The sequence below is a fragment of the Lactobacillus colini genome, from assembly GCF_017874575.1.
GTDB classification, from domain to species: domain Bacteria; phylum Bacillota; class Bacilli; order Lactobacillales; family Lactobacillaceae; genus Lactobacillus; species Lactobacillus colini.
In genome coordinates this window covers 173,014-219,419 of sequence record NZ_JAGGLU010000003.1, presented here as the reverse complement: position 1 = coordinate 219,419, position 46,406 = coordinate 173,014, and the positions used below count along the sequence as shown (strand labels likewise).

Sequence of the window (46,406 nt, the reverse complement as noted above, 5' to 3'; positions counted from 1 at the left end):
GGCAAGTCATCCTTGTTAGCAATACTATCTTCGGCCTTTGGCTCATCACCCTTGTTCACAGTCTGATCCTTACCTTGTGGATCGTACTTATCTGCATCACTATTCACATGGATATTTACGTCCACTTCATCTTTTGAACCATCTGGGTAAGTTACCACTACTGTACCATTCTTATCACCTGGAGTGGTTGTATCAATTGGATCCTTCCAGTCGTAGTGTGTATCCTTTGGCAAATCATCCTTATTAGTAATACTATCTTCGGCCTTTGGCGTTTGACCCTTATCGACAGTTTGGTCTTGACCTTGTGGTTCATATGTTTCTGAATCATCATTTACATGAACCTTAACTGGCACTTCATCTGTTGAACCGTCTGGGTAAGTTACTACTACTGTTGCATCCTTATCACCCTTAGTTGAAGTATCTACTGGGGTCTTCCAGTCGTAGTTAGTACCATCTGGTAAGTCTTTCTTGTTAGAAATACTATCTTCGGCCTTTGGCTTATCACCCTTGTTTACGGTTTGATCTTGACCTTGTGGTTCGTAAGTTGCGGCATCATCATTAACGTGAACTGTGACGTTTACTTCATCAGTAGTCTTATCTGGGTATGTTACCACTACTGTGGCTGGCTTATCACCCGAAGTTGACGTATCAATTGGGTCCTTCCAGCCATACTCAGTACCAGATGGTAATCCATCCTTATTAGCAATACTCTTTGATGCGTCTGGAGTTTGATTCTTATTTACAGTCTGATCTTGGCCTTGTGGTTCATAAGTTGCGGCATCATCATTAACGTGAACTGTAACGTTTACTTCATCAGTAGTCTTATCTGGGTATGTTACCACTACTGTGGCTGGCTTATCACCCGAAGTTGATGTATCAATTGGATCCTTCCAGCTGTATGAAGTACCGTCTGGCATGTCATCCTTGTTGGCAATACTGTCACCAGCATCTGGCTTGGCACCCTTATTTACGGTTTGGTCCTTACCTTGTGGTTGGTTACTTTCAGAATCATCGTTAACGTGAATTGTGACATTGACTTCATCAGTAGTCTTGTCTGGGTAGGTTACTACTACTGTGGCCGGCTTATCACCTGAAGTTGAAGTATCTACCGGAGTCTTCCAGTCGTAGCTAGTACCATCTGGCAATTCTTTCTTGTTAGCGATACTATCTTCTGCCTTTGGTTCATCACCCTTATTTACAGTTTGATCCTTACCTTGTGGCTTATTAGCCTCAGCGTCAGTCAAGACATGAATAGTTACGTTAGTTTCATCCTTAGAACCATCTGGATAAGTAGCTACAAGAGTTGCGCTCTTATCACCAGAAGTTGATGTATCAATTGGATCCTTCCAGCTGTATGTAGTGCCAGCTGGTAAATCATCCTTGTTAGCAACACTCTTTTCTGGGTCTGGTTGTTCATTTCTTGCGACAGTTTGATCTTGACCCTGCAAATCGTCAGTTTGACTATCATCGTTAACGTGAACTGTGACGTCAACTTCATCAGTAGTCTTGTCTGGGTAAGTTACCACTACAGTAGCTGGCTTATCGCCTGAATTTGAAGTATCTACTGGGGTCTTCCAGTCGTACTTAGTACCATCTGGCAAATCATCCTTGTTAGCAATACTCTTGGATGCATCTGGAGTCTCATTCTTGTTAACGTTTTGGTTTTGGCCTTGTGGCTCATAACTCTTAGCATCGTCGTTAACATGAATTGTGACATTTACTTCATCAGTAGTCTTGTCTGGGTAGGTTACCACTACTGTAGCATCCTTATCACCAGAAGTTGAAGTATCTACTGGAGTCTTCCAATCATACTTAGTACCATCTGGTAAGTCATCTTTGTTGGCAATACTCTTGGATGCATCTGGAGTTTCGCCCTTATTAACTGTTTGGTCTTGACCTTGTGGTTCATGACTTTCTGCATCATTGTTAACGTGAACTGTGACATTTACTTCATCAGTAGTCTTGTCTGGGTAGGTTACTACTACTGTAGCTGGCTTATCACCAGAAGTTGAAGTATCTACTGGAGTCTTCCAGTCATACTTAGTATCATCTGGTAAGTCATTCTTATTGGCAATACTCTTGGATGCATCTGGAGTTTCATTCTTGTTAACCGTTTGATCTTGACCTTGTGGTTCATAGATACCACTTTGAGAACGGGTTACGGTAACAGTTACAGTTGTATTAATTTCTTGGTCACCATTCTTAACTGTGACTGGAATATTAACTGTACGTTCCTTTTCGCCAGTCTTCCAATCAGTAATTGTTGGGGTACCAGTTAAGTTGCCATCTTTGTTAACGCTTAAGCCATTTGTTGGAGTTGATGTAATTTCACTATCTGGTAAGTTTGGCTCAACTACCTTGGTTGCGATTACTGGCTTATTCTCAGGAACTGGATTTGGAGTAGTTACCTTAACATTCAAATCACGTTGAACTGTGACAGTCACAGTTTTAGTTACTGTTTGAGGTGTCTTATTGCCGTCTTTATCAGTAAATTCATTAGTAACAGTTACTGGAATATCAACTGTACGCTCAGTTTCGCCATCTTTCCAATCAGTAATTGATGGAGTACCAGTTAAATTACCATTCTCATCAACACTTAAACCATTTGTTGGAGTTGAGCTAATAGTTGAGCCAGTCATATTTGGCACTACAACTGGTGTTGATTCAGCAGGTTTATTGTTAGTTACAGTTGCTGGATTAGTAGTAGCGTCAAGCTTGCGAATTACAGTAACAGTGACATTGCCTGTTGCTCTTTGCAAGATATTACCAATTGGGTTAGTTACTACAACTGGGATTTCAACGTCACGGCTATTTTCGCCATCTTTCCAGTCAGTAATTGTTGGGGTACCAGTTAAGTTACCATTTTGGTCAACACTCAAGCCATTTGTTGCAGTGCTGTAGATTGAGGATTCAGTAATGTTTGGAGTTACTACAGTTTCAGTCGGTGCTGCTTGTCCCTCGACTACTGTCTTTGTAGTCGTATCAAAAGTCAGTTTATTAACAATAACTACTTGGACATCACGTTTAAGGACATCTTGAGTTAAGTTGTCCTTGACTTTGGTATGAATAACAACTGCTTGAATATTCTTGCCATTAGTAATGGTTGGGGTACCAGTCAAGTGACCGTTCTCATCGATCTTCAAGCCATTAACTGTATCTGAATCAGTAACAGTGAAGTCGCCGCCATTGAAGTTAACACCCACAGTATTAGCCCCTACAGGATCGCCAGCAATAACCGTGTTTAGTTGAACACTTGGAGTAATACTCTTAATAACTTCTACTGGAACTAAAACTGGGTTATCTAATTGTTGGTTACCATTTGAAACATTAACTGGAATAAAGACAGTTTGACTAGTTTGACCATCTGTCCAAGTTAAGTCAGTTGGTGTGCCAATTAAGTTACCATCTTTATCAACACTTAAGCCGTTAGTTTCTTGTGGAGTAAAGGTAGTATTAGGCAAGTTAGAAGTAATTACCTTTTGGCCTGAAGCAACTTCGTGACCTTCAACAGCTTGGCCTTGAGTTGCATTAGCTGTTAAAGCACGTTGTACTGTAACAACGACATTCTTAGTAACACTTTCTTCCTTATTAGTGGTTGGGTTAGTACCCTTAGCAGTCACAGGAATGGTGATAGTTTGGCTGGTTTGACCATCTGTCCAAGTCAAGCCTCTAACTGCACCAGTTAGGTTACCATTTTCATCGATAATCAAGCCATGATCTTCTGTAGTTGGTTGAATCTTCGCATAGTTTTGAGTAGATTCGGCTACAGTTGTATCATCTGGTACATCCTTGCCTTCGATAACTGTTACGTTCCTAACGTTTAAGTTTAATTCTGATTCATGACCAGTATAGTCAATGTTGTAAGTCATGGTACGGTTAGCTGCATCATAGTTCGAAGTAATTGTATAGTTAATGCCATTGCCTAAAGTACCAGTAACACTATTGCCAGCAGGCATAGCAGCTAAAGTCATTAAACTAGCAGCAAGTGGATTAGTTGCAGCATTATCAGTAGCCGTACCATTAGTTAAGTTAAGTGTAAAGTCACTAGCAGTTAAGTCAGCTGCATCCCCGCTAGTCTGGTAAGTATAAACCATGTTATGCACTTTAGGTTGTGCTATATTACCATCTACAGGAGTATCAGCTGCTACATAGCCAGCAGGGCTGATTGGAACAGCAGCACTTGTTGAAGTATTAACAGTCTTACCACCCTTAACACCAACTTCAAATTGTCGCTCTGGCAAATCTGGATCGTTAGTGTGGTTCATTTCACTAACAACTACCTTGTAGTTCTTAGTATCATTGTTCAGTTCAACTTCTGTAACACGGCGGAAGTTAGACGTACGGTCGAATGACTTATAACCAGCAATAATTCTTGACTTAAAGCCATCTGGTAAACTGACGCCTTCCTTCTTACCAGTAGTGAATTGGGCATAAGCCTTTCTCATACCAAAGAATGAGTAACCAGTTGCTGTATTGTACATAAATGTGTATGTATCACCTAGATACATTGCAGCCTTAGGATTACTTGTATTCAAGGCATAGTCAGCATATTTTGGATCTGTTCCGACATCAATTAAGCTAACTGGCGAACCATCTGCATTCTTGGTGACTAACTTATCACCTTCCACCTTAGTATCGATCCAGCCAGCACCTTGTTTATATGGCTCACTACCAAATTGGATTGGGTTAGAAGTATTGTCAGTACCGCTAGTGAAACCTTGGTTAACATAAGTGTTACCTGCACTACCTGTGCGGGCAGTACGCAGGATATCTTCATAAGCCTTTGCAAGGTTACCTACATGATCATTCCAACTTACATCCCATTTTTCTGGGTGTTGGAGGTCAATGTAGTTCCATTGCTGTAAGTTTTCAGCATATTGATCTTTACCTGCGCCGTAATCATCATAGAAGAATACCTTTCTTCCTGGATTGTTAATAACTGCGATAGTCTTTGGACCAGTCTTTGGATCAAAAACAATCGCCTTGTTATATTTACCGTTATCAGTTGTAAAGTAGTCCAGGTGAGTATAGGTCATGGTGATATCGCCCTTGATCTCGAGATCCTTACTCAAGATAAGACTGAACCATGGATTAGAAGTTGCTTGTTGCCCAATCTGACGGTTCCAGACAACTTCCCAGCGGCGTTCACCTTCATTCAAGTGACCACCAGAAGCTAAATAAGCATCGGTAATATCACGAATATAGGCACCGTTAGCTGCATCTTCAGGACGTTCATCCTTTCCAATTGAAGTTGTGCCCCAAGAACCCGGTGCATAACCAGAAGTTCCCCACGTCCACTGCTCGTTTTCAGTATTTAGATAAGAAGTAGTGGTTTCGGTTGCCTTAGCTGGATCATTATCATTATTTAAAGAAATAGTATCTTTGCCATACTTATCGGCATTGATCATACCATTGTTGTAATCAGTACCGTCATCACCAGTAATATCACGGTCTTCACCAGTGGCAGCTGCCTTGCTTTCAGTAAGGCTAGCAGCAGACAGCTTAGGACTTGCGCTAAAAGTACTTAGGTTAAGTGTAGTAGTTGCTGATTTACTACTATCAGTAGTAGCTTCAGATTTCTTACTATCAGTAGTTGATGTAGATTCAGTCTGAGCGCCGTCAATAGTACCTCCAGCTACCCCCCCAGTTTGAGTTGGGGAAGTGGTAGATTTAGTCACAGCTGCATCAGTTGCCTTAGTGGCTTCAGAGTTAGCAGCTTCCTGCTTATTTGATTGCGTAGTATCAGACTGTTGTGAAGTTTGCTCTTGAGCATTCTGAGTAACTTCGGCATGGACAGTTGTACCACTATTAAGCATCACACCAAAGAGTGTCGTTCCTAGTAATACAGAAGCTGTCTTACCCACAACTTTTCTAATACCATAACGTTGTCTTTGTCTTTCGACAATAAATCTATCTTTTTTCATAACTATATCCCTTTGCTTATAATAACATTATTTAGTTACAGCCTCATCGTAACATAGCTAGATTTAGAATGCTAGTATTATAATATTTTATAATTTTTTTAGTTCAGATTTATATCAAAATCGACTTATGTGTTATTTATTAGTTTTAGATTAGCGCTTTCATACTTAAAAAATAGTACCTAAACAATTTTTCAGGTACTAGAATGTAAATTATATACAAAGTTGCTTTTGAACACTTAATTATCTAATAGGTTAATAATTATCACAGTTGCAGATTTGGGTAATTCTTTAACAAAATAACAAATAATAGATTCAATAATAACTAGTAATTATAGTTTTTAGGGTGATTTTATTTCAATTCGTTATTTTAAAAGACTAGCTGCTTAAGTGCGTATGCTATCCCGTCCTCATCATTAGACCTAGTAACGAAGTCGGCACGCTGCTTGATCTCTTCAATAGCATTACCCATTGCCACTTTCTTGAAGCCAGCAACATTAAACATTGAAATATCATTCTTCTGATCGCCGAAGATCATTGTTTCTTCTGGCTTAATTCCTAATTCTCTACCTAACTCTAATAAGGCATGTCCCTTAGAAGCAGTAGAGGTATTAATCTCTACCAGAGTTTCATCAGAAGTAGATACATTATACTTAGTAAATATCTCTTGAGGCATCTCAGCTAAGAATTCCTTGATTCTATCTGGATCTCCTGTATACATTGCCTTAGTGAAGTGGAAGTTCTTCGGTATCTCAGCTAATGTTTTAACATCAATCGGCATCTTAGTAAGCCAACTCTCCCGCGACATATGGTAGTTAATGAAGTGTTCTAGCGTCACGAACCTATCTTCTAGTTCTACATGAAGTGGCATCTGATATTCTTGGGCTACCTGCTTGAAGTAGAGTAAGTCTTGATAACTATGTAAGTCTTTAACTAAGATATCACCCTTCAAGTTAAAGACCAAGGCACCATTGAAGGTCACCGCATATTGATTATCTCCTGCAAGACCTAACTCATCTAAGTAGCCCTTAACTCCTGGGAATGGTCTCCCTGAGCAAGGCACCACATTAATCCCTAGCTTAGCTGCCTTTTGCAAGGCAGACTTAGTTTGAGAGCTAATCTTTTGATCTGAATTTAATAGTGTGCCGTCTAAGTCAACAGCTAATAATTTAATCGACATAAGATTCTCCTTTGTTTATCTTTCAATCTAGATTATACAAAAAAACCGCCCCTAGTTAAAAGAGCGGTTTCATAATTATTATCTAATGACTTATTCTTCAATGCCCATTTCTTCTTGGATAACATCAGCTACTTCTTGGCAGTACTTATCTGCAAGTTCTTGAGTAGGAGCCTCAGTCATAACACGAAGTAATTCTTGTGTACCTGAAGGTCTAACGAAGATACGACCATTGCCTTCAACTTCTTGTTCTACCTTCTCAATTGCTGCAGCAATTGCTGGGTATTGCTTCCAGCTAGACTTATCACGCACAGGAACATTAATTAAGCGCTGTGGGTATTCCTTAAAGTCTGCTAGCAATTCACTTAATGACTTACCAGTATCCTTCATAACATAGAGTAAGTGCAAGCCAGTAAGCATCCCATCACCAGTGTTGTGGTAGTCGCTAATAATAATATGGCCTGATTGTTCACCACCTAGGTTATATCCATTAGCACGCATCTCTTCTGATACGTAACGGTCACCAACTTGCTTAGTTCTAACATTCTTAAGTCCGCGGCGCTCTAATGCCTTAGTGAAGCCCAGGTTACTCATGACAGTAGTTACAATAGTATCCTTCTTAAGACGACCGTGGTCGGCTAAGTAAGAACCAAGTACGTACATAATGTGGTCACCGTCAACTTCATTACCATTCTCATCAACAGCAATACAGCGATCAGCATCCCCATCGAAGGCTAAACCTAATTGGGCACCTTGCTTAACAACTTCTTCTTGCAACTTCTTAGTGTGAGTTGCACCTACGTGGTCATTAATATTCAAGCCATTAGGATGAGTAGCAATCGTTGTGAATTCTACGCCCATATCAGCGAATAGGCGTGAGATTAAGGCACTAGCAGCGCCGTTAGCACCATCGACAACTACCTTGATACCATCTAATTGTTCAGGTAAGGTGTTCTCGATAAATTGTAAGTACTTGGATGCACCTTCATGATAGCTAGTTACAGTGCCTAAGCCTTCTGCAGATGGTCTTGGCAAGGTATCTTCTGGAGCGTCGATTAACTTTTCAATTTCTTCTTCTTTAGCGTCTGATAACTTCAAGCCATCGCTACCGAAGAACTTGATTCCATTATCTTGGACTGGGTTGTGAGATGCGGAGATCTGTACACCAGCATCTGCACCTTGTGCCCTTACTAGGTAAGATAGACCTGGAGTAGTAATTACGCCTACTTCTAAGACTTCAATCCCCACAGATAATAAGCCAGAGATCAAGGCGTATTCTAACATCTGTCCAGAAATACGAGTATCACGAGATACCAAGACCTTAGCTCTTTGACCAGGCTTCTTGTCTTTAGTTAGAACATATCCACCATCACGTCCTAACTTAAACGCCATCTCTGGAGTTAAACTTGCGTTGGCTACACCTCTAACACCATCTGTACCAAAATATTTAAGCATTGTAAATAAACAACCTTTCTTAATTTATATTATTCTTTTTTAGCTGAGCCATCAGAGACCTTAATCTTAACTGAGATCTCCTCAGGATCGACTCTAACAATACCTTCTGGTTTCTTTAAAGGAATATTCTTGACCGTATCCGTTCCAATACCTGATAAGTCAACATCCAACGGAATGCTCTTTAACTTCTTCAAGTATTCTTCTTTTCCGTAGACTACAACCTCATTCTTATCAGCAGTAAGTGAATATATCTTCTTGTCTGCTTCATGATGAGGAGTAACGGTAACTTTTACCTTCTTATGTGGTAAAGAAATCGGAATATGCACACTTGCAGTAACTGGATTAATTACTACATTCAATTGGCGTCCCTTAGAATCCTCCGCAACTAAAATTACCTCTCTAGTATAAGATACTGACTGCCCCTTAGGCAGGGTAACTTTAGCTACAATGCGATCAATCTGGTTGACTTCGCTCTTAGCACCGGTTACGCGAACAACGGAAGGATTAATACTTGACGTTCCAATATTATAGCTTTTTGGCACGGCATCTCTATTATACTCTATTTGAACTGGAAGGGACCTAGATTTTCTTTTTTGGATATTAACGGTAATCGTTTTAGGTGAGGTTACGGCACTAAGCTGATTACTCAAGCCGTTGACCTTGACCTTAACATTGTGTCGACCCACCTTCAGCTTATTCAAGTCAATGAAGACCCGAAAGTTCTGAGTATTGATTGTCGAAGTAACTAAGGCATTGTTGCCTTGCAAGGTAAGATTAATCTTCTCAGGATAGCCTGTTACATAATACTTATCAGTATCTACTGATACCTGAAGCGGTACTCTGATAGTCTGCTTCTTAGTTGCCGTAATATTAGTAATACTCTGCTTACTCTGAGAAACGTATCCTTGCTGGTTAGAATTAATATAAATCGCAAACAAGACCGCTAAGAGTAGCGCAATAACTTTATAAAACCAGGGCTTATCAAAAAACTTTTTCATTTATCATTTGACCCCCAATTCCAAATTTTATTAAGCATCCGTTGATACCACTTAGGCTTTTCCTTTTCCGCTGGGACTAGTTGAGCAGTTAGGTACTTCATGTATTCTTCACGTGTTAAATCAAGCATGAACTGACTGTTGCGGGTGATAGTTACCCCGCCTGTCTCTTCAGAAACAACAATAGTAATTGCATCTGTCACTTCTGAAATCCCAACCGCTGCCCGGTGACGAGTACCTAACTTCTTAGGGATCATTGTGTTATCAGATAAGGGCAGATAGGCCGAAGCCACAGCAATCTTGTTATCACTAATGATTACTGCCCCATCATGCAGAGGGGTATTGGGAATGAAGATATTGATTAATAATTCACCAGATATATCTGCATCTAATGGAATACCGGTTTCAATATAATCATCTAACCCTGTGCTCTGCTGGAGCGTAATTAATGCCCCGATCCGGCGCTTAGACATATATTGAATTGCCTTGTCTAGCTCATGCACCATATGTTCGGAGTTCTTCTTAGCTCCGCCAGTCGAACCGCCAAAGATTGGCGATCGACCCAGATGTTCAAGCCCGCGACGGATCTCAGGTTGAAAGATCACAATAATTCCGATTACCGACCAAGATAGAACTTGATCGACGAAATATGTCAAAGTATGCAGATTTAAGAAGCCTGCAATAATCCTAATTAAGACAATCAAGGAGATTCCCTTAACTAACTGGACTGCCTTAGTTCCCTTAACTAGCATAATTAAGCGATAAATAATGTACCAAACAATTAAAATATCCAGCACATTCATTAGATTCTGCCAGGTAAAGATTTGGCTTGGGTTGATATTAATATTCAATTGCCTACCTCACTTTCTTTTAAATTTTTAGCGACCATACATCTTAAATTCTAAGAACAGGTCATTATATTCTTGAACCTTCTTAGGACCTAAGTCTTGGTATACTTGCAAATTCTTCATAGCTTGCTGGGAAGGATAGAATTGCTTATCGTCCCTAATCTCCTTAGGCAGGAGCGCTTGGGCCTTAATATTAGGCGTCGCATAACCAATATATTCAGCATTCTGGGCTGCGTTATGCGGCTCTAACATGAAATTGATAAAAGCATAAGCAGCTTTTTTGTTTTTGGCGGTTTTAGGAATGACGATATTATCGAACCAGAGGTTAGAACCTTCTGGCGGAACAACGTAGTGCAGGTGGCTGTTGGAATCAAGCATTGTTCTTGCTTCACCTGACCAAGTTACACCGATGGCGGCTTCATTTTGAATCATGTACATCTTCAATTCATCAGAGATAATTGCCTTAACGTTAGGACCTAGGCCATCAAGCTTAGTCTTAGCCATCTTCAGCTTCAAGGAATCTTTAGTATTCATGGAAGCCCCCATTGAGGCTAGAGATAGACCCATAATATCTCTAGCTGAATCAACTAATAAGATATTATGGCGGTAATTCTTCTTCCAAAGATCATCCCAATGCTTAATTGAGCCTTGCTTGACATACTTGTCATTATAAACAATCCCTAATGTTCCCCAGAAATATGGAATCGAGTATTCATTCTTAGGGTCGAATGACTTACCTAAGAATTGCGAACCAATATACTTAAAGTTAGGAATCTTCTTAGTATTAATCTTCTCTAGTAAGTTAGCCTTCCTCATCTTAGAAATCATGTAATCAGATGGGACTGCAATATCATATCCAGTTCCACCTTGCTTAATCTTAGTATACATAGCTTCGTTGGAATCGAAGGTTTCATAGATGACGTGATAGCCGGTTTGTTTTTCGAATTTTTTAATTAATTTGGGGTCAATATAGTCGCCCCAATTATAGATTATTAAGTTCTTATTACCACTTGATGAGCTGTTACCTTCTAGCTTCTGAGCTGCAAGCCCTAAGCCTAGACAGACTACCAAGATCGAACAGATAGCTATTACGAGTTTTTTCATAATAGGCGGCCACCTTTCTTACCAGAGCGGCTACTAATGAAGTAATAACCGATGACAATTATCATAACCAAGATAAACATAATCGTACTCAAAGCATTAATCTCCAAATTGATCCCCTGGCGGGCACGAGAATAGATTTCTACTGATAGTGTAGTGAAGCCGTTGCCAGTTACAAAGAACGTCACGGCAAAGTCATCTAAAGAATACGTCAAAGCCATGAAAAAGCCCGACAAGATCCCTGGCGTAATCCCTGGTAACATGATCTTACTAAATACCTGCCAATTGCTGGCACCTAAGTCCCTAGCTGCATCAACTAAGGAATAGTCAAACTCATTCAGTCTAGGCAAGACCATCAAGACCACGATTGGAATCGAAAAGGCAATGTGACTTAATAAGACTGAACCAAAGCCCAAGCCAATACCCAAAGCAGTAAAGAAAATCAAGAAACTCGCCCCAATAATCACATCTGGTGAAACCATTAAGACATTGTTTAAGGTCAAAAGCAGCTGCTTGATCTTTTTATTTTTGATTTGGCTGACTGCGATTGCTCCCAAGGTACCAATTAGGGTTGCAACTAGACTAGATAAGAGAGCTAGCAAGATTGTTTCTAAAAAGATTGCTAAGAGGCGACTATCGGCTAACAATTCTTGATAATGAACCCAAGTAAAATGCCCGAAGCGGTCCATGTTCTGTCCACTAGAAAATGAATAATAGACCAAATAAAAAATTGGAATATATAGGATAATTAAGACTAAGGCAATATATAGGCGGGACCATTTAATTCTTTTCATAGTTTGACCTCCCTTTTCTTTCTACGGGAAGCTGAAGAAGATGTGCTAATCATGACGATAATCATTAAGAAGATTAATACTACACCGATAGTCGATCCCATTGACCAATTCATTGTCGTCATGAAGTATTCCTCAATCGCTGTACCTAGAGTAATTACACGATTACCACCAATCAGCCTAGTTAACATAAATAGTGACAATGATGGAATAAAGACCGCTTCAATGCCAGCTTGAACACCAGACTTAGATAAGGGCCATAATACTCGCTTAAAGGCTTGCCACTTATTAGCTCCCAAGTCACTAGCTGCTTGCATCACGGCTGGGTCAACATCACAAATGGCATTGTAGATTGGCAAGATCATAAATGGCAATTCAATATAGGCAGCAACGAAGATAAAGGCCGCATTAGTAAATAAAATATTAGCAGGTCCAATACCAAATAAGCCTAAGAAGCTGTTCACCAGTCCTCCCTTACCAAAGATTCCGATGAAGGCATAAGCCTTCAAGAGTAAATTTATCCATGTTGGTAGGATTATTAATAATAGCCAGAACTGCTGGTTCTTCATCCTGCTTAAGATATAAGCAGTCGGGTATGAAATTAACAAAGTTAGTGCCGTAATCAAAAATGCATACCAAAATGAATTCAAAGTCATCCTCAAAAACGTCCCATTAGTGAAGAACTGGGAGAAGTTACTTAATGTAAATCCATGTTCATCCCTAAAAGCATAAACAGTAATCAGAATTATCGGCATAATTACGAACAAGGCAATCCATGCTAAATATGGCACGAGAAAAATTAACTTGCGCTTTTTCAATTTTAATCTCCTCCCTCGTATGACTCTAGCCGTTTATCGAACTCAGCTTCACTTTCACCAAAGCGCATTACGTGAATATCCTCTGGGTCGAAGTATAAGCCAACTTCCTTACCTACCTTAGTTGAATTAGTTGAATGAATTAACCACTCATTCTCATCGGTATCAATCGCCTTAATCTCGAAGTGATCCCCCAAAAATAGCTGGCTCTCAACTCTGACATGTAACTTGCCCTTATCGACACTAGTAATATCCAAATCTTCCGGTCTTAAAACAACTTCCACTCTCTCGCCCGGCTTAATCCCAGCATCAGCACACTCAAAAGTATGATTACCAAACTCAACTTCAAAGTCCTTAACCATGCGGCCGTTTAAGATATTGGAATCGCCAATAAACCTCGCAACGAAGTCATTAACCGGCTCATCATAAATATCTACCGGACTACCACTCTGCTGGATCTTACCTTCATTTAGAACAAAGATTTCATCACTCATTGCTAATGCCTCTTCCTGGTCATGAGTTACGAAGATGAAGGTAATGCCTAGTTTTTTTTGGATTTCACGAAGTTCGAATTGCATATCCTTGCGCAAGCGCTTATCAAGAGCTGATAAGGATTCATCTAATAATAAGACCTTCGGTTCATTAACTAAGGCACGGGCAATTGCTACACGTTGCTGCTGACCACCACTAAGTTCCGCAATTTCACGATTAGCAAAGCCATCCAGTTGCACCATGTGCAGAGCATCTTTAACTGCTTTTTTGATTTCATTTTTTTCTTTTTTCTTTAATTGTAAGCCAAAGGCAACATTATCATAAACGTTCATATGCGGAAACAGGGCATAATTTTGAAAGACGGTATTTAATTGCCGTTTAGAAGCGTCTAGATGAGTAATATCTTGTCCATCAAATAAAACCCGCCCCTCAGTCGGTTCACTAAAGCCCGCAATAATTCTCAAGATAGTTGTCTTGCCTGATCCAGATGGACCCAGCAAAGAATAAAACTTCCCTGACTCAATAGTTATGTTAATATCCTTTAAGGCTACAAAGCCGTCATCATATTGTTTTTTTACGTGTTCTAGCTTAATGATATTGCTCATAAATTCACCCCATTATGCAAAAGGCTACAAGCATCATACTTGTAGCCTTGAGTTCTTAGTCCTTTTCTTTGCCAATAATTCGTACTTCAGTATGTAATTCAACGTCAAACTTTTCTTTAATTGTTTTTTGGATCAAATGAATTAAATCTAAATAATTGGTTGCTGTCGCATTGCCAACATTCACGATAAAGCCAGCGTGCTTCATAGATACTTGGGCTCCGCCAATACTCTTGCCTTGAAGGCCAGCTTTAATAATCATTGGTCCTACATAATGACCTGTAGGACGTTTAAATACACTACCACAAGATGGGTACTCTAGCGGCTGCTTGGCTCGCCTTAAGCCGTTAAAGTATTCCATTCGGTCCTTAATTGCTAGACTATCATCTTCTACCAGACCGAACGTAGCACTTAATACAATATCGCCAGTATCTTGTACAATTGAATGACGATAATCAAATTCCATTTCATCATGAGTATAGGTCTTAAACTCATCATCCCTAGTTAATACATCAACCGACTTAATGACATATTCGGTTTCACCACCATAAGCACCTGCATTCATAAAGACGGCACCACCAACACTTCCAGGAATTCCAGCTGCAAATTCTAGACCCGACAAGCCTGCTTGACAAGCGACTTCTGAGGTGTCAATAATTCTAGCGCCAGCCATTGCAGTCACTGTCTTAGACTCTGGATCAGCAGTTATTGTCTTCATCTCAGTCAAGATAACTACTAGACCGTCGATTCCACCATCCCTAATAATTAAGTTAGATGCATTACCAATAACAGTTAGTGGCAAGTTGTTGTCCTTAGTTACTTTAACTAGTTCTTTTAATTCTTCAATATTCTTAGGGAAGGCCAGATATTCAGCTGGTCCACCTGTCTTAGTAAATGTAAATTTAGATAGTGGGACGTTCTCTTGTATATTAATATCCTTATCTTTTAAATCCATTAATCTCATGTTGCCACACCCTTGATTTTTTTAATTAATATGTCCTACCTATCATACCGCAAAAATCGCTAACTTTTCTACCTATGATATACTGATTTTAGTTTAAACATAGAAAAGATGGTAAAAGATGAATTTTATTGCGATGGATTTCGAAACAGCTAACCACCTAGCTGAGAGTGCCTGCTCACTTGCCCTAGTCATGGTCAGAAATAACAAGATTGTTGACCGCTTCTATACTGTGATTAATCCCCAAATGCCCTTTGATAAACAAAATATTAAGATCCACAGTATCACTGCCGATGACGTTAAGAATGCGCCGACGATGGCAGAAGTCTGGCCTAAGATCAAGAATCTATACCAGCCAGGGATGTTAGTGGCAGCGCATAATGCTAGGTTCGACTGCAATGTCTTAAAGAAGTCACTGGCACGCTATGATATTGACGAACCCCACTACCTAGTTATTGATACCTTAGCGACTAGCCGAGCTTTAGAGGATAAGCTACCTAATTATAAATTAAACACTGTTTCCGATGCACTTAAGATCAACTTATGGCACCACCACAATGCCTTAAGTGATAGTGAAGCTTGTGCAGAAATCTTAATCAGTCAAAATAGGCGCTTCGGTGATGAAGCAATCAAAAAGCTAGTTAAGCTGATCTAATTCAGCCTAACTAGCTTTTTTCTATTTATTAAGTTGACTAACAACTGCTTGCCACCAAGCTTTATTGCGCTTTCCCTTTATAATTGGTTCAACTATTCTTTTAGTTGAATCCCAAGAATCATCAACACGCTTAAGCTGTAATTCTAAATAATCATCTGGCAAGGAATCTATAATAAATTGCGGCCATTCAATTACCACGATGCCTGGTTCGGCTAAATAACTCGGCAAGTCAATACTGGACAAGTCACCATCTTCCAGACGGTACATATCCATATGATATAGTGGCATCTTGCCTTCCTTATATTCACGCACAATGGTAAAGGTGGGGCTTTTGACTGGACGCTTAATTCCTAGATTGCGAGCCAGACCCTTAGTCATTGTTGTCTTACCTGCACCTAAGTCACCGGTTAAGAGCAATAAGTCATGAGGTTGGGCATTAGCAGCCAGTAAGTAGCCTAGTTGTTGCATTTCTTGATCAGAATTGATTTCGAGTTTTTTTGTCATAATTAATCCTTATCTGCATTAGCTTGAGCTGCAGTCAATACAATTGTCAGATAAGCATCTTCAATTGTGCAGCCTCTTGATAGGTCGTTAATTGGAGCGGCTAAGCCTTGAAGCACTGGACCGATAACTGCAAAGTTACCCAGCCTTTGTGCAACTTTATAAGAAATATTTCCAGATTGCAATTCTGGGAAGATGAATACATTAGCATGTCCAGCCACCTTAGAATCAGGAGCCTTAGAAGCTGCTACACTAGGAACAAATGCGGCATCAAATTGCAATTCACCATCGCATGCTATTTCAGGATGGTTCTTGTTCACTAGGTCTACTGCTTGCTTTACCTTATCAATCATCTCGCCTCTAGCTGAACCCTTAGTTGAGAAGCTTAGCATAGCTACTTGAGGATCAATGTTGACCATTTGGGCAGTTTTAGCTGATTGATAGGCAATCTCAGCTAGAGTTTCACTATCAGGGTCAATGTTTATTGCACAATCAGCGAAGATATACTTCTCATTATCGCGTTCCATAATCATTGAGCCAGATACTCGATGCATACCAGGCTTAGTCTTGATAATTTGAAGGGCAGGACGAACAGTATCAGCGGTTGAATGAACAGCACCAGATACCATGCCATCAGCTTGTCCTTCATAAACAAGCATCGTCCCGAAGTAAGAAACGTCCTTTAGCATTTCTTGAGCTTCTTGAATAGTATTCTTGCCCTTACGCAAGCTAACGAAGTCGTTGCACATCTGCTCAAAGCCATCATAATTATCGGGATCAATTACCTTGGCAGCCGTTAAGTCAAGATCAAGTTCCTTAGCTTTAGCGTTAACTTGCTCAGGCTTACCCAATAAGATAATATTAACAATTCCTTGTGCTAATAGCTTACTTGCAGCTGTTAGAATTCTATCATCGTTACCTTCCGGTAAGACGATTGTTTTCTTTTCTTCTAATGCTTTATTTTTTAATAAATCAAATACTTTCATAAGTTAATTACCTCTTCTACACGATATATTCTACAAGCTTTATAAAGTGATTTAAAGTATTTATGTTAAGCCAGGTCATCTTGACCAACTTGGCTTGGCAGCTGCCAGTCAATCGGCGATTCGCCAAACTTAATTAAAGCCGCATTACAGCGTGAAAATGGCCTTGAGCCAAAAAATCCTCGATTAGCTGAAAAAGGACTAGGATGCGCTGATTTAATAATGAAGTTCTTGTCTTGATTAATCAGTGGAATTTTATTTTGAGCAAATCTACCCCACAAGATAAAGACAACCCCGCCTCGATCACTTAAAGCCTTAATCGCAGCATCAGTTACTTCTTCCCAGCCCTTGCCTTGGTGAGCATTGGCATGACCATATGGAACAGTTAAGACACTATTGAGCAGCAGTACCCCTTGATCTGCCCAGCTCTTTAAGTAACCGTGATTAACAGGAACAGCGCCAACATCATCATACAATTCCTTGTAGATATTGACTAAGGAAGGTGGCAAGCGAACACCAGGATTGACACTAAAGCTCATCCCCGTAGCCTGACCAGGATTATGGTAAGGATCTTGTCCCAAAATAACTACCTTGGTCTTATTAAAAGGAGTTAATTTAAAAGCAGTAAAAATGTGATACATATCTGGATAGATCTGCTTAGTGCGGTACTCTTCTTTTAAAAAGTTGCGTAACCGTTGATATGATTCACTTTCAAAGACGGGATCAAGAATTTCATCCCAATCATTAGCAATTAATTTTTTCATTTTTCAACCTTCTAATTCTCAGTTACTCACAGACTCATGATAACATATTAGTTGAAGAAATAATTTGGAGGATAATATAATGATTAAATTAATTGCTAGCGACATGGATGGTACCTTATTAAATGCCCAAATGAAAATTTCTCCTGAAAATGTAGCCGCTATCAAATACGCTCAAAAAAAGGGTGTAGAATTCTTAGTTGCGACTGGGCGAGCTCAAAAGGAATCTCGTCAAATCCTAGAAGATGTTGGCTTGCATACAGGCTATATTAACTTGAACGGCGCGATGGTCTTTGATACAGATGGCAAGTTAATGGTTAACGAACCCATTGACCGGGGTCGGGCTTTAAAGATAATTGAGATTTTAAAAGATTCAGGCTGCTACTTTGAAATTGTGTCTGCCGATGATGTTTACTCTGATTCTAGAATGCGGCGAATTTCTAATGTTTCTGACTTATTAGTTGACTTGAACAAGCACCTAACCTTTAAAAAGGCTGTTTCATTTGCTGGTGGATCTGATGAAGTCTTAAAAATATCTTTTGTTAAAGATTTTAAGAGTTTATTTGATGATCCTAACTTCGAAGTAATGAAGTTTGTGGCTTTTAATCCTGCAGGACCTTCTGCCTTCCGTGAAATTCGTCGTCAAATTAATAGCCTCGGCAATCTTGTAGCAACTGCAAGTTCCTCAACCAACCTTGAAATCAACAACATTAAAGCTCAAAAAGGAATTGCCCTCATTGACTATGCCAAGATGCGCAATATTGACAGTAATGAGGTAATGGCAATTGGTGATAATCTTAACGACGAATCAATGATTAGAATGGCTGGAGTTGGTGTAGCAATGGAGAATGCTATTAGCCCAATCAAGGAACTCGCTAGCTTTATTACTAAAAATAATAATGACAACGGCGTAGCCCACGCAATCAGGCACTTTATAAAGTAATTTTGAGGCGATAAATATGCGTTACTCACTTTCTCTATCTCAAAATCAAGACCTCGGTCAATCGGTCATCAGAGATGAGCACAATCAGCCTTGCTTTATCTTACAAGGAAAGTTAGGTAATATTGCTAATACGATAATCTTAAGTGATATTAATCATCAAGAAATTGGACGCCTTTATCTAGACTCTGCTAATTTTATTACTACTTACTGTGTTGACGTTATTAATCACTCAATAGTTAAAGTCAAAAAAATCAATAGCCCACTTGCCAATGTATTCTTTATTACCAGGTTAAATTATTGGATCCAGGGCTCAATTAAAAAAGGTCATTACGGCTTCTTTTCAGGTATAAAAAAAGTAGCTAGCGTCCAAACACTAGTTACTGATGGCGATTTTAAGTTAACTTATGATATTGCTCATCCCGAAGATGTACCATTTATCTTGTTAATTAGTATTCTGTTCACTCAACTGCATACACCGCCACTTAAATTGCCACAACTAAAGCTACCCATCAATTATGTTCCAGCTTGTTAAATCCTTAGTCTCTGATACTGCTAGAATATTGCGTCAATAACTTATCTCTATTATCTAATGGATGGTTATTCTCAAGTAAAAAGATAAAAATACTTAATTCGCTAAGTAGCTTGCCAATATCTTCTTGACAAGAATGGTCAACCCAAGTAAACAAAACGCGATAAATACTATTAGAAGCTTGTCTAACTAATTCATAAGAATAATCACCATACTTCTTCAATAAGTATTGCTGCAAAAAGCTACCCAATTCATTAACGAAATAATCACAAATACATTCCCGTGACTTACTTAAGTGATAGATATTGTAGAAGTAATTCTCATCTTGCTTCATCTGGATCAACAAATATCTAAACTTCTTGAGTAAGTCTTGTTCTCTGTATTCATTCAAATGCGTTCTTATTTCGTGACTTACACAACATGCCATAAACATTGGCAAGGTTCTAAAACGCCGATAAAAGGTAGACTTAGTGTAGCCTGTTGCTTGGCAAACTTCCTTAATAGAATACCTATCTACCCGTGAGCCAGATAAGTCATCGTGAAGAGACCTTCTAGCTTGATCAAATTTACTCTGCAAAATTTGTAATCTCTTTCTTTATAATATTTTACCAGATTATCAAAAACAGCCATATTTATCAAGCTAAAATCAAATAATACTAAATATATAATAATTTTAGTCTTATATAAATCATATAAAAAAGCCTTTATATGTTGTCAAACCAACATTATTAAAGGCTTTTTTAGCGAACACGATACTTTCGGCGTAGTTCTCTTTCTTGGTCACGCTTTTTAATTGTTTCGCGCTTGTCGTATTGTTTTTTACCTTGGCCAACACCAATTAATACCTTGGCAAATCCATGCTTCAAGTATACCTTCAAGGGAATAATTGTCATCCCTTGTTGAGATTGAATACCTGCTAAGCGGGCAATCTGGCGCTTATGCAGTAATAATTGGCGTGGGCGTAATGGATCATGATTATAACGATTACCTTCTTTATACTCGCTAATATGGACATTCTCTAGTAAGGCATTTCCATTTACAATTTGGACATAGCCATCCTTTAAGTTAATGCGGCGAGCACGGACAGACTTGATCTCAGTCCCTGTCAGGGCGATCCCTGCTTCAATCGTCTCTTTAATAAAATAATCATGACCAGCTTTTTTGTTTTGAGCTATCAGATTATCTTGCTTTTCTTTCATAATGTTATTTTCTCTTTAATCCATTTCTAGATCTGTGATTATTTTTTCTACTATAGAAATTATTGCTTCTTGGATTACTATTGCGATTGCGTGAGTAGCTATTGTTAAAGTTACGTGGTCTTTGACCATTGCGCCTGTAATCATTATTTCGCTTGGAAGCATTAGGATCATATAATTCAAAGTCAATCTGGTGCTGCTCAACATCAGCCCTAATTAACTTAACCTTAATTGGCATTCCAATCTTAAATCTCTTATGAGAATTACGTCCTGTAAGAGTTAGCGACTTTTCATCAAAGTTATAAAAGTCATCATTTAAGTTAGAAATATGGATTAATCCTTCAACAGTATTAGGCAATTGAATAAACATTCCAAAACTAGTTACTGAAGAAACAATCGCATCAAATACTTGTCCCACCTTGTCAGACATAAACTCTGTCATCTTCAAGTCATTAACACTACGTTCAGTATCAATTGACTTACGTTCTTGAGTTGAAGTCTGGTCAGCAACTGAATCTAATTGTGAGCTAAAGTGCTTTTGTACTTCATCGTCCATCCCCTGGTCAGCATATTCGTGAATCATCCGATGTACCATCAAGTCTGAATAACGGCGAATTGGTGAAGTAAAATGAGTATAGAATTCTGCTGCCAATCCAAAGTGACCTAGAGGTTCTGGGGAATAATGTGCTTGCTTCAAGCTTCTTAGCATCATCATTTGAACAACTGCTTCTTCTGGGGTATTCTCAGTCTTAGAAACAATCTTTTGTAAATCAATTGGCTTAACGTGACTTGGATCAGCCTTAACATTTAAGCCAAATGCACTCACGAATTCAAAGAAACTCTGCATCTTCTCTTGATCTGGCGTTTCGTGGACACGGTATAAGAATGGAACGTGCTTTTTAAAGTAGTCTTCGGCTACAGTTTCATTAGCCATTAACATAAATGATTCAATCATCTTCTCGGCTGTGCCACGCTCATGCAAGACAATATCAGTTGGCTTACCTTGCTCATCAACAATAATCTTAGCTTCTGGCTCTTCAAAGTCGATTGCACCACGTTGGTGACGTTGCTTATATAAGGCGTTATGAAGGTTCGCCATGTCTTGAAGCATTGGCTTTAGCTTGCGGTACTTCTCTTCTTGAGGATCTTCTTGGTTGTCGTCTAAGGTTTGGTTTACCTTATTATAAGTCATACGGCCATGTGACTTCATTACTGAAGGATAGATCTTATAGCCAACCCTCCTACCATCTGGTGTAATCTCCATATCACATGATAAGACTAAGCGCTCTACCCCTTCATTTAAAGAACAGATTCCATTAGATAGTCTAAATGGTAACATTGGTATAACACGGTCAACTAGGTAAGTACTATTGCCACGTTGAAAAGCTTCCTGATCTAGTGGTGACTTCTCTTTTACGTAGTGGGATACATCTGCAATATGTACACCTAAGTGATAATTACCGTTAGGTAACTTCCATAAGACAACAGCGTCATCAAAGTCTTTAGAGTCATCGCCATCAATTGTTACAGCAGGCTGATCGGTTATATCTACCCTACCTGCCTTATCTTCATCAGTAACATGATCAGGAATAGCATTAGCTTGATCCATTGCTTCTTGGGGCCAATCGGTACGGATATCATTGTCAACAACAATCGACATAATATCAACACCAGGATCATTCTTGTTACCAATTGTTAATAAAGCAACAGCTTCCATATCATCAGGATGATCTTCATCAGGATACCTGCTAATTGAAATCTTTACCATATCGCCCATCTGTGGCTTAATTCCAGTATCAGAAATATTAATCTTATACTTCTTTAGCTTACGATTGGTACTAGTAACATAACCGATATAACCGGATTGGGCTGCGATACTATCAGAATAAGGCTGGAATTCACCAACTAACTCTTCAACACCACGTTCAAGAACCTCTTCTACCTGTCCTTCAGGTCCCTTACCATTCCAGGGATTAGCACCAGCAATGATCTTTACTTTAACACGGTCGCCATCAAGGGCTAACTTAGTGTTGTGCTTGTCAATGAATACATCATCAGCAGCCTCGTCATCTAACCTAACGAAGCCAAAGCCCTTATCATTAGCTCTAAACATCCCCTCTACTTCAGTATTTAATTGATTTAATTGATACTTACCATGTCCATCAGTAACTATCTTTTTTGCATTTTCTAAAAACGTTAAAGCCTTAACTAAATCTGAAAAAGAAAAGCGTCCATTGCGATTACGACCCATTTCATGTTCAATTTCATCTACATCATATTGAATTTGGGGATTATGACGGAAAATTTCATATACTCCAGCCAATACTGGTTCATTTTGTGCCATTATATAACCTCATTTCTTTATTTTTTAGGCCGATAAAAAAGGCCTCTCACAATCGAGAGGCTCTTATCTTACTTAGATGAAAGTATTGCCAAAATAATGGCTAATAGGAAGAAGATTGCTAATAATACTGCTGTAATCTTCTCCATCAATGCCTCAAAGCCACGTTTCTTTGTTTGGCCGCTGAACACAGCACCACCAGAAAGGGCATTCAGAGCATCTTGTTGTTTCTGCGGCTGCATCAAGGTAGCTATAATAATTAAAAAGCTTACAATGATGAGTAGCGTCATGACTAAGTTATACAAAGTGCTGCCTCCATTGCCTAAAAATTAATCACTGTACAAATTCTAACATAAATCTTATCTAATTGCTAAAGAAAAAAGGTCTCTCTTATGAGAGACCTCAATTATAAACAATTAATTAAAATTGCTTATGTAAGTTGTAAAAACTATGAATACCCTTGTATTGAGCAGTTGAGCCTAAGGCTTCTTCAATACGCATTAATTGGTTGTACTTAGCAATTCTATCAGTTCTTGACATAGAACCTGTCTTGATTTGACCAGCATTAGTTGCAACAACCAAGTCAGCAATAGTAGTATCTTCAGTTTCACCTGAACGGTGAGAAACAACAGCAGTATAGCCAGCTTGCTTAGCCATTTCGATAGCTTCAAAAGTTTCAGTTAAGGTACCAATTTGGTTAACCTTAATCAAAATTGAGTTAGCTACACCCTTTTGAATACCATTCTTCAAGTAGTCAGTGTTAGTTACGAACAAGTCATCACCAACAATTTGTACCTTGCTGCCTAAACGATCAGTGAAAGTCTTCCAACCTTCCCAATCATTTTCGTCTAGTGGGTCTTCAACTGAGATTACTGGGTACTTGTCAACCAAGTCTTCAATTAATGAAGTCCATTCTTCTGCAGTATATTCACGTCCATCAGCAACAGTCACATACTTCTTAGTTTCCTTATTGTAGAATTCGGAAGCTGCACAGTCAAAGGCAATGGCAATGTCTTCGCCTGGCTTGTAACCAGCACGTTGAATAGCTTCAACTAAAATTTCAAATGGTTCTTCGTTATTCTTCAAGTTAGGTGCAAATCCACCTTCATCACCAACACCAGTGAATTCACCGCGTTCTCTCAAGATGCCTTTCAAAGTATGGAAAGTCTCTGCACCCATGCGAACAGCTTCATGAATTGACTTAGCACCAACTGGCATAATCATGAATTCTTGAATATCAACGTTGTTGTCTGCGTGCTTACCACCATTGATAACATTCATCATTGGAGTAGGTAAAACATGAGCATTAGGTCCACCTAAATATTCATATAATGGCAAGCCTAATTCATCAGCTGCAGCACGAGCACTAGCTAATGATACAGCCAAAATTGCATTAGCACCAAGGCGGCCCTTGTTTGGAGTACCGTCTAAGTCAATCATGGTTTGGTCAATTAGGCGTTGATCAGTTACATCTAAGCCAATAACAGCTTTAGCAATTTCACCATTGACATTTTCAACAGCAGTTAAGACACCAGTACCACCAAAGCGTGAGTTGTCGCCATCACGTAATTCAACGGCTTCATGCTCACCAGTAGAAGCACCAGATGGAACAATAGCACGGCCAAAGCCACCTAATTCAGTGTAAACTTCAGCTTCAACAGTTGGGTTACCACGAGAGTCAAGGACTTCACGTGCGTGAATATCAGTAATAACAGACATGGAAAATCTCCTTCATATAGTTCCGTTTAAATAAATTGTTAACTAAATTAATCTTGGTAATTTACCAAAGCTAAGAATGATTCTGGATCAAGTGAAGCACCACCGACTAAACCACCATCGATATCAGGCTTAGCCATTAATTCTTTAACATTGGCTGGCTTTACAGAACCACCATATTGGATACGAACGTTTTCTGCAGTTTCTTCGTTGTAAAGATCCTTCACAGTTTCACGGATAGTCTTGCACATTTCCTCTGCTTGGTCTGATGAAGCAGTCTTACCAGTACCGATTGCCCAGATTGGTTCATAAGCAATAACAAGACTAGAAACTTGTTCAGCACTTAAACCTGCTAAAGCTGCCTTAATTTGGGCAACAACCCATTCTTCTTGCTTGTTAGCTTCACGAGTTTCAAGTGATTCACCACAGCAGATGATTGGAGTTACACCATTTTCAAAAAGTGCCTTAGCTTTCTTGTTAATGTCTTCATCAGTTTCGTGGAAGTAGCCTCTTCTTTCTGAGTGACCGATGATGCAGTAGTTAACTCCCATTTCGTTTAAAACTTTAGGAGAAGTTTCACCAGTAAATGCACCTTCAACTTCAAAGTATGCATTTTCTGCACCAGTGTGCAAGTCGCTACCTTTAGCAGCCTTAACTAAAGCGTCAAGATCAACAGCAGGTGCAGCAATAACTGATTCAACTTTACTTGAATCTGGTAATTGATCCTTAACTGCATTAACAAACTCAGTAGTTTGTTCTGGATTCATATGTAACTTCCAGTTACCAGCAATAATTGGTGTACGCATTTAAAAATAGTCCTTCCTATAATTACTTATCAGAAACGCAAGCGATACCAGGTAATTCTTTACCTTCAAGGTAGTTAAGTGAAGCACCACCACCAGTAGAAATGTGGCTAATCTTTGGTGCAATACCTAATTGCTTAGCTGCGGCAGTTGAGTCACCACCACCGATGATAGTAACAGCATCCTTCAAGTCAGCTAAAGCGCGACCAACTTCTAAAGTACCTTCTGCATAGTTAGGCATTTCAAAGGCACCCATTGGTCCGTTCCAAACAACAGTCTTAGCATCCTTTAAGATTTCTCTGAACTTATCAACAGTCTTAGGACCGATGTCTAAGCCCATTTCGTTATCAGGAATATCATCACCAACAACTTCGTGAGGAGCATCATTTGAGAATTCAGTTGCAGCAACGTTATCTACAGGCAATACAATCTTGTCGCCAGCTTTTTCAAGTAAGCTCTTAGCAAGGTCAAGCTTATCTTCTTCAAATAATGACTTACCAATCTTGTGGCCTTGTGCAGCTAAGAATGTGTAAGCCATACCACCACCGATTAAGATATGGTCTGACTTAGGAATTAAGTTTTCGATAACACCAATCTTATCAGAAACCTTAGCACCACCTAAGATAGTTACAAATGGGTGTACAGGGTTTTCAACAGCGTCACCTAAGAACTTAATTTCTTTTTGTAATAAGTAACCAGCTGCAGCAGGCTTACCAGCCTTCTTCATAGCAGTAGCAATACCTACGTTAGATGCGTGGCTTCTGTGAGCAGTACCAAAGGCATCGTTTACGAAGATATCACCTAAGCTTGCCCAGTATTCACCAAGCTTAGGATCGTTACCAGATTCACGCTTACCAAAGTCATTGTCAATATCTTGGAAACGAGTGTTTTCAAGAACAACAATTTGACCATCTTCCATGTTGTTGATAGCATCTTCAACTTCTTTGCCTTCATTTGAAGGAACAAAAGTTACAGGCTTATCAAGTAATTCACCTAAACGTTCAGCAACTGGACGTAAGCTTAATTCTTTCTTATCAGCATCGCTCTTAATACGACCTAAGTGGCTAAGCAAAATAGCCTTACCACCATTTTCGATGATGTATTTAATGGTTGGTAAAGCAGCAACGATACGGTTGTCGTCACCGATAACACCGTTCTTAATTGGAACGTTGAAGTCAACACGAACTAAAACTTTTTTACCTTTAAGATCTTTAAGATCTTCAATACCTAATTTAGACATGTGATTATATACCTCTACAATCAAATCTTTAAAAAAAGGCGGAAGGAGAATCTCCCTCCGCCTCATCACTACAAAACTTAAATCAAAAATTTAATTTAAACTTATGATTAAAGAGTAGCAAAGTGTAACAAAGTACGAACCATTTGGCAAGTGAATGACCATTCGTTGTCGTACCAAGCAACAGTCTTAACTAATTGCTTGTCACCTGCAGTAGTTACCATAGTTTGAGTTGGGTCAAAGATTGAACCAGCAGTCATATCAATGATGTCACTTGAAACAACATCGTTTGGTTCGTATGCGAATGAAGGACTTTCGTACTTCTTCATAGCTTCGTTAACTTCATCAGCAGTAACTTTCTTACCTAAGATAGATACCAATTCAGTTACAGAACCATCTGGAACTGGAACACGTTGTGCGTGACCATTCAACTTACCGTTCAATTCTGGAATTACAAGACCAATAGCCTTAGCAGCACCAGTTGAGTGAGGAATAATGTTGATAGCTGCAGCACGTGCTGAACGGAAATTACCACCACGTACAGGACCATCCAAGATCATTTGAGTTGAAGTGTAAGCGTGGATAGTAGTCATAGTACCAACTTCAATGCCGAATTCCTTTTGTAAAGCATTAACCATTGGTGCTAATGAGTTAGTAGTACATGAACCAGCTGAAACAATCTTGTCATCAGCAGTTAAAGTATCTTCGTTTACTGAGTAAACGATAGTCTTAAGATCGCTACCTGCAGGAGCAGAAATTAAAACTCTCTTTGCACCAGCTTGAAGGTGAGCTTCTGACTTAGCCTTGCTAGTGTAGAAACCAGTACATTCAAGAACGAAGTCAACGCCGTCGTTCTTAACCCATGGAATGTTTTGTGCTTGTGGTTCAGCGTAAACACGGTATTCCTTGCCATCAACAACGATTGCGTCATCAGTAGCAGAAACTTCGTGGTTGAAAGTACCATGAGTTGAGTCATACTTAAGTAAGTGAGCCAAAAGTGCTGGAGTAGTCAAGTCGTTAATAGCAACAACTTCGATGTCTGAAGACTTTTCGCCTAATTCCATAATACGACGGAATGCTAAACGTCCGATACGGCCGAAACCGTTAATACCAATTTTAACTGTCATATTGGTTTTTCCTCCTTAGGAAATATGTAGTAACAATTTATTTTAAACGGGAATTACTTCCCCTTTAAAACCTTAGTTGAGGCTCCTTCATCTGTGATTAGCCACGTCTGTTTAGGAGCATGATGCATGTAAGCTTCAATTGCATTGGCCTTACTTGCGCCAGCAGCAACTGCAAATACATGAGGTATTTTATCTAAATCCTCAAGTTGTAATCCAATTCGAGGAATTCTGTCAATAACTCTACCTTGTTGGTCGAAGAAATACCCAAAACATTCGGCCACCGCACCCTTCTCACGGAGCTTGGAACGCATGATAACATCAAGATTACGTCGCTTGACCATCTCATCGGCACGTCCAATTCCATGGATGACTGCATTACTATTATAAATGTTAGAAATCGCATTCGCAATATTTGCGTCTTGAATCAAAAGCCTCAAAGCTTCAGAAGAAACATTCTCTGGCAAATATAATCCCTTATGCTGACCTCCTACTTGAGAAGCCATCACTTGTGCAACGGTATTACTCTGCAATTCCACACTCTCTCCTACTGCTCCTCTTCCTGGAACAAATAATAATTCGCGGTAGCGATTAAGCTTAGGAGATAAATGCTTAGCAACTCCTGCCACGGTAGAACCACCTAGAACAGTAATAATATTATTACCTAGCGGTAAAAGCAAATCCAAAGATGAATTTAGCTCTTCGCTTAATAAATCTATTACCCGCTCTTGACGATCCAAATCTCCTGGAACAACGATTGCTCGTTCAATGCCAAGCTTATGAGCTAACTTAATCTCTTGCTGGCTGGCATTAAACACGCGATCAATCATCGGAGCTGCTTCCTTCAATACACGCTTACCCTTCTCGGTTAAGACCATTCCATAGCTTCTAACCTCAATTAGACCTAGCTGCCTTAAATAATCAGTTTCAGTACGAATATTACGTTCACTTAATCCTAACTTCTTAGCAACCACTCTTCGTCCAACCGGAGCTAATAATGAAATCTGTTCAAGAACAAGAAAGCGTTGCCGAACTATTTTTAAAATGTCAGGAACTAAGCTTTGTAGCAAGGTTAAATCCGAGTCCATGAGCTTGCTCCCTCCTATGGGTCGGCAATTGTCCCCATCCGTGACGATTGTCGACCCAAAAACTCTAAAAATATTAGAGAAACGTAGAATTAAGTTAAATTCACATTTCTCTTTCGACACTCATAGTATAGCAATATCATTTTTATAATTCAAGATTTTAACCCATATTTTTCAAAATCTGCTGCAAATTTTTTAAAACTCAAAAAAATAGATTATAATAAATCCATAATACTATAGATATCAGAGGGCTTTTCAATGGAACAATTACGTGATGAAGAATTAGCCAATATTGCCCACGACTACTATCTTAGTCGCCTAACAATTGGTGAAATAGTAAAAAAATATAACCTTTCCCGTTACTTGATAAGTCGGGCGTTAGATGAAGCACAACAAAAAGGTATCGTTAAGATTTCAATTAAGCGTAAAATTAAGCGCAATGCCAAACTAGAAGCACAAATAAAAAATAAATTTGATCTTAAAGAAGTTATCGTCTTAAAAACTCGTGAAACCACTAATCAAGATAATGAGGCACTTGTTTCTTATGCAGCTGAACAAGTTCAAGCCTATTTAAATACCGCCCAAAACGCCGGAGTTACCTGGGGGACCTTAGTTCATGATGTAATTAACAATTTTGAAGAAGATAAACGTGAAAATCTAACATTCGTCCAACTAGTTGGACAACCAATTAATTCTATCGCCCGCAAAAACCCCCTAGTGCAAGTTGCCGCTGCTAAGTATGACGCTAACTTCCGCCTCTTGCCAGCACCTTTATATGCTGTACACCCCGAGTTACTAACTGCAATTAAGAATGAGCCATTTTATCAAACAATTAATGATTATTATAATAATTTGGATTTAATTTTTTCCGGGATTGGGACATTAGCTTCATTTTCTGTAAGTACATATACAAAGGAAAATTATGAAAAAGTGCTTTTTAAGAATATCCCTGAAGATAAAGTTGCTGGAATGATCTTTGGAAGGGCATACGACATCAATGGCAGGCTCTTAGGTGATATTGATAACCATATCTGTGGTATCTCAATTGAACAAATTATGCAGACACCTGTCAGGTTCGTCATTGTAAAGAATCGCTTTAAGACATCGGCTTTACTAGGCGCTTTGCGGGCTGGATTTGTCACTCATTTAATCACTAATGAAGGAATAGCCAACCGCGTCTTAAAAATGGCATAGCAAAAAGGTTAGGAAAGTTGAATCCTAACCTTTTTCATTAAAGTTTTCAAAATATAATCGTGAAATATATTCCTGCATTTGCGTAACAGAGTGCCTACGTGATCTTGCACACTCCTTAGCTGGTCTTGAACATATGAAGCAGGTTCGCTGTTTTTGACCAAGATCTTTACGTGAAACAGCCTTTACTTGATCTTCTACTATTACATCTGCATCAAATAAACGTCCTAACTCAGTCTGATCCTCAAAAACAATACATGCTTCTTTAATTAGTCGAGGTTCACCGCCAACAACATAAAATATCTCTTGTCCACTAGGCTGGTTAATCTCCTTAACTAGTCTAAAATCAAAATCATTCTCTAAAAAAAGTTCTTCCAGGTGCCTTTTCCCCCTGCTAAAGATTTGTTCAAGGTAGTGATTATTTTTGATTGGTCCTGGAATATTTAAATTCACATTAACAATTGTTGCGCCTGGATATTTAGCAAATATAGCTTTTTGCAGTTGAACCCGATAATCCTTAGCAGCTAAAATAGCTGAAATATCTTGTTTTTGCCCTTCATTAAAAATTGTCTTATTCATTTTTCCACCAAAAAAGAGCCATACGGCTCTTTTTTTAATTAAGTTAATCCTTAACTTGTTTAATTGCATCAATAATTGTACCGTCACGGTATTCTACCAAGGCAACAGTTCTGTCAGTATATTCAAGAGGCTTTGGTACACCTACTTGCTTTTCAGCTTGAGCTTGCAAGTCCTTAATATCAACAATCTTAAGTCCTGGAACCTTAGATAGGGTATCAATCAAATCTTGACGCTTAGGGTTGATTGCAATACCACGTTCAGTTACTAAGACATCAATTGATTCACCCGGGGTAACAACAGTTTCTACCTTTGGTACAACAGTTGCATTTCTACCACGAACAAGCGGAGCTGTGATTATTGTCATCTTAGCACCAGCTGCTGAATCTTGGTGACCACCAACTGCACCACGAATTACACCATCTGAACCAGTCATAACATTAACGTTGAAGTCAGTATCAATTTGAAGAGCTGACAAGATTGATACATCAAGATTATTAACTACTGCACCCTTATTGTGAGGATCAGCATACCATGAAGCGTCAATTTCTTGTTGGTTCTTATTCTTAGCCATTGAAGCAGCTGAACCCTTGTCGAAGTCTTGAACATCCATCAACTTGTTGATCAATCCTTCTTCAAGTAAGTCGCACATTGGCTTAGTAATACCACCAACAGCAAATGAAGCCTTGATACCATCATCAATCATAGCTTGACGAAGATAACGAGTAACTGCTAGAGCCGCACCACCTGAACCAGTTTGGAAGCTAAATCCATCTTTATAGTATGGTGAGTTGACGATGACTTGATTTACCATCTGGGCAATCTTAAGTTCCTTAGGATCCTTAGTAAAACGAGTAGCGCCTGAACCGATCTTATCCGGATCACCAATCTTGTCAACCTTAACAACATAATCAACTTGATCTTGCTTAATTGAAGCAGGAGTATTTGGATAAGATACAATATTATCTGTTAAAAGAACAACCTTATCAGCATAAGCAGCATCCATTAAGGCATAACCTAATGAACCAAAGACAGCATCCCCTTCTTGACCATTAGCATTACCTGCAGGGTCTGCGTTAGGTACACCTAAGAAGGCAACATCAATCTTAATTTCGCCATCTTCAATTGAACGCGCACGATTACCATGACTGCGGAAGATAACAGGGTTTTTAAGACCACCTTTAGAAACAAATTCACCTAAAGATCCACGCATACCTGAGGAGGTAATATTCGTAATAACGCCCTTCTTAATTGCTTCAATAACAGTGTCATTCATTACACCAGTTAGTGATGATGGGGCTAAAGTTAAATCCTTATAGCCCATATCAATAATCTTCTTCATTACAGTATTGAAGGCAAAGTCACCATTTCTAAAGTGGTGGTGGAAAGAAATTGTCACTCCATCTTTTAAGTTGTTCTTAATTACATCGTCTAAAGAGTCAACAACTTTATTTTGACCTTCAGTTACCCGCACCTTTGGTGCTACTCTTTGCACTGTTGGATTGCCAGCTTTACTAGTTTCAAATGGTTTTAAATCTAATTCTTTCATTAAATCATCTGGCAAATTGCGTTTTACTTTATTCTCCAATGTAGTTACCCTCCTCATCAATCAAGTTTGAAGCTTTAGCGGTTTCAAGTACACGAGTTGCCTTTTCAACAACTGGCTTATCTACCATTTTACCGTTCATTGAAATTACACCGCTACCCTTAGCCTTAGCTTCTGCGATTGCTGCTTCAACATTTTGGGCTTCTTCAATTTCTTCTTTACTTGGGTTAAATACCTTGTTAACCATTGCAATTTGACGTGGATTAACTAAACTCTTTCCATCATAACCCAATTCGTGAATGTAGTTAGTTTCACGGTAAAATCCTTCAGTATCCTTCATATTGCTAAATACTGTATCAAAAGCATAAACGTCAGCTGCACGAGCTGCTTGCAAGACCATATTACGGGCAAATTCAAGCTCACGGCCATCTGGGTAACGCTTAGTATGCATGTCAGCGGTGTAGTCTTCACCTGATACTGCAAGTCCCATCATTAATGGGGTGCTTTCAGCGATTTCTGGAGCGTGTAGAACGCCTTTAGCTGATTCAATAGCGGCCATTACACCAATTGAACCTTTCTCAATACCGAATTCTGCTTCCCACTTTTCGACATCTTTGACTAATTTTTGAATCATAGCGGCCGATTCTGTCTTAGGCAAGCGGATAACATCAACACCAGCCTTAACCATTGCCTTAACATCTTCGTCATAAAATGGCGTATCTTGACCATTAACTCTGACAACTACCTCTGCACCACCAAAGTCAACTGTCTTAATTGCTTCATAAACTAAGAGTCTAGCAGCATCTTTTTCAGTTAAGGAAACTGAATCTTCAAGGTCTAGCATGATCGAATCGGCACCATAAATACCTGCATCCTTAATCATTGCTGGATTATTACCCGGCACAAACATCATTGTACGACGAAGACGATTCTTAACGTAAGTCATTTACAGCACCTCCAAATCTGGCTTATCTTGGGTTTCGGTTGCTCTTTGAGCAGCTGCTAAAGTACGAGCTTTAATGACGCAATCAAGTGCTCCTTTATCAGTAGCTTTAACTTTAGCATCTTCAATGCCATATTTATTCAAAGTTTCTGTGATGACATGATTAATTTGATCACCATATGCTTTTTTTACATCTGAATCCAAGTCGATTTCGACACCATTAGTACCTTTTGAAATCATAATTTGGATGTCGGAGCTTTCTAAAGTTCCGGCTACACCAATAGTTTTAATTTCCATTGATCTGCTTGCCTTTCTTAATTCTAGTCTGTAACTCGGTTAAATGTACCTTAATAAAATTAAAGGTAGTTGCCGGCACCAATTCCTCAATACCAGCAAGGTCGTTATTCTTAATTAGTTTTCTAACTTCGGTTGCAGTTATGATCTTGTCATCTTCTGTTAGACGATTCAAGACCTTGACTTTTATTTTCGGTTCTAAAATCTTGATCAAACTTTCGTTGTATCTTTCAGTTGTTTTAGAAAACGGCTCTTGTCCTAAATAACGGCTTGTAATGTTAAGCTTAGGTGCCAGCCAGTTCTTAAATACTAAGGCATCAATTGCTGTCTGCTCCTTAATCAAGTCATCTGGACTTTTTAAAAAGTAAGCAGGAAACGTTGCCTTGGATACTTGATAATCTTGGCTTGATACCACGCATACATTGTCGAGGTCACTTAGGCCATCTTTGACTAAGCGAATTCTCTCATGAGCTGAAAACAACGATGCATCAGTCTTAACAACAAAGACATATACAATGTCATTTTCTTTACTTGCTGTTTCGACTAAATACCTGTGTCCTAAGGTAAAAGGATTAGCATTCATTACTACTGCAGCAATTCTTTTATCTTTTTGGCTAGGATCTTGAGGTAGTGATTCTAAATAATCATCAATTCCTGGCATTCCACTTTCTAAAAATGCAGCCTGATCAGTAGCAGCCAATTCTCTAAAATTCAAATGTTGAAAACTCTGTGAGTATTTCTTCTTAGTAAAAACAAAGAAATGGAATATCTTTTCACTAAATAAATACTGCTGCAGAGCAGTTACAATCTGATTAAACCGCTGTCCTTGAACTGCATCCTTATTACAAACACCTAGATACTTCAAAACATTACCTGATGTTGAGCCTGTAGCAACAAGCTTACCATCTTCATCGATCAAGCCAATAGTATGATCAATGCTTTCAACTTCACGCTCAGAAAAATTATGCAGGTCCAATTGTTCTAAAAAACTCTGCCACTTCTTTCTTGTCGCGTTATCAGTCAAATGCAAGTCAACTACTCTTTCCAATAGTTAACACCTCTTTTGTGAGAAGAAGAACATCTTGACAACAACTAAAGTATACGCTTTCTTTTTAAAAATTTCAAATTTTATTTTATTTTTTATAAAATTTAAAATTATTTAAAAACAAAAAGCGCCTAAGCGCTTTCTTCTACCATACACCAATTACTTTCATCCACAAGGTACCAACTGTACCAAAGACAATCAGGTAGATTAAACCTAATACAAAGTTCATCTTCCACCACTCACCTTGTGTTACATAGCCATTACTTGCTAAAACAGAAGCTGGTCCGTTTGCATAGTGAGTAGTTGAGGCCATAACTGCACCAGTGAAAGCTAATAACATAGCGCTCAAACCAACAGGAGCTCCAGTTGCAACAGCTACTGATAAGAATGGTAAGTAAAGTGCTGTTACGTGAGCAGTACCACTGGCGAATAAGTAGTGAGTATAGAACATCAAGATTACAAGAATTGCCAAAACTAACTCCCAGCTAATTCCATGTAAACTATGACTCACAAGACTTGAGAACCAAGAAATAAAGCCATAAGAGATAAGCTTACCAGCCATAAATACCAAAATCGATAACCAAATCAAGATATTCCAGGCACCAGTTTCCTTCAAGGCATCTTGAATAGTTAAGACACCAGTAATTAATAGGATAACAACTGCCAAGAAAGCAACAAAAGTCGCATTCAATTGCGGAATCTTAATGAAACTTGACATAACCCACATCACAATCGCTAAGATAAAGACTGCGGTCATGATCTTCTCTGGCTTAGTCATTGGTCCCATTTCATTAAGCTTACCACCAGCCCATTCTTTAGCGTCTGGAGTTTCTTTAATTTCAGGTGGATACATCTTGTAAATAACAAATGGAATAATAACTGCCAAGATTAAGACTGGGACAATTGCAGCTAGGAACCAGCCACCCCAAGTCATAGAATAGCCTTTTTGAACTGCCATCTGTTGGGCAACCATGTTAGGAGCAGCACCAGTGATAAATAATGCCGTCGATAAGACATTAGCATGGAAGGCTGTGAAGTTAATGTAAGCACCAATCTTCTTACGTGAAGAATCATTAGGCTTAGAATCATAACCGTCATCAGCAACTGATTGTACAATTGGCCATACAACCCCACCAGTACGAGCAGAGTTAGAAGGAATTAACGCACCAAGAATTAACTCTAATCCAGTAATTGCATAACCAATACCGATTGATTTCTTACCGAACTTTTGAATCATGATATAGGCAATTCGGTTACCTAATCCAGTCTTACTAATACCATGTGCCATAATGAATGCCATAGCGATTAACCATGATGATGAGTTACCAAATGCACTCAAAACACCAGAGTTAACAACTACACCCTTAGCATTAGTAACGTCCTTCATTGGAGCAAGTCCAACTAAAACCATAACTACTAACCCTGTTAAAGTAGTACCACCAATTGGCAAGGGTTTAGTAATACAGCCTACAATTGTGGCAACGAAGATGGCGAACATTTGCCAAGCTTCAGCCGACAAACCTGCAGGTCTAATTGGTGTAATTAAATATAGGACTATACCAATAATTATTGGCCATATAAAGCCTTTATAGTTTACTTTTTCTAAAGTTTTCATTGAAAATTACCATTAATTACCGTAGTAATCATTAATTATATCAAAGCCCTTTTCCTTCAGGCTCTCGTCAACCCAAGATAGGTCAACCTTACCTTGACTAAATGCGACTGCCTTAGCGTCATCTTGCTTGTGAAATTCTTGTGCTCTAGGCAAGATCTCAGCAGCATCTTGACGTGGAATGCAGATTACTCCATCTGGATCACCTAGAATAATATCTCCTGGATTAACATTGATATTCCCACAAGCGATTGGCACATTAAGTTCACCAGGACCTTCCTTGTAAGGACCGCCTGGAGTAGTACTTGTTGCATAGATAGGCAAGTCCCAGTTCTGCAAATTATCAATATCACGAATTGGCCCATCCACTACAATTCCTGCAATCTTCTTTTGATCACGTAAGTACGACATCATAACTTCACCAATCAATGATCTGGTAGTATCTCCTTCATCATTGATAACAACCACATCACCTTCATGTGCATAGCGTAGTGCAGCATAGATAGCTAAGTTATCACCTGCTCTAGTGTGAACTGTAAATGCAGGACCAGACATCTCTTGCTTAGGACTAGACATTAACTTAATACGTGGATTCATTGCTGAATTACGCTCCATGCAGTCAGCAACATTCGATGCTGGTAACTCTCGATAAGCCTTAACCACTTCTGGGTCAGGCATTTGACGTTTAAGATAAATTCTCTTTCCTACTGGCATTCTCTCACCTCAATTTTAAACAATACCTTTCTACACGATTATTATACGTAATCGCTTTCAAAAATTCAATATTTTTTTAAAAATAAGTGATTTTTTAAAATTTTTAAAATGAATAAGAGGCTGCTTCCAATTCTAAAAAGCGGCCTCTTACAATTAAATATTCTGTTTTGTTAGAAAGTTAATAATCGCTTCATGCATCAACTCAGGTTGCTCAGCTTGAATAATATGACCACAGTCTGGAATAACCTGAGCAAAAATATTGTCACTCAAATCTGCTACCTTATCGGCAAAGTCCGGATTAAAGTATGGTGACTTCTCACCCGCTAAAATTAGGACAGGAATTGTTAAAGTACTCAACAGCTCCCGCCAATCATGTTCGGCATGGTTACGCAATAAGTCAAAGTTATCTTCTGCTATATATGGGTGCTTCATATAATCATCTTTAGCAGCCTTTTTTAGTTCTGAGGCAATTGGATGATAGTATGCTCTTCCCATATCGAGTCTTAAATATTCTGGATACAAGTCCCAAGTCAAATCTTTAAAACCATATGTCCAAGTATCATCCTTAACCATCTTAGGAGATTGGTCTAAGTCAACCATTGCTGCCACCTGATTATCAGTAAAAAGTGACAAATAGGACCACATAATTCCTGCACCCATAGAATTACCAACTAAAATTACCCGATCTAAATTTAAGTGACTAATCAATTCAGCTAAATCCATTCCATGACGAGCAATAGTCTGTCCCTTAAAGGTACGTTCAGAGCCGCCTTGATTACGTGGATCCATTACAATTACTCGATACTGATCCTTAAACAATTCAACAGCTCGATCAAATAATCTGCCAGATCCTCCAATTCCTGGAATAAAAATAATTGCCTGCTTTTCAACTTCGGCTGTATCAGTAAAGTGTATTCTTACGTTATCATTTGTCCTGAATTCCATAATTTCCTCCTCATTTCAACTTATTATAACGCATAAGAAAAGGCTCGGACCTTGATCCAAGCCTTTTAAAATTAATTATTTTAGTAATTGCCACTAAACATATCGCCAGCCTTCGGTGGCACATAGTCGCCAAAGTATTTACTAAAGTCAAGATCTAAGTAATCACATAGATCCTTAACTTCAGTCATCGTCTTGTCAATTACTGGGATACCATTTTCTTTGCGGTCCTTAAGGGCAAGCATTTCCTTTTCACCATGTGTATAAATGCGAGCTTGTCCTTCAGCCTTAGGTGCGTCACGTAATTCTTGCAAATATTCTGAAAAATGCTTCTTAATTGCTTCAGTATCACCAAAGTTAGCCAGATTAATAGCCATAAAGCCATGACAAATACCTGATTTATTATCTTTCATAGTATTGTTGCTGGTCATACCTTGGGAAAGAATTGATGCAAAAATTTCAGCAACCATACCATTGCCGTAGCCTTTATGTGAACCTAAGGTTTCAGTATTACCACCTAGCGGCATAATTCCACCACCACGGTGGGCTGCAATATTGGATAAGACATCACTTGCATCATTAGATGGCTTACCATCCTTGTCAAGTGCCCAACCATCTGGAAGTGGCTTACCTAGCTTATTATACATTTCTAACTTACCGCGTGTTACAACTGTCGTTGAAGCATCAAATAAGAAATCATATGGATCAGCTGGCACACACCAAGCTTGTGGGTTAGATCCAATCATTGCCTTCTTGGCATATGTAGGCACCATAATTGCTTCACTATTAGTTGATGAAAATCCAAGCATCCCTTGCTCAGCAGCCATCTTAGCATAGTAACCAGCAATACCATAGTGGTTAGAATTCTTAACTGAAACAATACCCACACCAGTCTCTTTAGCCTTCTTGATAGCTAAGTTCATCGCAAAGACACCATTCAACTGACCCATGCCTTCATGACCATCAACGACTGCTGTAGTTGGTGTTTCAAAGACCACTTCCGGTTCAGCATCAACTTTCATGGTACCCTTTTGAATACCTTTATAGTAACGTACCATTCTCTGCATACCATGGCTTTGAATACCATATAGGTCAGCAGTTAATAAGACATCAGTAATGGTTTCTGCCTTTTCTTTAGTGAAACCAAATTTCTGAAATGCATCCATGCACAAGTTGTAGAGAGTTTCATACGAGAATTTTACTTTTTTGCTATCTGTCATTTTTCTTTCTCCATTCAAAACAACTTGTCCTTCTTCTCACAATTTGCATTATACAAAAGCGTTTTCACATTTTCAATATCAAAAAATAAACTTTATAATTATTTTTATTGACGAAATTATTCTTTGGTACTTTCACAATAATTTGTTATAATCATTAGTATATTGACTCCTTAGTGTAATGGATCGCACGTAAGATTCCGGTTCTTAAAATCTGAGTTCGACTCTCAGGGGAGTCATAAACTTCATTAAATGAAAATCCACTCTAGATAACAATTCTCTAGAGTGGATTTTTTTACATTAATAATTATTCAATTAATCGGCCTTGCCAACTGTTAACTCTGATCTCTGAGCAAACTCTACATAGAGCTGCGAACCATTAACTGACATACCCTCTAGTTCACGACGAGTATTGAACTTGTAATGTGCCTTAGCTTGACCATTCTCTGATACCTTAAATATATGGTCATTAAATCCGATGTAGAAGTTACCATTACCGTAAGCAAATCCTTGAACTGGTGAATTAGATACAAAATTACCTTGAGTAGCGCCTACTTCTTGAGCATGCCATTCATCGCCACTTCTAGTTAACTTCCAGTATTCATAGTAGCCATGGGCACCATTGTGGAATAAGGCATACATGGTATTATCTCCCACGAAGGTTGCGTTATGGATATAGCGATTAGTTGCTATCCTAAAAGTCCAAATCTTATTGATCTGCATATCACTTTTTCTAATTTGAAGGATTTCTTCTGATTGTGGACCATTAGAATACTTATTGTTATTAGCCATTACATAGATATAATCTTGACTTGAGCCTAAAGCTTGACCATGTCCTAACTTAATATATGGGCTTACCTTAATATGCTTTGCATAAGACTTAAAAGTGCTCCATTTCATCGTAGTTAAATTCTGAGCAGCGGTCTTACTCTTAATATGATTCAAGTTATAGGAAACAATATGTCCGTGATCATCATTGCTACTTGAATACATTGAAGCTGCAAAAATATTATCGTTAACCGTAATACCTTCTGGAATTACACCAACCTGTCCCATCGCATCAGCTGCTTGACCATAACTTAAACTCACAAAACGTGGTTGATACAAGCGAGTCTTCAAGATTAAGCCATTCGATCCTTTAATAGTATTAGGGCGAGTTTCTGAAGTATAGTGATGGACAGCATTCCAATTAGTAGAAGATCCCTTAGAACTACCTTTCCAGCCAGTAGCTAGCTTAAACCCCTTTTGTGGACTCAAAGTAGCCAAATTTTCCGCTTCGGCTGGATTATTTCTAACAGTAACATTTACCAAAGCGTGGGCTTTTTTGTAAGAATAATTTACTTTAGTAACGCCAGCTTTTCCAGAATTAATATAAGCATGATCCACACTAACTTTATTAAGATCGATAGCCGTTCCCTTGCTATCAGTCACATAGTTAATTGCATCTTTAGTATTGAAGCTATATTCAGCATTATTTACTAATGACACGTCACCAGCGACAGATATTTTATCTCTAGCAAAGAAATTCTGATTTACCCAACCGACATGTCTGCCATCAACATAAATATCCCAATATGTTCCCTTTTTAGTTGAAATATATTTTTTGGATTGTATTTGCCCATATTTAAAATACTTAGTAGATGTAAACTTACCTGCCGGTCCCTTGCTTGAAACTCTATGATAAATTGAATAATTTTTACTGCCTGCAATTTTAGTAACAGCCTTCGAGTAAGTTTTAGCATTTACAGAGTTAGCTTTAACACCTTCAATACTAATTCCGCTAGCTAATAGAATAAATGTCAATAAAGCAAGTTTGAATGACTTTTTCATTTTTTCTCCTCAAAAATTATCTTTTTTCTTTAATTAAGTAAACAGGGCGATGCTTTACTTGTAAGAATATTTTACCAATATAGCGACCAATAATACCCAAACATAGTAATTGTACCCCACCAATTAATAAAATAATACATACTAACGAAGCCCAGCCAAAGACAGACGAATTAGGATAGATAAAGTGGCGTACAACAACTGTAATTAATCCAACAATTGCTAAGACAAACGACACCATCCCTAACCAAACAGCTAAATTCAGTGGTGCTTCAGAAAAATCAGATATACCATCAAAAGCATACTTAAACAGCTGCCAGGTGCTCCAATCACTCTCACCAGCAACGCGCTCTCGATTATGATATTCCAAATACTTAGTCTTAAAGCCTACCCAACTAAATATTCCTTTTGAAAAACGGTTATATTCATGCAGAGATAACACTGCATCAACCATCTGTCTAGTCATCATACGATAATCACGAGCACCAGGAACAATTTGAGTTTTAGAAATCTTGTTGATGAACTTATAAAACGCACCACTTAAAAACGACTTTACCTTCGCTTCACCAGCGCGGTCGATACGCCGAGTGCCCACGCAATCATATTCTCCCGATTGTAAAATCTGGTACATTTTAGGTAAAAATTCTGGCGGGTCTTGTAAGTCTACATCCATAACAACTACATAATCCCCTGTTGCAGCTTCTAATCCTGCATATAGAGCAGCTTCTTTACCAAAGTTTCTAGAAAACGAAATATAGTGTACATGCTCAGGATTCTTCTGGTATAAGCTACGTAGTTCTTCTAGTGTCCGATCAACTGAACCATCATTGACAAAACAATATTCAACAAAGACACTCTTTAAACCTTCAAGGACCACTTTTTGTACGGCTTTGTAAAATAAAGGTATCGATTCTTCTTCGTTATAACAAGGTACGACAATTGTTAGTTTTTTCATAATTCACTTCTTTAATCTTTTAAACCAATCTTGTTATTTTTTAAAGGTGATAACTTTATTTACAACAAATTGAATCAAAGTAGCTACTAAAGTAGCCACAGTCTTAACGATAATCTTATCTTGATGTAATTGCTCAACAAAAATAAATAAGCAAACTGTTGTAAATAAGGTAGTAATCTGACCTATTAGATAATATTCAACAAATCTTCTTATTAGGTGATCATGAACCTTAAAGTTAGTATAACTATTCCAAAAGAAATTGTTAATTAATCCAGCAGTTGAAGAAATAAAATTTGCTAGTTCTGCATTCCAGTGTAAAAAAACACTCAAGACTGTAAAAACGCCAAAATCTACAACTAAGCCTAAAATTCCAATCACACCATATTTTATTAATTGAATAACAGCTTCTTGCCTAATAAGCTCGCCTAACTTTCTTCTATTCATCTCATCCTCAACCTAAAATGTATTGACCTTGTATGAATACGATTTTATCACTTATTGGAAAAAATAAAAAAGAGAAAAAGATCTTCTCTTCTCCTCTTCTCTTTCAGTGGTTAATCAGTTAATGGACTACTCTCTAATAATTCAGGTCTTTGAGCTAAGTTTAAATATAGACGATTATTGTAAACAGAAATCCCTTCAATTTCACGACCGGTATTAAATGTATAAGCACCCTTGTATGTACCATCACGGCCAACCTTAACGATTAAGTCATTAAAGGCAATGTAGAAGTTCTGGTGCTTAGAATCATAGGTAAATCCTTGCACAGGTGCATTATCAGATACAAAATTGCCACCAGTTGCACCAATTTCAGTTGGATACCAGTTAGATCCTGTACGCTTAAACATCCAATACTCATAAGTCTTATCCTTAGTATTATGGTATAAGGCATACATAGTATTATCATCAACAATTACCGCATTGTGGAAGTAACGTGGATTGCTACTATCGCCAACCCATGCCTTAAATGTCCAGATCTTATTGATGGTCAAATCACTTTTGTTAAGTTGAAGCAGGGTTTCAGAATCTGATGGATCATAGCGTCCATGTTCATTAGCAACAACATAAATGTACTTGTCACTAGCGCCCATACCTTGACCATGACCAGTATAAACATATGGACTTACCTTCATATTCTTAACATAAGAGGTAAATTCTTTATTAGACATTTCAGAAAGCTTCTGGGCATCGAATGGATCAGTTAACTTATTCAAATTGTAAGCTACGATATGACCAGAAGTTGAATTACTATGAGCAAGTAAGCTAGTGTATAGCCAACCATCACTCATGACAGTACCTTCCGGAATATGTCCAACTGCGTTAACTTGTGGTGTATCTAATTCAGGTTCTTGGTTTAAGTACAATGGTTGGTAGTACTTAGTATTAAAGGTTAAACCATTAGTTTTGTAAGTATGGATATCAGTTTCTGGGGCATATGCAGTATAGTCAACATAATTTTCCGAATGACCGAAGTGCTTACTCCAACTCTTTAGGCTGTTAGTCCCTGCCATAACAGTTGCATTAGCTTGAGTGATACCTTCCTTGTCACTTTTTCTAATTTTGAAAGTTATGGTAGCTTTAGCATCCTTACCCACAGTGTAGGTAACTTTTTTGGTACCTGGATTAGTCGTGTCTACATTCTGGGTAGAAACGTTGACATTCCAATTACCAACAACGTTACCATACTTATCTGTTGCATAGGATATAGCATTTCTAGTGTAAAAGCTAGTATCAGGATTCTTAACTAAGCTAACAACTTTAGGCACCATAATCTGATTGCGAGCAAAGAAGCGTTCATTTACCCAGCCAGTACGGACACCATCAACATATAATAGCCAGTATCTATACTTAGTTCCTTGGTACACTTCAGTAGATTCTAAGTGGTTATTAGCATAGTCAAGGCCATTAGCAATCTTCTTGCCTAACTTACCGCTTTCGCTGATTGAAGAATAAATATTGTAATTCTTATTTCCAGCTCTCTTTACAACAGCTTTAAAAGTAATGTGACGATTAAAGTTCTCATTAACTTTAGTCTTTTGGTTGGATTTAGCAGTTTTTTTAGTGTTTTTAGCTGCTTTTTTTGCTTCTTGAACTGCCTTATTTGCCTTATCTAACTTAGCAACGGAATCTTGAACAGACTTCAAATTATGAGTATAAATATCTTCTTCATCCTCATTTACTAAGTCACTATCTTCATCTTTATTGGCTGGATCAGTGTCAGTGACCGTATCTTTAGTTGATGATGAACTAGAAGTATTAGTTGAATTAGTGCTTGTTTGATTGTTATTAGTGCTATTATTACTATTATTTTGAGTAGTATTAACTTGCGTTTGTGATGATGAAATTTCATCAGCCTTAGCAGGATTAGAAAGCAAAACTAATCCCAAGGCGGCAGCTGATACAAATGAAACTAATACTCTTGCGTGTGGGTTTTTATTATTTTTCAAAATAATCCTCTCTATGATTAATCAATTGTTTTCACTGTGTGTTTTAATAATGTCTATGTTCTATTCTAACTGATTCCTAAAAATTTTAAAGGCTTTTGAGCTTCTTTGTTTGACAGTTTTATTAATACGTGTTTTAATTAGCACTGTGCATTATAGAGTGCTAATTTTTATAAGGAGGTAAGATTAATGCTCGTACCTACAGTTGTTGAACAAACTGCACGTGGTGAACGTGCCTACGACATTTACTCTAGATTATTAAAAGACCGTATTATTATGCTTAGTGGTGAAATTAATGACCAAATGGCAAATAGTATTATTGCGCAACTTTTATTCTTAGATGCTCAAGACAATACTAAGGACATTTCCTTGTACATTAACTCACCTGGTGGTGTTATTACCTCTGGTTTAGCAATTATGGATACTATGAACTTTATTAAGTCAGATGTTTCTACAATTGCTATTGGTATGGCCGCATCAATGGCTTCTATTCTCTTAACCAGCGGTACTAAGGGCAAGCGATTCGCTCTTCCTAACTCAACTGTGTTAATCCACCAACCTTTAGGTGGTGCTCAAGGTCAACAAACCGAAATTGAAATTGCCGCTAAAGAAATCTTAAAGAGCCGTAAGAAGTTGAACAATATCTTGCACGAGACTACTGGTCAATCTCTTGAAAAGATTCAACAAGATACTGAACGTGATAACTACCTTACTGCTCAAGAAGCTAAAGATTACGGCTTAATCGATGAGATCTTAGTTAACAAGCAAAAATAATAAAGTTAAAAAATAAGAGGTGCTAGATTTGCATCTCTTATTTTTTTACTCATTGTTTCGGATTTTTTCTGCAAATTCATGTATCTTATGAAAACGGTGGTTGACCCCAGACTTAGAAAGTGGGCCATCCGGAACCCTTGCAGCTACTTCTTTTAAAGATAGTTCAGGGTTTTCTAAACGAAAGCGCGCCAAAATTGACAACTTCTCAGGCAAATCATCAAGGCCAATATTGGATTCAATCAACTGAATATCTTCTACCTGTTTGGCTGCTGCATTGGCAGTCTTTTTTAGATTAGCTGTATCACAATTTACTAATCGGTTGACAGAGTTACGCATGTCACGCATAATTCTTAAATCTTCAAACGAAAGCATTGCATTGACAGCCCCAACAATATGTAAAAAATCACCAATCTTCTCTGCTTCTTTTAAGTAGACAATATAGCCATTGCGTCGTTTAGTTTTTTTAGCATTTAAATAAAAATACTTATTCATCAACTCAGCTAATTCATCGTTATGGTTTTGATAAAGAGAATAGATTTCTAAATGATAACGACTAGTTTCAGGATTATTAACACTGCCTGCTGCTAAAAAAGCACCTCGTAAATATGACATTGCTCTCTGATCAGAGTTCATGATCTTATCAGGAATACCAGTTATGAAGCCCTTCTCCTTATTGAAGACATCTAGATCTTCTAATATTTCATAAACATTCTTTTTAAGTCGAACTAAGTATTGATAGTTCTTTTTTAGCTTCATCTTTTTTGAGACTATTAATAACGGCTCAATATCATAAGCCGTCTTAATTAGAGAAAAAATTCGCCTAGCAATAGCAGGATTTTCAGTAGTAATATCTAGGCTAAATTGCCGATCACGTAAACTTAAAACACCATTCATTCGCAAAAAAGCAGCTAACTCAGCCTTAGCATGCTCTGGATGCACTGGCAAACTAGTTAGCTCCTTCTTTACATCACTTGCGTATGATACCAATATTAGCCCTCCTGTCGACGACGAGCATAAGCTTCAAAAGCAATATTCAAGATCTCTTTAGCAACTTTGCGTCCATCATGAAAGACTAATCCACTACGCTGATCGATAAAGTCATCAGTAATTACTCGACAGTCTTGCTTTCTCAAGCCTTCAAAATCGCTTCTTACTGGGACAAGGTATTCATCATAATCCTCAGGATGGAACTTATCCATATCAATCTTAGCCCCATTGACCAAGGCGGTATCAATATAGTGGCCACCTAAGTGATTATTAATAACTCTAACATGGTCTGCAGCGGTAAAGTTAT

At 38.3% G+C, this 46,406-nt stretch carries 42 protein-coding genes (1 of these 42 running past the window's edge); 5 read left to right on the top strand and 37 right to left on the bottom strand.

Annotated features, from left to right (window positions below; genetic code table 11):
- The 10 genes from J2Z60_RS04330 to murB all read right to left on the bottom strand — a co-directional run.
- Positions 1-5,924, bottom strand: a 5,924-nt coding sequence (locus J2Z60_RS04330; protein ID WP_245328712.1) for a Rib/alpha-like domain-containing protein, incomplete at its 3' end; no start/stop codon positions are given.
- 367 nt (positions 5,925-6,291) lie between these two features.
- Positions 6,292-7,101: a Cof-type HAD-IIB family hydrolase gene (locus J2Z60_RS04325; RefSeq protein ID WP_209686448.1), complete on the bottom strand. Its 810-nt coding sequence runs from the start codon at positions 7,099-7,101 to the stop codon at positions 6,292-6,294.
- 90 nt (positions 7,102-7,191) lie between these two features.
- Positions 7,192-8,553 (bottom strand): phosphoglucosamine mutase, encoded by a 1,362-nt coding sequence (gene glmM / locus J2Z60_RS04320; RefSeq protein ID WP_209686447.1) that lies wholly within the window; start codon positions 8,551-8,553, stop codon positions 7,192-7,194.
- A 29-nt stretch (positions 8,554-8,582) separates the two neighbouring features.
- On the bottom strand, positions 8,583-9,551 hold the full coding sequence (locus J2Z60_RS04315; protein ID WP_209686446.1) for a CdaR family protein: 969 nt from the start codon (positions 9,549-9,551) through the stop codon (positions 8,583-8,585).
- Complete coding sequence (gene cdaA / locus J2Z60_RS04310) at positions 9,548-10,351, bottom strand: diadenylate cyclase CdaA (protein ID WP_209686454.1); 804 nt, start codon at positions 10,349-10,351, stop codon at positions 9,548-9,550. The genes J2Z60_RS04315 and cdaA overlap by 4 nt, the downstream gene beginning before the upstream one ends.
- Positions 10,352-10,426: 75 nt before the next feature.
- Positions 10,427-11,500, bottom strand: coding sequence for an ABC transporter substrate-binding protein (locus J2Z60_RS04305; protein WP_209686445.1), 1,074 nt, complete (start codon positions 11,498-11,500; stop codon positions 10,427-10,429).
- On the bottom strand, positions 11,497-12,291 hold the full coding sequence (locus J2Z60_RS04300; RefSeq protein WP_209686444.1) for an ABC transporter permease: 795 nt from the start codon (positions 12,289-12,291) through the stop codon (positions 11,497-11,499). Before J2Z60_RS04300 ends, J2Z60_RS04305 begins: the two co-directional genes overlap by 4 nt.
- Complete coding sequence (locus J2Z60_RS04295; RefSeq protein WP_209686443.1) at positions 12,288-13,106, bottom strand: ABC transporter permease; 819 nt, start codon at positions 13,104-13,106, stop codon at positions 12,288-12,290. The genes J2Z60_RS04300 and J2Z60_RS04295 overlap by 4 nt, the downstream gene beginning before the upstream one ends.
- Positions 13,107-13,108: 2 nt before the next feature.
- The gene (locus J2Z60_RS04290) at positions 13,109-14,200 is read right to left on the bottom strand and encodes an ABC transporter ATP-binding protein (protein WP_209686442.1); all 1,092 of its coding nucleotides are present in this window, start codon (positions 14,198-14,200) and stop codon (positions 13,109-13,111) included.
- 55 nt (positions 14,201-14,255) lie between these two features.
- Positions 14,256-15,161: a UDP-N-acetylmuramate dehydrogenase gene (murB, locus tag J2Z60_RS04285; RefSeq protein ID WP_209686441.1), complete on the bottom strand. Its 906-nt coding sequence runs from the start codon at positions 15,159-15,161 to the stop codon at positions 14,256-14,258.
- A 118-nt stretch (positions 15,162-15,279) separates the two neighbouring features.
- Here murB and J2Z60_RS04280 point away from each other — a divergent pair, with 118 nt between their 5' ends.
- Positions 15,280-15,813, top strand: a complete 534-nt coding sequence (locus J2Z60_RS04280) for a 3'-5' exonuclease (RefSeq protein ID WP_209686440.1) — start codon at positions 15,280-15,282, stop codon at positions 15,811-15,813.
- A gap of 21 nt (positions 15,814-15,834) precedes the next feature.
- Here J2Z60_RS04280 and tsaE read toward each other — a convergent pair whose 3' ends face one another.
- The 3 genes from tsaE to J2Z60_RS04265 form a co-directional block, all read right to left on the bottom strand.
- Positions 15,835-16,317 (bottom strand): tRNA (adenosine(37)-N6)-threonylcarbamoyltransferase complex ATPase subunit type 1 TsaE, encoded by a 483-nt coding sequence (gene tsaE, locus J2Z60_RS04275; RefSeq protein ID WP_209686439.1) that lies wholly within the window; start codon positions 16,315-16,317, stop codon positions 15,835-15,837.
- Between the two features lie 2 nt (positions 16,318-16,319).
- Positions 16,320-17,300 (bottom strand): phosphate acetyltransferase, encoded by a 981-nt coding sequence (gene pta, locus J2Z60_RS04270; RefSeq protein WP_209686438.1) that lies wholly within the window; start codon positions 17,298-17,300, stop codon positions 16,320-16,322.
- A gap of 65 nt (positions 17,301-17,365) precedes the next feature.
- Positions 17,366-18,061, bottom strand: a complete 696-nt coding sequence (locus J2Z60_RS04265; protein WP_209686437.1) for a uracil-DNA glycosylase — start codon at positions 18,059-18,061, stop codon at positions 17,366-17,368.
- 79 nt (positions 18,062-18,140) lie between these two features.
- Between J2Z60_RS04265 and J2Z60_RS04260 the strand changes: the two genes are divergently transcribed.
- Positions 18,141-19,001 carry a Cof-type HAD-IIB family hydrolase gene (locus tag J2Z60_RS04260; protein ID WP_209686436.1) on the top strand — a complete coding sequence of 287 codons (861 nt, stop codon included), beginning with the start codon at positions 18,141-18,143 and terminating at the stop codon, positions 18,999-19,001.
- Between the two features lie 16 nt (positions 19,002-19,017).
- Positions 19,018-19,533, top strand: coding sequence for an LURP-one-related family protein (locus J2Z60_RS04255; RefSeq protein ID WP_209686435.1), 516 nt, complete (start codon positions 19,018-19,020; stop codon positions 19,531-19,533).
- Positions 19,534-19,537: 4 nt separating this feature from the next.
- Here the strand turns inward: J2Z60_RS04255 and J2Z60_RS04250 are convergent, their stop codons facing one another.
- The 9 genes from J2Z60_RS04250 to J2Z60_RS04210 form a co-directional block, all read right to left on the bottom strand.
- A complete protein-coding gene (locus tag J2Z60_RS04250; protein ID WP_209686434.1) occupies positions 19,538-20,107 on the bottom strand; it encodes a hypothetical protein in 570 nt (189 codons plus the stop codon).
- Positions 20,108-20,270: 163 nt separating this feature from the next.
- Positions 20,271-20,729 carry an SsrA-binding protein SmpB gene (gene smpB, locus J2Z60_RS04245; protein ID WP_209686433.1) on the bottom strand — a complete coding sequence of 153 codons (459 nt, stop codon included), beginning with the start codon at positions 20,727-20,729 and terminating at the stop codon, positions 20,271-20,273.
- A gap of 4 nt (positions 20,730-20,733) precedes the next feature.
- Positions 20,734-23,070 carry a ribonuclease R gene (gene rnr, locus J2Z60_RS04240; RefSeq protein WP_209686432.1) on the bottom strand — a complete coding sequence of 779 codons (2,337 nt, stop codon included), beginning with the start codon at positions 23,068-23,070 and terminating at the stop codon, positions 20,734-20,736.
- A gap of 68 nt (positions 23,071-23,138) precedes the next feature.
- Positions 23,139-23,372 carry a preprotein translocase subunit SecG gene (secG, locus tag J2Z60_RS04235; protein WP_209686431.1) on the bottom strand — a complete coding sequence of 78 codons (234 nt, stop codon included), beginning with the start codon at positions 23,370-23,372 and terminating at the stop codon, positions 23,139-23,141.
- A gap of 115 nt (positions 23,373-23,487) precedes the next feature.
- Entirely contained in the window at positions 23,488-24,786 is a 1,299-nt protein-coding gene (eno, locus tag J2Z60_RS04230) for a phosphopyruvate hydratase (protein WP_209686430.1), read from the bottom strand.
- A gap of 47 nt (positions 24,787-24,833) precedes the next feature.
- Positions 24,834-25,589, bottom strand: coding sequence for a triose-phosphate isomerase (gene tpiA, locus J2Z60_RS04225; RefSeq protein ID WP_209686429.1), 756 nt, complete (start codon positions 25,587-25,589; stop codon positions 24,834-24,836).
- A gap of 22 nt (positions 25,590-25,611) precedes the next feature.
- Positions 25,612-26,826, bottom strand: a complete 1,215-nt coding sequence (locus J2Z60_RS04220) for a phosphoglycerate kinase (RefSeq protein WP_209686428.1) — start codon at positions 26,824-26,826, stop codon at positions 25,612-25,614.
- Between the two features lie 107 nt (positions 26,827-26,933).
- Positions 26,934-27,950, bottom strand: coding sequence for a type I glyceraldehyde-3-phosphate dehydrogenase (gap, locus tag J2Z60_RS04215; protein WP_209686427.1), 1,017 nt, complete (start codon positions 27,948-27,950; stop codon positions 26,934-26,936).
- A 53-nt stretch (positions 27,951-28,003) separates the two neighbouring features.
- Positions 28,004-29,035, bottom strand: a complete 1,032-nt coding sequence (locus J2Z60_RS04210) for a sugar-binding transcriptional regulator (RefSeq protein ID WP_209686426.1) — start codon at positions 29,033-29,035, stop codon at positions 28,004-28,006.
- Positions 29,036-29,290: 255 nt separating this feature from the next.
- Here J2Z60_RS04210 and J2Z60_RS04205 point away from each other — a divergent pair, with 255 nt between their 5' ends.
- Positions 29,291-30,226, top strand: a complete 936-nt coding sequence (locus J2Z60_RS04205; RefSeq protein WP_209686425.1) for a sugar-binding transcriptional regulator — start codon at positions 29,291-29,293, stop codon at positions 30,224-30,226.
- 24 nt (positions 30,227-30,250) lie between these two features.
- Here the strand turns inward: J2Z60_RS04205 and citX are convergent, their stop codons facing one another.
- From citX to J2Z60_RS04140, 13 genes are all read right to left on the bottom strand, one after another.
- Complete coding sequence (citX, locus tag J2Z60_RS04200) at positions 30,251-30,802, bottom strand: citrate lyase holo-[acyl-carrier protein] synthase (protein ID WP_209686424.1); 552 nt, start codon at positions 30,800-30,802, stop codon at positions 30,251-30,253.
- Between the two features lie 43 nt (positions 30,803-30,845).
- Positions 30,846-32,387: a citrate lyase subunit alpha gene (gene citF / locus J2Z60_RS04195; protein WP_281063417.1), complete on the bottom strand. Its 1,542-nt coding sequence runs from the start codon at positions 32,385-32,387 to the stop codon at positions 30,846-30,848.
- The gene (locus J2Z60_RS04190; RefSeq protein ID WP_209686423.1) at positions 32,377-33,291 is read right to left on the bottom strand and encodes an aldolase/citrate lyase family protein; all 915 of its coding nucleotides are present in this window, start codon (positions 33,289-33,291) and stop codon (positions 32,377-32,379) included. The genes citF and J2Z60_RS04190 overlap by 11 nt, the downstream gene beginning before the upstream one ends.
- Positions 33,292-33,585, bottom strand: a complete 294-nt coding sequence (gene citD, locus J2Z60_RS04185) for a citrate lyase acyl carrier protein (protein ID WP_209686422.1) — start codon at positions 33,583-33,585, stop codon at positions 33,292-33,294.
- On the bottom strand, positions 33,575-34,630 hold the full coding sequence (gene citC, locus J2Z60_RS04180) for a [citrate (pro-3S)-lyase] ligase (RefSeq protein WP_209686421.1): 1,056 nt from the start codon (positions 34,628-34,630) through the stop codon (positions 33,575-33,577). Before citC ends, citD begins: the two co-directional genes overlap by 11 nt.
- A 142-nt stretch (positions 34,631-34,772) precedes the next feature.
- Positions 34,773-36,242, bottom strand: a complete 1,470-nt coding sequence (locus J2Z60_RS04175) for a DASS family sodium-coupled anion symporter (RefSeq protein WP_209686420.1) — start codon at positions 36,240-36,242, stop codon at positions 34,773-34,775.
- A gap of 12 nt (positions 36,243-36,254) precedes the next feature.
- Entirely contained in the window at positions 36,255-36,953 is a 699-nt protein-coding gene (locus J2Z60_RS04170) for an RraA family protein (RefSeq protein ID WP_209686419.1), read from the bottom strand.
- A gap of 153 nt (positions 36,954-37,106) precedes the next feature.
- Complete coding sequence (locus J2Z60_RS04165) at positions 37,107-37,898, bottom strand: alpha/beta fold hydrolase (protein ID WP_209686418.1); 792 nt, start codon at positions 37,896-37,898, stop codon at positions 37,107-37,109.
- Positions 37,899-37,978: 80 nt separating this feature from the next.
- Positions 37,979-39,115, bottom strand: coding sequence for an Ldh family oxidoreductase (locus tag J2Z60_RS04160; RefSeq protein WP_209686417.1), 1,137 nt, complete (start codon positions 39,113-39,115; stop codon positions 37,979-37,981).
- 312 nt (positions 39,116-39,427) lie between these two features.
- The gene (locus J2Z60_RS04155; RefSeq protein WP_209686416.1) at positions 39,428-40,942 is read right to left on the bottom strand and encodes an LBA0864 family S-layer associated protein; all 1,515 of its coding nucleotides are present in this window, start codon (positions 40,940-40,942) and stop codon (positions 39,428-39,430) included.
- 16 nt (positions 40,943-40,958) lie between these two features.
- A complete protein-coding gene (locus J2Z60_RS04150) occupies positions 40,959-41,894 on the bottom strand; it encodes a glycosyltransferase family 2 protein (protein ID WP_209686415.1) in 936 nt (311 codons plus the stop codon).
- Positions 41,895-41,927: 33 nt separating this feature from the next.
- A complete protein-coding gene (locus J2Z60_RS04145) occupies positions 41,928-42,338 on the bottom strand; it encodes a GtrA family protein (RefSeq protein ID WP_209686414.1) in 411 nt (136 codons plus the stop codon).
- Between the two features lie 110 nt (positions 42,339-42,448).
- Positions 42,449-44,341: a GW dipeptide domain-containing protein gene (locus J2Z60_RS04140; protein WP_209686413.1), complete on the bottom strand. Its 1,893-nt coding sequence runs from the start codon at positions 44,339-44,341 to the stop codon at positions 42,449-42,451.
- A 186-nt stretch (positions 44,342-44,527) separates the two neighbouring features.
- Here J2Z60_RS04140 and clpP point away from each other — a divergent pair, with 186 nt between their 5' ends.
- A complete protein-coding gene (clpP, locus tag J2Z60_RS04135; protein ID WP_209686412.1) occupies positions 44,528-45,112 on the top strand; it encodes an ATP-dependent Clp endopeptidase proteolytic subunit ClpP in 585 nt (194 codons plus the stop codon).
- Between the two features lie 45 nt (positions 45,113-45,157).
- On the opposite strand, the gene whiA is transcribed toward clpP, so the two are convergent.
- Both whiA and J2Z60_RS04125 read right to left on the bottom strand, forming a co-directional pair.
- Complete coding sequence (gene whiA, locus J2Z60_RS04130) at positions 45,158-46,099, bottom strand: DNA-binding protein WhiA (RefSeq protein WP_209686411.1); 942 nt, start codon at positions 46,097-46,099, stop codon at positions 45,158-45,160.
- A gap of 2 nt (positions 46,100-46,101) precedes the next feature.
- Positions 46,102-46,406, bottom strand: partial view of a gluconeogenesis factor YvcK family protein gene (locus tag J2Z60_RS04125; protein WP_209686410.1) — the 3' portion only. 730 nt of this gene lie beyond the right edge of the window; the window shows 305 of its 1,035 coding nt (coding positions 731-1,035); its start codon lies off the right edge, out of view — the gene reads right to left on this strand; the stop codon is at positions 46,102-46,104.

Coding starts and splice junctions, on each gene's coding strand:
- J2Z60_RS04325 (WP_209686448.1), bottom strand. CDS start 7,101: ATGTCGATTAAATTATTAGCTGTTGACTTAGACGGCACACTATTAAAT.
- glmM (WP_209686447.1), bottom strand. CDS start 8,553: ATGCTTAAATATTTTGGTACAGATGGTGTTAGAGGTGTAGCCAACGCA.
- J2Z60_RS04315 (WP_209686446.1), bottom strand. CDS start 9,551: ATGAAAAAGTTTTTTGATAAGCCCTGGTTTTATAAAGTTATTGCGCTA.
- cdaA (WP_209686454.1), bottom strand. CDS start 10,351: ATGAATGTGCTGGATATTTTAATTGTTTGGTACATTATTTATCGCTTA.
- J2Z60_RS04305 (WP_209686445.1), bottom strand. CDS start 11,500: ATGAAAAAACTCGTAATAGCTATCTGTTCGATCTTGGTAGTCTGTCTA.
- J2Z60_RS04300 (WP_209686444.1), bottom strand. CDS start 12,291: ATGAAAAGAATTAAATGGTCCCGCCTATATATTGCCTTAGTCTTAATT.
- J2Z60_RS04290 (WP_209686442.1), bottom strand. CDS start 14,200: ATGAGCAATATCATTAAGCTAGAACACGTAAAAAAACAATATGATGAC.
- murB (WP_209686441.1), bottom strand. CDS start 15,161: ATGAGATTAATGGATTTAAAAGATAAGGATATTAATATACAAGAGAAC.
- J2Z60_RS04280 (WP_209686440.1), top strand. CDS start 15,280: ATGAATTTTATTGCGATGGATTTCGAAACAGCTAACCACCTAGCTGAG.
- tsaE (WP_209686439.1), bottom strand. CDS start 16,317: ATGACAAAAAAACTCGAAATCAATTCTGATCAAGAAATGCAACAACTA.
- pta (WP_209686438.1), bottom strand. CDS start 17,300: ATGAAAGTATTTGATTTATTAAAAAATAAAGCATTAGAAGAAAAGAAA.
- J2Z60_RS04265 (WP_209686437.1), bottom strand. CDS start 18,061: ATGAAAAAATTAATTGCTAATGATTGGGATGAAATTCTTGATCCCGTC.
- J2Z60_RS04260 (WP_209686436.1), top strand. CDS start 18,141: ATGATTAAATTAATTGCTAGCGACATGGATGGTACCTTATTAAATGCC.
- J2Z60_RS04255 (WP_209686435.1), top strand. CDS start 19,018: ATGCGTTACTCACTTTCTCTATCTCAAAATCAAGACCTCGGTCAATCG.
- smpB (WP_209686433.1), bottom strand. CDS start 20,729: ATGAAAGAAAAGCAAGATAATCTGATAGCTCAAAACAAAAAAGCTGGT.
- rnr (WP_209686432.1), bottom strand. CDS start 23,070: ATGGCACAAAATGAACCAGTATTGGCTGGAGTATATGAAATTTTCCGT.
- eno (WP_209686430.1), bottom strand. CDS start 24,786: ATGTCTGTTATTACTGATATTCACGCACGTGAAGTCCTTGACTCTCGT.
- tpiA (WP_209686429.1), bottom strand. CDS start 25,589: ATGCGTACACCAATTATTGCTGGTAACTGGAAGTTACATATGAATCCA.
- J2Z60_RS04220 (WP_209686428.1), bottom strand. CDS start 26,826: ATGTCTAAATTAGGTATTGAAGATCTTAAAGATCTTAAAGGTAAAAAA.
- gap (WP_209686427.1), bottom strand. CDS start 27,950: ATGACAGTTAAAATTGGTATTAACGGTTTCGGCCGTATCGGACGTTTA.
- J2Z60_RS04210 (WP_209686426.1), bottom strand. CDS start 29,035: ATGGACTCGGATTTAACCTTGCTACAAAGCTTAGTTCCTGACATTTTA.
- J2Z60_RS04205 (WP_209686425.1), top strand. CDS start 29,291: ATGGAACAATTACGTGATGAAGAATTAGCCAATATTGCCCACGACTAC.
- citX (WP_209686424.1), bottom strand. CDS start 30,802: ATGAATAAGACAATTTTTAATGAAGGGCAAAAACAAGATATTTCAGCT.
- J2Z60_RS04190 (WP_209686423.1), bottom strand. CDS start 33,291: ATGACTTACGTTAAGAATCGTCTTCGTCGTACAATGATGTTTGTGCCG.
- citD (WP_209686422.1), bottom strand. CDS start 33,585: ATGGAAATTAAAACTATTGGTGTAGCCGGAACTTTAGAAAGCTCCGAC.
- J2Z60_RS04175 (WP_209686420.1), bottom strand. CDS start 36,242: ATGAAAACTTTAGAAAAAGTAAACTATAAAGGCTTTATATGGCCAATA.
- J2Z60_RS04170 (WP_209686419.1), bottom strand. CDS start 36,953: ATGCCAGTAGGAAAGAGAATTTATCTTAAACGTCAAATGCCTGACCCA.
- J2Z60_RS04165 (WP_209686418.1), bottom strand. CDS start 37,898: ATGGAATTCAGGACAAATGATAACGTAAGAATACACTTTACTGATACA.
- J2Z60_RS04160 (WP_209686417.1), bottom strand. CDS start 39,115: ATGACAGATAGCAAAAAAGTAAAATTCTCGTATGAAACTCTCTACAAC.
- J2Z60_RS04155 (WP_209686416.1), bottom strand. CDS start 40,942: ATGAAAAAGTCATTCAAACTTGCTTTATTGACATTTATTCTATTAGCT.
- J2Z60_RS04150 (WP_209686415.1), bottom strand. CDS start 41,894: ATGAAAAAACTAACAATTGTCGTACCTTGTTATAACGAAGAAGAATCG.
- J2Z60_RS04145 (WP_209686414.1), bottom strand. CDS start 42,338: ATGAATAGAAGAAAGTTAGGCGAGCTTATTAGGCAAGAAGCTGTTATT.
- clpP (WP_209686412.1), top strand. CDS start 44,528: ATGCTCGTACCTACAGTTGTTGAACAAACTGCACGTGGTGAACGTGCC.